Source organism: Rhodobacteraceae bacterium M382 (assembly GCA_025141015.1).
In the GTDB taxonomy this organism is placed as follows: Bacteria; Pseudomonadota; Alphaproteobacteria; order Rhodobacterales; family Rhodobacteraceae; genus Aliisedimentitalea; species Aliisedimentitalea scapharcae.
Genome location: CP081098.1, coordinates 2,420,757 through 2,477,540 on the forward strand (window position 1 = coordinate 2,420,757; position 56,784 = coordinate 2,477,540).

Below are 56,784 nucleotides of genomic sequence, written 5' to 3' on the forward strand. Positions count from 1 at the left end.
CAGGGTCGGATGGTGCACCTCTGAGGCCAGCGCTCTTTCGATCGCCTGAGGGGAACTCCAGGCCTGGGAAACGGTTTGGATCAGGGCAGCGGGAATGCCTGCTTCTGACAACTGATCCACGGCGGATTGGGCTGAAAGCCGGCTGGACCATTGGTCGATCCGGTCGGCCAGGGCCGGTTCATTTAAACGGCGCAACGAGTCGGTGGCAAACCTATCCTCCTGGGTGAGCTCGGGCTGACCGATCACCTGACAGAACCTGGCAAACAACCGGTCATTCAGCACGGCAATCGCAAAATGTCCGTCCTTGGCAGGGTAGGTGCCAAAAGGTGCCGACAATGGATGACGGTTGCCGGTTCGCGTCGCCGCCTCTCCGGCCATCAGGGTGCGGCAGGCCAGGATCGGCATCATGGACATCAACCCGTCATACAGCGCCACGTCCACATGGCGTCCCTTGCCAGTGCGGCTGCGGTCAAACAGGGCCACCATTGCGCCCCAGGCTGCAAACAGGCCACCGGCAACATCGGCCATTGCCTCCCCGACCATGGTGGGATCACCGTTCGGATCTCCGGTCACGTCCATCAGCCCGCTCATGGCTTGAATGATTATGTCATAGGCGGGTTTGGTGGCGTTGGGCCCGGTTTGACCAAATCCCGAGACCGAGACATAGACCAGACCGGGAAATTCGGCCTCCAGCGTCCCGAACCCCAGGCCGAGTTTGTCCATGACGCCCGGACGATAATTTTCGACCAGCACGTCGCATTCGCCAAGCAGCGCCTTGACTGTGGCCAATCCGTCCGGCGATTTGAGATCCAGCACAATGGATTTCTTGCCCCGGTTCAGGGATTGGAACAACAGGCTCTCTCCCTGTTCGAATGGCCCGATGTGTCGATAATCGTCGCCATGGGTGGATTCGATCTTGATCACCTCGGCACCTAGATCCGCCATCAAGGCGGTACAATATGGACCCGCAAGAACACGGGTGAAATCCAGAATGCGTACACCGGTCAAGGGTCTGCTGGGCGATTGGGAATGTTCCATTGGGGTCTCCGATTTGACTCCTTTGGGAATACAGCGTCTCAACCTATTAATGGAAATATGAATGTGTCATACAGGGATTTATGAGACCTATACCCATAACATTGCGCCACCTCGACTATGTCATTGCCACGGCCGACACTGGCAGCACTGCGGCCGCAGCCAGGGCGCTGAATGTATCGCAACCATCGGTTTCTCTGGCGATTGCCAAAGTGGAGGCGCATCTGGGGCGCGCGCTGTTTGCGCGCAACACAGGCCAGGGAGTGGGGCTGACTTCGTTCGGAGAACACAAGCTGGGCGAGTTTCGGACCCTGCGGTCGCAGGCCATCGAAACGCTGAGCGGGGAAGATCGTCAGCGTTCGGTTCTGACGCTGGGTGTGTTTTCAACTCTGGGGCCGCGCTATGCACCCGGGTTGGTTCGCGGATTTTTGGACGACCACCCAACGGCCGACGTGCGGTTGCTGGAGGCGGATCTGGAAACCTTGGCCCAATGGCTGGACAGCGGTCAGATTGATGTGGCGTTGATCTATGAATTCGGGCTGCCATCAACGCTGGAACTGATCCCTTTGGCCGATGTACGCCCCTATGGAGTCGTATCTCAGAGCCACCGTTTGGCCGAACGTTCCAGTGTCAGTTTGGCGGAGCTGTTGCAGGATCCGCTTATCCTGATGAATTTGCCACACAGTCGGGCCTATTTTCTGTCCCTGGCTCAGGTGCAGGGGATCACCCCGACCATCGCGTATGAAACCGGATCGGTCGAGATGCTGCGTGCAATGGTGGCAAACGGATTGGGGGTTGGGGTGCTGGCGACCGATATTCCCCATCACACCGCCTACGATCAAACTCCGATCGTGCGCCTGCCTCTAACGGGGCACCTGGCACCGCACCGTATCGCATTGGCCAGGTCCGGACGTCTGCGCCCCAGCAGCCTGACAACCGCATTCTGCCGCTACACGCGGCGTGTGTTCGTTGCCTAGGGCGAGGATCAGACCAAAGCGCGCGTGTATCTGTTGCTCAGCTTGGACCTATTGAGATAGCCCCCTCAGAAAGTGGGCCGCCAACGGTCGTTGCGTTGTGTTTGATCCGCGCACGACGGGTCGCAACCGCAGACAACCGGACGGCAAGAGCCCCAATGGCCAAATGGTCGGCCATATGGACGGTCGATCGTTCGATGCCGCACCGCTCCGGTTCTTCTAGTCACCCGAGAATCACAAAGGGCTGACAAAAGCCAGCCCTTTGCTGTGTTGGTTTTTGGTGGTCGAGGTCGTTGACAGCCCCCAAACCCAAGGTTCTTTAGAACGGGATCTCGTCATCGTCGATGTTATGGGCCGGGCCGCCACGCGCCGTAGCGCTTTGCTGGCCACCGCCGCCATAAGGATCACCCTGGGGTGCGCCATAACCGCCGCTATCGCCTCCGCCATAGCTGCCGCCCTGGCCGCCGCCCTGACCGCCGCCATAACCACCACCGCCGCTCTGGTCACCACCACGGCCGTCCAGAAGGGTCAGCTCACCCCGGTAGGGGCGCAGAACGACTTCGGTAGAATAGCGGTCCTGACCGGATTGATCCTGCCACTTGCGGGTTTCCAACTGACCTTCGATATAGACCTTGGACCCTTTGCGCAGGTATTGTTCAGCAATCCGGGCCAGCGGCTCGGAAAAAATTGCGACTGAATGCCATTCGGTCCGTTCGCGCCGTTCGCCGGTGTTGCGATCTTTCCAGTTCTCTGACGTGGCAATACGCAGGTTGCAGACTTTGCCGCCGTTCTGGAAACTGCGCACTTCCGGGTCACGCCCCAGATTGCCCACGATGATGACTTTGTTAACTGAGCCGGCCATGATGCTCCTTGTCCCTTTGTTTGCAACGCGCAGCACAGGGGTGCGCGAATCTTGATCTTGTGGTTGGCGCCGAGCGTATACGTCCAGCCGCAGCGAGGAAAGCAGGTGGCTGGGGGTAAAATTCCGGAGGGTGCCGGAACTGGTGGCGAGGTTCCGCCGTGCGTCTTTCTATTTTGCAGAATATCAGTATATTGCGCGATGTTGAGGTGGGACAGGAAATCAGACGATGCGCACACTGGCCTTTGGGTTGGCTCTCGCGTCCATGACGTTGACGTCTGTGGCGCAAGCTGATGTCTTTTCTGCGCGCAATCAGCGTAACCTCTTTAAATCTCATACCAAAGTTCTCGATACACGGGCATCCACCCAATACAAGAATTCGGTGCGGTTGCAGCCGCAGTCGGTGTATACGCCGTCAAAATGGGGGCCTTTGCCCTATGCCGGGAAATATCGTGGGCAATACCTGGATATGGCGCGCAAGGCTGCACGCCGTCACAATGTGCCCGAAGATCTGTTTTTGCGGCTCGTTCAACAGGAATCAAATTGGAACCCGAACGCGAAATCGCACAAAGGGGCCTTGGGCCTGGCCCAATTGATGCCTCAAACCGCACGTCGTCTGGGTGTCGATCCGCTGGACCCGCAGGAAAACCTGGACGGTGGGGCCCGATACCTGGCCAAACAATTCCGCAAGTTCAAATCCTGGCGACTGGCATTGGCGGCGTATAACGCGGGCCCCGAGGCGGTCAAAAGATACGGTGGGGTTCCGCCGTACAAGGAAACCAAGACCTACGTCAAAAAGATCTGGGGCAGCTGACCGGCCTGACTCCATCTATATCTGACAAAAATTATCGGAATAGTGGTTGCCTTTGTCCAACCACAGTTTTAAGCCATGGGAAAACACCCGATTGGTGGAGAGTTCCCCATGGCGCATTCGCTATTCTGTTTGTCGGCGGTTCTGGTATCAGCCGCAGTTGCCACAACCGGTTTTGCCGGGACACCGCTGGAGGACCTGGGCGGAGCGCTGTTTTTTGACCCAAACCTGTCGGCCAATCGCACCCAGGCCTGCGCCACCTGTCATGACCCGTCGACAGGGTTTGCCGATCCGCGGGAAACGGCCGCAGGGCGGGCCGTGTCACTGGGGGATGACGGGAAATCGCTGGGTGACCGGACTGCACCTGCCATCGGCTATGTTGCCTTCACACCCGATTTTCATCACGACGATGATGGCGACTGGGTCGGTGGGTTTTTCTGGGACGGGCGCGCCGTCAATCTAGAAGAACAGGCAGGGGGGCCACCGCTGAATCCGATCGAAATGGGGATGGCGGACAAATCCGCTGTGCTTGATCGGTTGCGCGAAAACCCCGCGTATGTGGCCACGCTGAGCGATATTTTTGGCAGTGAAACCATGCAGGATCCGGTGTTGGCGTATGACGCGATGACACGGGCCATTGCAGCCTTTGAACGCACGGCGGAATTTGCGCCGTTTGACAGCAAATATGACCGGTATCTGCGCGGCGAATACGAGATGACCCGCGACGAAGAATTGGGACGGCTGTTGTTCTTCTCCGAACAGTTCACAAACTGCAACCAATGCCATCAACTGAAGCGCAGCCAGGTGGACCCGGCTGAAACCTTCTCCGATTACAGCTATCACAACATCGGCGTTCCTGAAAACAGGCGTGCGCGTGCCGTCAATGGCGTTGCGACATCCAAGGTCGATTTGGGGCTGCTGGAAAATCCCGACGTCCGGTCGGGCAGGGCGGCGGGGTTGTTCAAGACCCCCAGCCTGCGCAATGTGGCCGTCACGGCACCGTATATGCACAACGGCGTATTCGAAGATCTGCGCACTGTTGTTCTATTCTACAACAAATATAACACCGTGGCGCAAGCACGCCAAATCAACCCGGAAACCGGCACCCCCTGGCGAATGCCTGAGGTGCCACATACCTTGTCTGTCAAGGAACTGACCCATGGTCCCGCGTTGGAAGACGACCGGATCGACGCATTGGTGGCGTTCTTGAAAACCCTGACGGATGCCCGGTACGAACCGCTGCTGGACGGCAGCTGATCCAGTGCCGCACAGCAGCGTGGCTGGTCCTTGATTGCCGACCTGAAACGCTTCTACGCTTGGGTCTTCAATTCAGGCCCCCAGGAGTGTCGTCATGCTGCCAGAGATCCCGCCGGAAACCCTGTCCAACTGGCAGCGTCTTGTGGACCTGGTTGCCCGTCTCGCAGATGTACCTGCCAGCCTGATCATGAAGACGGACGACCCACGTCATGCGGTTCTGGTGACGTCTGATCACCCTGAAAACCCCTATCCTGTGGGGATGGAGTTTCGCCTCCACCCCAAACTGTATTGCCAGGGCGTTTTTGAACAGGACGGGGAATTGGTGGTCGAAGATGCCGCGTGTGACCCAGTCTGGCGGGGGAATGAGGACATGGAACACGGCATGTCCTTTTACATCGGTCTGCCGCTCAAATGGCCAGATGGGCAAATCTTTGGAACGATCTGTGTTCTGGATCGCAACAGGAACCGGCGGGCGCTGTTGTTTCGGGAAGGTCTGGCCCAGTTCGCGCGGCTTGTCGAACAGGATTTGGCTTTGCTACAAGAGGTTTACCTAAGACGGGTGCTGGAGGACAAGCTCAACCAGACCTTGGGACATCTCGAGGCGCGTGTCGGTGAACGAACCCGGGAACTGCAGGAGGCAAACACCGCATTGCGGGTGCTGTTGACCAGTGTCGATGAGGATCGCAAGGCACGGGACGAAGAAATCCTGACTCAGGTTCGGGGTATGGTGTTGCCCTATCTGGACAAGCTGGCCGACCATCTGGGACAGCAGGAACCGGCCCGGAGCTATCTGGATCTGGCACAGCGGAATCTGACTGAAATCACGTCGGCCATGTCCGACAAACTGTCGAATGCGTTTTCGGTCATGACCCCGACGGAAATCGAAATTGCGCATATGGTCATGTCCGGAAAAACCACCAAGGATATTGCCAGAACCCTGTCACGAGAGACCTCTACCATTGATTTTCACCGCAATAATATTCGGCGCAAATTGGGGTTGGAAGGGCGGGATCGGAACCTGCGCAGCCACCTGCTCGCGATTTCGTGATCCAAAAATAGGGGGATTACCCCCATATTCCCCCCCAATTTTTCTGATCTGACCAGACCCGGACCCGGCCGCTAGCCTGTCAGTGACGGCCCCAGAGAGGCCGTGACGTCAACAGACAGGGAGATCAACATGGATCGCAAGGATCTGAAACCCACGTTGCTGAACGGTGATCGCGACGAAATGGCACCGGGTTTATCCCGCCGCTCGTTCTTTATGGCGGCCGGGGCAGCAGGGGTCGGGGCAGGGGCGAACCTGCTCGGGGCAAAGCCGGCCGCGGCCCAGTCACAGGCCTGGTTGCAGCCAGGCAACAACAATCACGTCATAGACCTGCAGGGGGCGACGGGTCAGCCCAGCACCGGTGCGGTCGGCATCGACTATTTTGGCCATTGCGCGATCAAGATCACGTCGCCAAATGGCGCCACCGTCCTGTTTGATCCGTGGCGCGACGACCCGTCCGGGGCTTGGGGGTTGTGGTTCAAGAACGAATTCCCGCAGATTCCGGTCGATATCACCATGTCGACACATGCCCATTTTGACCATGACGCCATTGATCGGCCCAGCTCGACCATGGTGTTGGATCGGATGGTTGGCAATTTTGAATTCGCTGACCTGAAGATCACCGGGTTTGCCGACAAACACGCCTGTGTGGCACCGGGCTGGTACAATTGGACCGACGCGCTGGCCGAATTCGGCGTCAATGCCTGCCCACCTGACAACGTGGGCCACATGGATATGGTGGTTTATCTGGTGGAAACCGGCGGCCTGCGCACGTTGATCTGGGGCGACAACCGCCACAACCCACCACAGGAGTTCTATGATGCCATCGGCCAGGTTGATGTTCTGACCCTGCCGGTGGATGGGTCGCAACATATCCTCAGCTATGGTCAGGGCAATGACATCGTGTCCAAGCTGAAGCCCAAGGTGATCATCCCGACCCACTATCTGAACGAAACCACCTCTTATACGCTGACCACATTGCAGGACGCGGATGAATGGGTGAAATCCCAGGCCAGTTACAAGATGCTCGATAGCGCGTCGCTGTCGCTGGAGGCCGGGGACGTTGCAGGCATGAACAGCGAATTCATGTATTTCGGCAATCACGCCCTAAAGGGCTGATGGTCACAACTTTCAAGGGCAGGGGCGTAGCATCGGTTACGCCCCTTTCTGCTGTTTTGGACGGATCGTGGAAACTCCGCTACCGTTGACGAGACATTGGAAGCCAAAAGGATTTGCCATGACTGATATTCAGATTGAGATTTGCGACCGGATGCCCCCAAAGGAGGCGCTGAACGGGCTGTTGGCCCAGTATTACGGTCTGATCGTCCAGCGCATGCGGTCCATAGGGGAAGAAATCGACCCGAACACACCCAAGAGCGCGCTGGCAGAGTTCTGGGAGAATGCCGACGACTATCTACCGCCCCGTGGTTGTCTGGTATTGGCCCGGGATGATCAGGGGACACTAATCGGTTGCGGGATGTTGAAATGCCTGGATGCGGAAACCGGCGAGCTCAAGCGCCTGTTTGTGACCGAAGCCGCCCGGGGCACCGGAGCTGGACGCAAGCTGGTCACTGCCCGGGTTGACGCGGCACGGGCTCTGGGACTCAAGCGGCTGGTGGTCGATACGCTGACCCCAAGTGTGGAGATGCGCAGCATGTATCCCAAAATGGGGTTCACCGAAGTGTTCGAGCCTATCGAAACCACCACTTACCTCGATCAACCCAACCTGCGCCCGCACCTGCATTTCTTTGTCCGCGACATCGCCTGAGATCTGCTGAAAAAGAAAGAGCCCGGATTTTTCAATCCGGGCTCTTGTGTTGTTCATGTGGCTCATCACTCGGCGGCGATTTTGATCACCGGGGTCATCTGGGCCAACACCTCGTCATCAAGGTGACATTTGACCTGATGCCCTTCGCTCAGGGTGCGTACAGGTGGAACTTCGCGATCGCACAATCCACCTGCAACCCTGTCCTTCCACCGGCACCGTGTCTGGAACGGACAGCCGGACGGAGGGTTCATGGCCGAAGGAATGTCCCCTTCAAGCACGATATGTTCCTTTTGAACGGAGGTATCCGCAATCGGAACCGCCGATAGCAGCGCCTCGGTATAGGGGTGATAGGGCGGGCTGAACACCTGATCCGTGGTTCCCAATTCAACCACATGGCCCAGATACATCACCATCACACGGTCCGACAGATACCGCACGATCGACAGATCGTGGCTGATGAACAGCAATGTAGTCTTTTGCTCGCGCTGAATCTCCATCAACAGATCGGTCACCGCCGCCTGTACCGACACGTCCAATGCAGATACAGGTTCATCGGCCACAACGATCCGTGCATCTCCGGCAAAGGCTCGGGCGATACCCACACGCTGTTTCTGGCCACCCGACAACTGGCGCGGCATCCGGTCGGCAAAGGCGCGGGGCAGTTTGACCAGATCCAAAAGCTCCAGCATCCGCTTGCGCCGTTCGGCCTCAGAGTTGCCGATACCAAAGATTTCCAACGCCCGGATGATCTGCCGCCCGACTGTCATCGACGGATTCAATGTGTCAAACGGGTTCTGGAACACCATCTGAACATCCGCAATGGTTTTGGTGTCACGTTCTTCGATCGGGATCATTTCGATATTGCGATCGTCCAGCAAAATCTGCCCGTCAGTCGCTGTTTCGAGCCCCATCAACACCTTGGCAAAAGTGGACTTGCCACAGCCGGATTCGCCAACGATGGCCAGAGTTTCGGATTCCCTGGCCTCGAAACTCAGGGTTTCATTGGCCTTGACCACCTTCCTGGCCCCACCACCAAACAGGGCATTGGCTGCAACCTCATAGTATTTCTTGAGGTTCTCCATCTTCAGGACGACCCTGCCGATTTCTCCCTTTTCCTTTTGCTCGCCCAAAGTGATCGGAGCGTTCCAATCAATCTCGGTAAACTTCAGGCAACGGGTGTGGTGGCGATCATTGCCCGGAACCGGATCCATCATGATGGCCTGTGAATCACAGCGCCCTTCTTCGAAGTAATCGCACCGTGGGCCGAAATTACAGCCCGGCGGACGTTCATGTGGCAAGGGAAAGTTGCCCGGAATTGCCACCAGCGGGCGCGAATTCTTGTCAGCCCCCGGCAAGGGGATCGACCGGAACAGCGCCTGCGTATAGGGGTGCTGCATTTCGTCGAACACATCCTTGATCGAACCGCGTTCCACCGCTTCGCCCGAATACATCACACAGATCCGGTCACAGGTTTCCAGAACCAGGCCCAGGTTGTGGCTGATGAACAGCATCGAGGTGCCGTATTTCTTGCCCAGATCCTTGACCAGCTCGACCACGGCGGCCTCGACTGTCACGTCGAGCGCGGTGGTGGGTTCGTCCAGAATCAACAGCGCCGGTTTCGACATCAGCGCCATGGCGATGACGATCCGCTGCTGCTGACCGCCTGACAATTGGTGCGGAAAGGAATTCAACATCCGTTCTGGGTCAGGCAGGCGCACATCCGTCACCACTTCCAGGGCGCGGGCATAAGCCTCCTCTTCGGTGACCCCTTCGTGGATCATCGGCACTTCCATCAGCTGCTTGCCGATTTTCATGGCCGGGTTCAACGACGCCATCGGTTCCTGATAGATCATGGCGATTTCATTGCCGCGGATGTCGCGCAACTCTTCTTCGCTGATCTCGCTCAGGTCGCGGCCCTTGAATTTGATCGACCCGCCAACGATGCGGCCGTTCTTGCCAAGATCCTGCATGACACCCAGCGCCACGGTCGATTTACCGCATCCGGATTCGCCAACCAGGCCCACGGCCTCGCCCGGTTGCACCGCAACCGAGAAATCCATCACGGCTGGGATTTCCCGTAGGCGGGTAAAGAAGGAGATGGACAGCTTGTCGATCTCAAGGATCGGACCGTCATATTCCGCCAGTTTGCTCATTTTGTTTCTCCCTGTCGGCCAAAAGCGGGGGATCCCTCTTCATCTGGCCTCAAGTATCCCGGGGGTCCGGGGGCAGCGCCCCCGGCCTCGATCACATCAGTCCTTCAGACTTTCTTCGCGCAGACCATCGGCCAGCAGGTTCAGACCCAACACCAGGCTCAGCAATGCAAAGGCAGGTGGCAGAGCAGGGTGCAGATAGATCGACAACAGCTTGCGGCCCTCGTTGATCGTCGACCCCCAGTCCGGGCTTTCCGGTGGCAGGCCTAGGCCAAAGAAGCCCAAGGTTCCCAAGAGGATGGTGGTATAGCCGATCCGCAGACAGAAATCCACGATCAGCGGTCCCCGTGCATTGGGCAGGATCTCCCACAGCATGATGTACCAGGGACCTTCACCGCGGGTCTGGGCCGCAGCCACATAGTCGCGGGTCTTGATGTCCAGTGCCAGACCGCGAACGATCCGGAACACGGTGGGCGAGTTCACAAAAACCACCGACACAAACACCACGAGAATACCGCCGGGCACGTCAAACAGATCCATAAAGGTCGGCAGGCCCCAGATGCCATAGGTTTTGGTTTCGATCAGGAAACCACCCGTGGAGACCAGCGACAGGTACAGCCACATGGCCACACCCAGCACCCCGATCAACAGCGGTGTGCGGAACTTGGGACGCGTGTAGTAGCGCGAATTCAGCAGCACACCGACAAAGACGATCGGGAAGATGAACAGGATGATCGCCATATAGTTGGGCACCCCGGTCGCCACGATTTCAGGCGTCACCAGCAGATAGAACAGCAGGATGACCGGAAAGGCGAGGATCAGGTTCGCCAGGAACGACAACAGCGTGTCCAGACGACCGCCATAATACCCGGCAGGCAAACCCAAAGTGATCCCAACCATAAAGGCGAACAGGGTGGCCAGCGGTGCGATCTGCACCACGACACCGGCCCCATCGACCATCCGGCTGAACACATCACGGGCCAGGTTGTCACCGCCCAGAAGATACCATTGGAAATCTTCTGCGGAGGCACCGCGCAACGGTGTTCCGGGCACTTTGTTCTTCATTCCAGACACCTGAACCAGCGGATCATGTGTCACGATGAGGTCCATCTGCCCAAAGATGCCGGTGAACACCCAGAACATCACCAGGCCAAAGCCGATCATACCAATTGGGCTGTCGAACAGTTTGCCATACAGTCCCAGCCGCCGCTTGAACGCGATAGAGACGGCGTAAAGGATCGCAAGCGACGTCCAAACCGGCAGGAATTGTTGGCTGATTGCGCCGATGATGCCAGCGCTGGTCCCCAAGAAGATACCACCGACCAGATAAAGACAGACGATTGCGACGACCAGGGCAAACACCAAACGCAAGGCTGTGCCAGCCAGGCCACGCGCGCCGGTTGTTCTGGCCAACGTTCCGTCAGCGTTTGATTTTGCCCGTTCTTCGGACACCACCGAGGTGATCACCAACCAGGCGAGAATGACCAATACCAAGGCGATCAGCCCGTATTGAAAAATGGGATCCAAAAAGGAAAGTGAGCCGGTCCAGCTAAGAGCTTCCATATTCTCATGCCTCCCTTAAGAAATTCGAATGCGAGGATTGAGGTAGACATAGCCGATATCGGAAATCAGCTGGGTCACCAAAACCACCATCACAGAGACAACAGAAACCGCCAACAGCAGGTCAATGTCGTTGTTGCCGGCCGCTTGTACCAACACCCATCCAAAGCCTTTGTAGTTGAACAGGGTTTCGACAATCACCACACCGTTCAGCAGCCACGGGAACTGCAACATGATAACGGTAAAGGGTGCGATCAACGCGTTGCGCAAGGCATGTTTCATCACGATGTTGCGGAAACTGACCCCCTTGAGGCGCGCGGTGCGGATATACTGCGCGGTCATGACTTCGGCCATCGAGGCACGGGTCATTCGGGCGATATAGCCCATACCGTACAGCGCGATGGTGATCACGGGCAGAAAAAACGCCTCAAAGGTGATGGTTTCCATCGCAGATGTTGCCGACCCCTTGAACCATTTCAGACCCACGGCGGATGAGGCAAAGATCGCGATAAAGACAACACCGGACACATATTCAGGCGTCGCTGTGGTGACGATTGCTCCGGTGGACAGCACGCGGTCGGTGCTGGATCCTTCGCGCATACCCGCGAGCACCCCAATGATCAGAGCTGTGGGGATCATGACGATCATGACCCAGAACATCAACTTGCCGGTCAGCGCCAGACGGGTCCCGACGACGTCTGCTACAGGCTCCTTGAAAACCCAGGACAGGCCCCATTTCCCCTGCAGAACGCCGCAGAAGGTCGCGGTATCTTCCTTGATGGGATTGTGATTTGCACAGCGTCCACGGGTTTCACCGTCGCTGCCTTCGATTACATATCCGGGAATCACGCCGATCCACTGGCCATATTTGGAGAATACGTTTTGAGTAAAGCCGCGATTGCCAAGATAAGTGGCCACTTCGGAATCGGACATCCGGAAGTTGCCTTGGGTTTTGGCGAGCTTTTCTAGGTTTGGATAGAGATTTGTCATCACGAAGACGACAAAGGTCAGGCATAGCGCGGTTACGAGCATAACGCCCAACCTGCGCAAAATGAACAGTCCCATGGTGGCCCCTGTCGGATTTTGTTCTTGTACCGCGGGAAGCTTCCGCAGATGTGAAAAGGGGCCGCTCGCGAACGAGCGGCCCATTCAGATTTAAATCAGGCTTTGATGCCCCATTTGTAGATTTGAGGAAGATAGGCGATGTGCATATCGACACCAACCAGGTTGTCGCGGTGGTGCCGCTGAACCTGACGCCAATACGGCTGAATGGTCACGCCTTCTTCGATCACGATGGCCTGAATTTTGCCCATGACCACACGACGCTCGTCCGCACCGGCAATCGAGTTAGCCTGGGTCAGCAACGCGTCGAATTCGGCATTTGCCCAACCAAATTCATTCCAGGCTTCACCTGAGCGATAGGCCAGACCCAGAACCTGAGTGCCCAGCGGACGGTGGTTCCAGTTGGTCGAGCTGTAGGGATAGCTCACCCAATCGTTCCAGAAGGTCGATCCGGGCAGAATTGTCCGCTTGACCTTGAACCCGGCGTCGCGCAGCTGGGCTGCGACGGCATCGGTGGTGTTCTTGCGCCAGTCATCGTCGATCGAGATCAGTTCGTGCTCGTGATCCATCATGCCCGCTTCTTCCATCAGAGCCTTGGCTCCAGCAGGGTCAAAAGGAATACGTGTCACGTCCGGGTTGTGCTCCGGATGGATCGGGCCAACGTGGCAGTTGTCGGCAGGGATACCCTGACCACCAACACCCAGTTCCAGACAGACCGCATTGTCGACGGCCATGGCCAGCGCCTTGCGGACGCGCTTGTCGTCATAGGGTTTGTGGTTCTGGTTGGTCCGGACCACAATGGTCGCACCCGAGGTCACGGTCGACCGGGTCAGGCCCAGGCTGTCCATGATGTCCGCGAATTCACCGACCGATTCCCAGTTCATGTCGACTTCTTCGGATTCGAACCCGGCAATGGTTGCCGACGGATCGGTGCCGTAGTCAATGAATTCGATGCGATCCAGGTGACCACCCTTGCCAGCGGCATAGCCCCACCAGTCGTGATCATCATTGCGCACCAGAACACCCTTGACGCCCACTTCGTAGGATTCAGGCTTCATGAACCCGGTGCCGATCGGGCTGGTCAGCATGTTTTCTGCACTGTGCGAGCTGTGCACGATCGCCGCTGGATAGTCGGCCATACCGGGAATGATTGTGATGTCAGGTGCGGGCAGGGTCAGCTTGACAGTGTGGCTGTCGACAACCGAGATCGCACCGTCCAGGGCCTTGTTGGTGTCCGGATTGATCATCGACGCCATACGACCGGCCATCGAGTTGCCTTCGACGTCCTTTTCACACCAGCCAGCGATGTTGCGCGCAACGTCTTCGGCGGTGAAGTCGTCACCATTGTTCCACTTAACACCTTTGCGGACACGCAGAGTGTATTCGGTGGCATCGTCATTGGCCTCCCAGCTTTCCAGAAGCATGGGTTCGAACGAGCCGTCCGAATTGTATTCGACCAGATATTCCAACCAGCCGGCCGTAAAGGTCGCGATCTGGGTCCAGTCAAAGGTGCGCGGATCTTTCAATGCACGCACTTCCATCTGCATGCGAATGGTTCCGCCTTTTTGGGCTCCTTCCGCGTGGACAGGCGACGACAGACCAATCATCGAATAGGCGGCCGGAACCGCAACACCCAGCGCGGTCGCCCGAGCCAGGAATTCACGACGGTCCAGTTTGCCATCCATAACTTCCTGAGCGTGCATTTTTGCGGCCCAGTGAATCGGTTTTCCGTTGATTGTTTCTTTTGTCATTTATTTCTCCCTGATGTGGATTTGGGTCAATGCGGGTCGTTTACCGCATTCGGCCCCGCCCCTCGGCGTGGCGCGTATGAAACTTCTGCTGGTTCGTTGGTCGCATCCCCATTTGTACATTCGGCACCAGTTTCGCGCCGACGTCAACGCATGCTTTCGGCACTTTTGGGTAAAAAAACGACATCACACTAGTTTGAATGCGACCATGACCCCATTTTCTGGACAGGCGTGACCAGTATCGGCGGGGTTTTTTGGCGATCATCGCTTTCTCAGGGTTCCTGGTGTCATCCCGAATTGATTTTGAACGAATCTGTTGAAACTCGAAGCACTTGCAAAGCCCAGGTTATGGGAAATCGCTTTTGCTGACGCTGATGTTTGGATCAACTGCGAGCGGGCTTCATGGGCGATACGTTCATTCAAAAGGGCCGCCGCTGTGCGTCCGGTCTGGGATCGGCACACACGGGTCAGGTGCGAAGGCGTGACATCCAGCATAGCCGCATAATCCGTCATCGAAGCCCCGGACGCGTATTGCTGTGAAATAGTCTGCCCATAGGTTCGGATCAGTCGGCGGGAGGCCGGAACCCTGGTCGTCTGTGGCATCAATCGGCGCAACCAGATCGCCGCCAGAACAGATTGTGCCTGCACCGTCTGGGCCCAGAAGGGCGGCTGGTGATCCTGTTCCCGCACAATCGTGTCGTGCAGATTGGAAAGCTCGGCCAGGGTTTGGGCTGACAATGATCTCAACACTTGCGCAGACTCTGGCCAAATCTGATTGGCCTGAGGCGAAATCCGCAACACATGCCCCAGGGCCTGACGTCCGGCATCCAGCGCAAACAGTGACCGAGCCGGAATGAACATGGCCGTGCTGGGGCCAAAGCCATGCTGGGCGCCATCCAGCAAGAGCCGTCCCTGACCTCTGGTGATCCAGATCAACAGATGGTCCGGCCGGTCATGCGCGAGGTCCAACTGCCACGGACCTTCCGGGGCCAATTGCGGCAGCGATAGCGCATGTATCATCGAAAGGGCACTGTCGGTCATGATCCAGGCGTGACTGCAGTCCAGTCGCGCATCTTTGAGCGAAACCAGGTTCGCTGTCGTTTGGCAAACTGGCGGGTGGCGATGGTCGCCCGTTCCCGGGCAGAGTCGAATGTCAGCTCTCCACGCTCATAGGCGACCAATTCCGGCACGCCGATCGCCTTGCACGATGGCAACGACGGATCATACCGGTCCAGCATGGTCCGAACTTCATCCAATGCGCCCAGGTCCAGCATCAGATCAAACCGACGGTCAATGCGCGCACCCAGCCAATCCTTGTCCACATCGAATATCAAGGCCGCGCAATCGGATGTTTGCAGCGCGGGCGGCGGTGTTTCTGCCTGCCAATTGGCGATCGAGCGCCCTGTGGCTGCCTGAACTTCCCAGGCGCGTTGAACCCTGGCCCGGTTGCGCAGATCCAGCCCGGATTGGGTGACCGGATCCAGCCCGGCGCTCATTTCCTCCAGCGACATCTGGTCGGCCGTTGCCCGAATCTCGGGCGGTGTCACGGGGATGGGGGCCATGCCGCGGGTCAATGTCATGAAGTACAACCCGGTGCCGCCAACAATGATGGGCCGCTCCGGACCGTCGAGCAGCGGCAGGACCTCCCGCATCCAGTGCCCGGCCGAATAGGTGGTGTCATAGGCAACATGCCCATACAGCCGATGCGGAACACTGGCCTCTTCCTGCTCTGACGGGCGAGCCGTAATAACCCGCCAGCAGTCATAGATCTGGCTGGCATCTGCATTGATGATCACGCCGCCGTGGCGATCCGCGATTTCCAGCGCCAGCGCAGATTTTCCCGATGCCGTCGGGCCGGCAATCAGAACCGGCTGATCGGGAGCAATGTCGGGCAATTTCATCGGCGTGATCCTGAACCGTAAAAAAGATGACGCAATTCATCTGTCCCACATCAATGTTGTGCGTCAAGGCGCATTGAACATGGCGGCGATTTCCGTCATTTTGCGCGCCAACCTAACCCCGCGACATTCCGGAGTGCAATATGCCCCTTTCCACCGATCTTTCGACAGACCTTGCCGATACAACCTATAAACGCGTCATGCTGAAAATTTCGGGTGAGGCCTTGATGGGGGATCAGGGGTTTGGTCTGCATCCGCCCACCGTGCAGCGGATCGCCGAGGAAGTAAAATCGGTGCATGATCTGGGGGTCGAGATCTGCATGGTGATCGGTGGCGGCAATATCTTTCGCGGTCTGTCCGGCAGCGCGCAGGGGATGGAACGCACAACGGCGGATTACATGGGGATGCTGGCCACGGTGATGAACGCACTGGCCATGCAGAGCGCCCTGGAAAGCCTGGACGTGTTCACCCGGGTCATTTCCGCGATTCCCATGGATCAGGTGTGCGAACCCTATATTCGCCGTCGCGCCGTGCGCCATCTCGAGAAAAAGCGGGTCTGCATTTTTGCAGCCGGAACCGGTAACCCCTATTTCACCACCGATACCGCCGCGACGCTGCGGGCGAATGAAATGTCCTGCGAGGCAATTTTCAAGGGGACCAAGGTTGATGGGGTCTATGACAAGGATCCGGTGAAATTCGACGATGCCAAACGCTATGACACGGTGAGCTATGATGATGTTCTGGCCAAACGTCTGGGCGTCATGGACGCCAGCGCGATTGCACTGGCGCGCGACAACAACCTGCCAATCATCGTGTTTTCTCTGGACGAGCCGGGTGGGTTCCGGGGCATTCTGGCCGGACGTGGTACCTATACAAAAGTGCAAGGCTGATCATCGGCGCATCCAAGGTCGCTCCAACGACCCCCGGATGCGCCGTTCAAAAAGGGATCGCAGGCGGCACAAGGTAAACGTCCCGCTCTGCGCCGTCCCATCTGTAGCGTCCCATCTGTAGCGGTCATTTTTTGCCACGCGGGCTTTACTGCAAAGGGGCCTTTGCCTGACCCCTTTGACGGCGAATCCATTCCGTGTCGCACAGGATGGCAGGGCAACACCTTCAAAATTGCTTTCCCGCGCGGTGATTGTGGGCCAAGATTGCTATACATCCTGTTGCCAATGGCTTATGAGCCGATGCAGTTCACCGGAAGAAGGGGAGAGAGCAGCATGTCCGAAGATTTCGAACTGGACACCGATGACCTTCAGCGCCGCATGGATGGCGCGATGGTCAATCTAAAAACCGAATTTGCGTCGTTGCGCACCGGGCGTGCGTCTGCGTCGATGCTTGAGCCTGTGATGGTTGATGCCTACGGCTCGATGACGCCGATCAATCAGGTCGGCACCGTGAATGTGCCCGAACCGCGTATGGTGACGATCAATGTCTGGGACAAATCCCTGGTTGGAAAGGTCGAAAAGGCCATTCGCGAATCCGGTCTGGGGATCAATCCTCAGCTGAATGGCACCATCATCATGTTGCCGATTCCGGAACTGAACGAAGAACGTCGTCGTGAACTGACCAAGGTTGCCGGCCACTATGCTGAAAACGCCCGCGTATCGATCCGCAACGTTCGTCGTGATGGTATGGATCAGATCAAAAAAGCCAAATCCGATGGCATGTCCGAGGACGACCAGAAATTCTGGGAACAGGAAGTTCAGGAGCTGACCGACAAGATGATCAAAGTTGTCGATCAGGCGCTGGAGACCAAACAAGCCGAAATCATGCAGGTTTAATGCACAGCGCATGTCCAGAGGCTCAAAAACCGCAGCAATCCCCAGTGACGCAACCGATGGCAGCGACACTGCCAATATGGGCGGTTCAGGGCCACGCCATGTCGCAATCATCATGGACGGAAACGGCCGCTGGGCTCAGGCCCGCGGCAGACCGCGCCTGTTCGGGCATCATGCCGGTGCCCGACGTGTGCGCGAAGTGGTCGAGGCCTGCCCGGATCTGAAGGTCAAATATCTGACGATCTTTGCCTTTTCGACCGAGAATTGGAAACGGACGCAAACCGAAGTCGCTGGGTTGATGAGCCTGTTTCGCCGGTATATTTCCAAGGAGATGCAGGCGCTGTCGGCACGCAATGTGCGGGTGCGCTTCATCGGAGACCGGGTACGTCTGGACAAAAAACTGATCCAATTGATGGACCAGCTTGAAAAAGCGACCTCCGGCAATGACGGGACCCAGTTGACCATTGCTCTGAATTATGGCGGTCGTGACGAGGTGGCGCGCGCGACACGGCGTCTGGCCCAGGACGTGGCCGACGGTAAACTGCGACCGGAAGACGTCGACCAGGAAACGTTGCCGAAATATCTGGACACTCATGTCTTGCCCGACCCTGATCTGGTGATCCGTACCAGCGGCGAAGCTCGGATTTCGAACTTTCTTTTGTGGCAATCGGCCTATGCCGAGTATGAGTTTATCGATACCTTGTGGCCCGATTTTACCGCAGAAGAATTGAAATCCCTCTGCAATAGTTATGGTCGCCGCGACCGTCGATTTGGTGGGGTTCAGAAATGAGCGAGGGGCGCTGGTCTGACCTTGCACCGCGTATTGCGTCGGCGGTGGTCATGGTCGTCGTGGGGGGCGCTGGCATCCTGGCAGGGGGCATGTGGTTCAAACTGCTGATCGCGGCGAGCTGTGGGGCGATGATCTGGGAACTGGTCCGCATGCTGACCCCCGCTCAAGGCAGCGCGGCGTTACAGCTGGGGGCCTTGACGGCGGTGACACAGGTTGTGGCCTGGCTGATGCCGCCCGTGGCTCTGTTGCCAATCGCCCTAGCGGTGATCCCGGTGGGGATGTCCATCCTCAAATCCCGCAAATGGGCTTTTGCAGGTTTTGCCTTGTGGATCGCTTTGGCGGGCATCGGTTTTGTCTGGTTGCGCGGATCCTTGGGTCTGACATGGGTGGCTTGGCTGATTTGCATTGTCGTTGTCACCGATGTTGCGGGCTATTTTGCAGGCAAGGCCATTGGCGGTCCAAAATTCTGGCCTGCAATCAGCCCAAAGAAAACCTGGTCGGGCACGGCTGCCGGTTGGGTTGGCGCGTTGATCGTCGGCGCGCTGTTCGCTACCCAGATGGGGGCCGGGCTGGGCCTGTGTGTGGTGTCGGTGCTGGCGTCGATGGCCAGCCAGGCCGGAGACGTTCTGGAAAGCGCTTTGAAACGACGCACGGGAACCAAGGACAGTTCGAACCTGATTCCTGGGCATGGCGGGTTTTTGGATCGGTTCGATGGCATGATGGGGGCAATGGCGCTGGTTCTGGTGCTGAGCCTGTTTTATTCGCCCGGAGTATAAGACATGCGGCGGGTTTCCATTTTTGGCGCGACAGGCTCCATCGGTCAAAACACGCTTGATCTGATCCGCCGCGATCCGGCCGGATATGACGTTGTGGCCGTGACCGGCGGGCACAACATTGCGCAACTGGCGCAGGACGCGGTTGCGGTGCGGGCCGATCTGGCCGTGACAGCCTTTGAAGACCGGCTGGATGACCTGCGTGCGGCTCTTGCCGACACCGGTATCGAAGTCGCCGCAGGGCAGGCGGCCCTGACCGAAGCCGGTGCCCGTCCCGCAGATTGGGTCATGTCGGCCATTGTGGGGGCTGCCGGTCTGGCACCGGGGCTGGAGGCCCTGAAACAGGGGGCGACGCTGGCGCTGGCCAACAAGGAATCTTTGGTCTGTGCCGGAGCGCTGGTGCTGGAGACGGCGCGCCAGAACAACGCCCGCCTGTTGCCAGTAGACAGCGAACATTCAGCAGTGTTTCAGGCGTTGGTAGGCGAAGACATGGACGCGGTTGAACGTATAATCATCACCGCATCCGGTGGTGCGTTCCGCGATTGGCCATTGGACGCCTTGCGCAATGCGACCCTGGAACAGGCGTCGGCCCATCCGAATTGGGACATGGGACAGCGGATCACGATCGACAGCGCATCAATGTTTAACAAGGCGTTGGAAGTCATTGAAACGCGTGAGTATTTCGGGATATCCCCCGAACAGATCGAAGTCATCATACACCCTGAATCGATGATCCACGCGCTGGTCGGTTTCCGCGATGGCGCGTTGATGGCGCATCTTGGGGCACCGGACATGCGTCACGCCATCGGCTATGCGCTGCATTGGCCGGATCGACGCGATCTGCCGGTGGCGCGTCTGGATCTGGCACAGGTGTCGCAACTGAATTTCCGTGCCCCCGAAGACGCGCGCTATCCCGCGCTGCGGCTGGCGCGGGATGTCATGGCCCAGGGTGGTTTGGCTGGGGCGGTGTTCAATGCGGCCAAGGAACGTGCGTTGGATGGCTTTATCGCGGGTCGGGTGGGGTTTCTCGACATGGCCGAGATCGTCGAAGAGGTTCTCACCCGGTTTCAGGCCCAGAAAGGTCCATTGGCGGGTCTTATTGATGCCCCAATGACCCTTGATAACGTGACACAAACAGACCACTTGGCAAGAGAGTATGCCGACAAGGTCATGACAGAACGGGCAGGGTAGTCTTTTGGATATTGTTTCACTCATTCCGCAATTCGGGAATGTCATTCAGACGTTGATCGCCTTTGTGGTGGCCTTGTCTGTCATCGTGGCCGTGCATGAGTATGGTCATTATATTGTCGGGCGCTGGTCCGGTATTCATCCCGAAGTGTTTTCGTTGGGGTTTGGTCCGGTTTTATACAGCCGGATCGACAAACGCGGCACCCGCTGGCAGGTGGCCTTGTTGCCGTTTGGCGGTTATGTCAAATTTCTGGGCGATGCCAATGCGGCCTCGGGCAAGGATGAGGACACCATGGCCGAAGCGTCACAGGATCCGGCATTTCTGCGCAAGACCATGCATGGCGCGCCTTTGTGGGCCCGTACGGCCACCGTGGCGGCCGGACCGGTGTTCAACTTTGCCCTGTCGATTGGGGTGTTTGCGGTGATCTTCATGTTGCGCGGTGTCGCCAGCGATCCGCTGACCGTTGGAGAACTGAAACCATTGCCCGGCAGCGTGCAGGAGTTGCGGGAGGGTGACGAGATTGTTGCCATAGCCGGAACTGCGACCCCCAAATTCGACGATGCCGACGCTTGGAGCGCCTTTACCGCAGCCATTCCACAACAGGCCACATTGGATTACGACGTGCTGCGACAGGGCCAGGTAATGACCGTGCGCGGTCCGTACCTGTTCCCGGCTCATATCACGCTGGTCGCGCCGCGCAGCGCGGCGATGGATATCGAGCTGCAGGCAGGCGATGTCATTACGGCCGTGGACGGCAACCCGATCTTTGCCTTTGATCAGCTCAAGGAAATTGTCGAAGGTTCGGACGGGCGAGCATTGTTGCTGGACGTCTGGCGCAATGGCCAGACGCTGGAGTTTGCCCTGGCTCCACGCCGCACGGATGAACCGCAGCCCGATGGCGGGTTTGTGACGCATTGGAGGATCGGCATTGTCGGTGGCATGGCCTTTGACCCGGCTACCGAAACCGCTGGCCCGTGGCAGGCATTGACCGGCGGGGTCTCCCAAACATTTGCCATCGTGCAAGGGTCGTTGTCAGGTCTGTGGCATATGGTGACAGGCGCGATCAGCACCTGCAATATGTCCGGTCCTTTGGGGATTGCCCAGACATCCGGCGAAGTGGCAAGCCAGGGAACACAGAGCTTTATCTGGTTCATTGCCGTCTTGTCTACGGCAGTGGGGCTGTTGAACCTGTTCCCAATACCGGCGCTGGATGGCGGACATCTGGTGTTTTATGCCTATGAAGCCGTCACCGGCAAGCCGCCCAGCGATGCGGCGTTGCGGGTTCTCATGACCATCGGCTTTGGTCTGATCCTGTCGCTGATGGTGTTTGCGCTGAGCAACGATCTGTTCTGCTGATCTTTCTGAATTGGAGGGGTGGCGCGGAGTGATCGCGCCACTGCCCCAGTCCTGCCCAAGTCCTGCCACATTCGCCCGGTATTTTTGTCAGAACTGACGGGCTGTCTCTGCCGGTGGCGGGGACATGGGAAAGGACAGAAGGGACAGAAAATGAGCACTCTACAGCAGTCATATCGCGGCTTGAGTCTGGTTATGGAGCTGAATTGGGACCGGATGCTTTTCCTGGGGGCCATTGTGGTTGCCCTGGCGACCGGAGCCTGGCTGGGCGGTCTCTGATTCCCGACTGACAGGCCTGACAAGACAAGCGGTGCGCAGCCAACAGGATGCGCGCCTTTTTCTTGGTTTTGACAACCGTCTTCAGACCCGTTAGTCACATGCTAATGCTGCCATAATTCTGGGTTTGAAAAGATGGGTTTGGGGAAAAACGTAGGAATATCCTGCGCTATGCGCAACCAGCGCTGCTATATGTTGTATCATTTCATACCGGCACTATTTCTTGTTTGCATGTCGGTGCTTATCGCGTTTGCCAGCCCGGCACAGGCGCAGAATTACCGCTTCAACTCGGTCAAAGTCGAAGGCAATCAGCGGATCGAAACGTCCACTATCATTGCCTATACGGGAATCGAACGGGGCCAGACGATTTCAGCAGGCGAGCTGAATGATGCCTACCAACGTATCCTTGACAGTGGTGTTTTTGAGACAGTTGAACTGGACCCGCGTGGCAGCACGCTGGTGATTTCAGTTGCAGAATTCCCGACGATCAACCGCGTCAATTTCGAAGGCAACCGGCGAATCAAGGACGAAGCGTTGGAAGGGCTGATCGCATCGGCGCCGCGCCGCGTGTTCAACCCGGGGCAGGCCGAAGACGATGCCGCCATCATTGCCGAGGCATATTCCCAGCAGGGCCGTTTGTCTGCCCGTGTAACGCCCCGGATCATTCGTCGCAGCGATAACCGCGTTGATCTGATCTTTGAAATTGGCGAAGGCGATACAATCGAAGTCGAACGGGTCAGCTTTGTTGGCAACCGTGTCTATTCGGACCGTCGTCTGCGTCGGGTTCTGGAAACCAAACAGGCCGGTATTCTGCGCGCCTTTATCCGGTCCGATACCCTGATCGAAGACCGCATCGAATTCGACAAGCAGGTCATGCGCGATTTCTATCTGTCGCGTGGCTATGTCGATTTCCGCGTCAACAGCGCCAACGCTGAACTGGCGCGGGAGCGGGATGCGTTTTTCCTGGTTCTGGATGTGACCGAAGGTCAGCAGTTCTCGTTCGGTCAAATCAGCACTGTCAGCGAAATGTCCGAGGCAGACGCCGATGAATTCCAAGAGGCGCTCAAGATCAAACCGGGCGTCATCTATTCACCGGCTCTGATCGAAAACTCGATCGCGCGCATGGAACGTCTGGCCATTCGCAAAGGTATCGACTTTTTGCGGGTCGAACCCCGGATCAGCCGCAATGATCGGGATCTGACCCTGGATGTTGAATTTGCACTGACACGTGGGCCGCGCATCTTTGTCGAACGCATCGATATCGAAGGCAATACAACCACATTGGACCGGGTGATCCGCAACCAGTTCCGGATTGCCGAAGGCGACCCCTTCAACCCGCGCGAAATCCGTCAAAGTGCTGAACGCATTCGGGCTTTGGGGTTCTTTGAAACCGCCGGGGTGGATGTGCGCGAAGGTTCGTCAACGGATCAGGTTGTTGTCGACGTCGATGTTGCCGAACAGCCGACCGGATCGCTCAGCCTGGGTGGTAGCTATTCGGTTGCCAACGGGATCGGTGTGGCGGTTGGCCTCACGGAAAACAACTTCCTCGGTCGCGGTCAAAGACTGTCGTTCCAGGTTTCGACGGCACAGGACGCAGAACAATATGTTCTGGGCTTTTCTGAACCGAACCTGCTGGGACGTCAGCTTCGATTTGATCTGGACCTGGGTTTGGCGACCGTTGATTCCAGTTTTGCCAATTATGACAGCGAAACCCTGTTCTTTCAGCCGGGCCTGACATTTCAGACCGGTGAGAATTCAAGATTGCGTCTGAAGTATTTCTGGAGCGACGACGAAATGTTGAGCCGCGGTACAGCGGTTCCATTGGGCCCGGTTCAAACCAGCGAAATCGGCCTGGGGGCTTTGACCTCCAGCGGTCTTGGGTTCACCTATACCTATGACAGCCGTTTGACTGGCCTGAACCCGAATGCCGGTTTCCTGTTCGAAGCAGGGGCGGATTATGCCGGGTTGGGTGGCGACAACAAATATGTCAAGACCAGCGCCAAGGCGATTGCTCAGACCCTTGTCCTGAACGAGGAAGTGACCCTGCGGGCCACGATCGAAGGCGGCATGTTCAATTGGCGCGGTGGCGGCAATAGCCGGACAATCGACCGCTTTCTGCTGGGGCCAGACGTATTCCGCGGCTTTGAGCCCGGCGGTATTGGCCCACGTGACCAGTCTGTCGTGGGCGCAACGACTGTCGATGATGCATTGGGTGGCAACCTCTATGCCATTGCCAAGCTCGAAGCGGAATTCCCGCTGGGTCTTCCCGAAGAATTGGGTGTCCGGGGCGGTGTGTTCTATGACATCGGCAATTTGTGGGATCTGAAGAATGTGAACACGGCCGGGGCGACCGTGGTCGGTGCGAACAGTTCGTTCCGCCATGTTATCGGGTTCTCGGTTCTGTGGGACACGGCCTTTGGCCCGCTGCGCTTCAACTTTAGCAACGCGCTCAAAAAGGAAACCTTTGACAAGGAACAATCCTTCGACCTCACGCTCCAGGCCAAGTTCTGATTGTGCCAGACCTGTTGAAACGAACACAAAACGGAATGCTGGCGATCTTTGTATCGCTGGCATTTCTTGCTTTTGAGACCGTGGAAGCGCGAGCTCAGCAATTGGGAATTCCACAAAGCGTCATTTTGACGATTGCATCCGAACGGTTGTTTGCAGAAAGCAAGTTCGGACGACGGGTTGCCCGTTTGATCGAGGCCGAGAGCGCGGTGTTGGCGGCTGAAAACCGTCAGATCGAGGCGCAATTGACGACCGAAGAACAGGAACTGACCGATCGCAGGCCGGGTATGGATGCGGATGCGTTCCGCGTTCTTGCGAATGCCTTTGACGAAAAGGTCCGCCAGATCCGACGCGAACAGGATGCCAAGGCACGCGCGTTGGCCCAACAGTCGGACAATGCCCGGATCGAATTTCTGAACGCGGCGGCTCCGGTTCTGGAGACGATGATGCGCGACGCCAAGGCGAGCGTGATTCTGGAAAGGGCCAGCGTGTTTCTCAGCGCCAATGCGACGGATGTGACTGATCTCGCGATTGCGCGGATTGATCTGGTGCTGGGAGATGGGGCCATAACAGAACAAGATCCGGATCAATAGGTCTGCTTGCCCAAAGCGCTGTGGATTGCTAGTCACACGGACAACTCGAAGAAAAGACAGGACACGCAACATGACCCAAGAGCTGAAGAGCGCAGACATCCAGATGATCCAGCGGATCCTGCCGCATCGCTATCCTTTTCTGTTGGTGGACAAGGTCATGGACATTGATGGCTACAGCTCGGCTCGGGGCATCAAGAATGTCACCATGAACGAGCCGCATTTCCAGGGTCACTTCCCCGGAACGCCGATCATGCCGGGTGTGACCATTGTCGAGGCAATGGCCCAGACCGCTGGTGTCATGCTGGGGATCGGCATGGATATGGTTGATACCGATCTGCTGATCTATTTCATGAACATCGATAAATGCAAATTCCGCCGCAAGGTGGTGCCCGGTGATGTGCTGGAAATGCATGTCACGACCGTGCGTGGCAAACCGGGTGGCAAGATCTTTAAATTTGCGGGCAAAGCCGTGGTCGAAGGGGAAGTGGCAGCCGAAGCCGAATTCACCGCCATGATCGACACACAGGGCGCCTGAGAATGAGTGGTATTCACCCCAGCGCCGTGATCGAAGAAGGCGCGCAATTGGGGGCCGATGTCGAAATCGGACCGTTCTGTGTGGTTGGCTCGGATGTCCGGCTGGGCGACCGTGTGGTGCTCAAAAGCCATGTGGTCATCACTGGCGACACAGAGATTGGGGATGACACGGTGGTCTTCTCCTTTGCCGTCATCGGGGAAATCCCGCAGGACCTGAAATTCAAGGGCGAGAAATGCCGCCTGGTGATTGGCAAGCGCAACCGCATCCGGGAACATGTGACCATGAACCCCGGAACGGAAGGTGGCGGCGGCCTGACCAAGATCGGCGATGATGGCCTGTTCATGGCGGGGTGTCACATCGCCCATGATGCCCATGTGGGCAATAATGTGATCGTGGTCAATTCGGCGGCGATCGCCGGACATTGTGTGCTCGAAGACAATGTGATCATCGGTGGGTTGTCGGGTATTCATCAATTTGTCCGCATCGGTCGGGGGGCGATTGTCGGTGCCGTGACCATGGTGACAAATGACGTCATTCCCTTTGGTTTGGTTCAGGCGCCGCGGGGCGAACTGGATGGGTTGAACCTGGTTGGCCTGAAACGCCGTGGTGTCGCGCGGTCTGACATAACAGCGCTGCGGGCGGCCTTTCAGATGTTGGCACAGGGCGAAGGCACGTTTCAGGAGCGCGCCCGACGCCTGGGTGGTGAAACCGATAGCGACTATGTTCAGGAGATCGTCGATTTCGTGACCGGGAACAGCGACCGTTCTTTCCTGACACCGGGGGGCTGAACGGATGCTGGCATTGATCGCCGGAACCGGTGCGTTGCCTCGCGAACTCGTGGCGCGGCTGTCTCATCCCCCGCTGGTCTGCGCCATGCAGGGGTCCGAACCCGATCAGGTGCCCGCGCAGCTGACATTTCGGATCGAAAATCTGGGCAGCTTTTTGGCCGAGCTCCAGGCCCGCGGTGTGACCGATGTCTGTCTGGCCGGTGCCGTACGCCGTCCCGCGCTGGACCCATCGGCGTTGGATGCTGCGACGTTGCCGCTGATCCCGATTCTTCAAAAGGCGCTGACCAGCGGAGATGACAATGCTTTGCGCGCCATCATGGGCTTGCTCGAAAGGCAGGGGTTCGCGGTGCGCGCGGCCCATGACATTGCCCCGGATCTTTTGATGACCGCCGGAGTGCCGACCAGCCGCCAGCCCACAGATGCGGATCGGGCCGATGTGATCCGCGCAGAGGAAATCGTGGCCGCCATGGCGGCTGCGGATACAGGTCAGGCCTGTGCGGTCCGGGGTGGTCAGGTTTTGGCGATGGAAACTGTCTTTGGCACCGACTGGATGCTGGGGACATTGGAACAGCGCCCTGATGGCTCGGGTGGGGTGCTGTACAAGGCGCCCAAGGCGGGCCAGGATCTGCGTGCGGATCTGCCCACGATTGGGCCCGAAACTGTAGAGATGGCTGCCAGGGCGGGATTGAACGGCATTGTGGTCCAGGCCGGTCAGGTCATCGTTTTGGACCAGGAGGCCGTGATTGCCGCCTGTGACCGGTTTGACATGTTCCTCTGGCTGCGAAAAGGCTGACCCCATGCGCGTCTTTCTCCTTGCCGGAGAGTTGTCGGGAGACCGTTTGGGCGGTGCCCTGATGGCAGGTTTGCGGGAATTGGTAGAAGATGTTGAATTCCAAGGGGTAGGTGGCCCATCCATGCAAGAACAGGGGCTGAGTTCTCTGTTTCCAATGGACGAACTCAGCGTCATGGGTATTTTCGAAGTCCTGCCCAAATACGCCCAACTGAAACGGCGGATTGCTCAGACCGCGCAGGCGGTTCTGGACAGCAAACCCGATGTGCTGATTACGATCGACAGCCCGGATTTTTCGTTACGGGTGGCCAAGCTGGTCAAAGCCAGCAGCTCTATTCGGACCGTGCATTATGTGGCGCCATCGGTCTGGGCCTGGCGGCCAGAGCGTGCTGCCAAAATGGCCCGGGTAATCGACCATGTTTTGGCCCTTTTGTCGTTTGAACCGCCCTATATGACTGCGGCGGGGATGGCGTGTGATTTTGTCGGACATCCCGTGGTCGCCGAACCCAAGGCAACCGACGAGGATGTCGCGCGGTTTCGCGTCGAAAGCGGCGTCGGTGATGCGCCTTATGTCTTGGCTTTGCCCGGATCACGGCGCGGCGAAGTCGGGCGACTGACGCCCGTGTTTGGAGCCGCGCTGAGCGCGTTCAAACAGCAACACCCGCAGTTTCGCATTGTTGTACCTGCGGCAGGGCCGGTGGCCAGCCTGTTACATCAAACTATGCAAAGCTGGCCCGCTGACACGATTGTTCTGGACCCGGCGGATGTGGCACGTGATCAGGCGTTGACCCGAAAACGGGCGGCGTTTGCGGGGGCGACTCTGGCAATGGCGGCATCGGGGACCGTGTCTTTGGAGTTGGCTGCCGCCCGCACGCCCATGGTCATCGGATACAATTTCAACTGGCTGACCTGGCAGATCATGAAACGCAAAGCCCTGATTGATACGGTGACCCTGGTCAATCTGGTCAGTGACACGCGCGTTGTTCCCGAATGCCTTGGGCCGGACTGTACCGCCGAGAACCTGACGCGGGCCCTGGACAGTGTGCTTGAACACCCGGAGGCCCAACAGCAGGCCATGGAGCTGACCATGCAGCGATTGGGAGAGGGCGGCGAAGCCCCGGGGCTTCGCGCTGCACGTGCGGTTCTGGCTGGGCTGGAACGCTCGGGGAAATCGAACAGGGATTGACCGCAGCCGGCGGTGTCAGTCACAGGCTATGTCAGTACCCACGCCAGATCCAACCGCCGCCAAAAATCCTGCTGCCGTCGCTTTCGTAGAACACACAGGCCTGGCCCGGAGACACGCCTTCTTCGGGGGTCAAAAGTTCGACTTCGGCCGTGGTGTCTGACAGCGGGCGGATGATCGCCTCGCGTGGGGGACGGGTGGAACGGACCTTGACCGAGACATGCCATTCCTTCTGCGAGGTAAACGCCTCATCGCCCAACCAGTTGATCTCGCGGACCGGGATGGTCCGTGTCGCCAACAGCTCTTTGGGGCCGACAACGACCTGTTTGCTGTCCACATCCAGCTTGACCACATACAATGGTTCGCTCAGCCCGCCGATCCCCAATCCGCGGCGTTGACCGATGGTATAGTGGATCACCCCGTTGTGCTGGCCCAGCACACGACCATCAGAATGCACGATTTCACCGGGCTCTACCGCGCCGGGGCGCAGTTTTTCGATGACGCTGGCATAGTTTCCGTCGGGCACGAAACAGATGTCCTGGCTATCGGGTTTGTCGGCCACGGCCAACCCGTATTGCGCCGCCATCTCGCGGGTCGCATCCTTGGATGGCAAATGACCCAGCGGAAAGCGCAGATAATCCAACTGCTCTGGCGTGGTTGAAAACAGGAAATAGGACTGATCGCGATTGGCGTCTTCGGCGCTGTGCAATTCTGCACCATTGGTCCCCATCTTGCGTTGGATGTAATGCCCGGTGGCCATACAGTCGGCTTCCAGATCCCGCGCGGTTTCCAACAGGTCCTTGAATTTGACACGTTCGTTGCAGCGAATGCAGGGCACCGGCGTTGCGCCCGCCAGATAGCTGTCTGCGAATTCATCGATCACTGCATCTTTGAAGATGTTTTCATAATCCAGAACGTAATGTGGGAACCCGCGTTCTTCGGCGACACGGCGGGCATCATGGATGTCAATCCCGGCGCAACAGGCCCCTTTTTTGGCCAGGGCAGCACCATGGTCATACAGCTGCAGCGTCACGCCCACCACGTCATAGCCCTGATCCGCCAGATGGGCGGCCACGACCGAGCTGTCGACACCACCTGACATGGCAACAACGACCCGCGTTTCAGACGGGGGTTTGGCAAAGCCGAGTGAGTTCAGCGGTGTTTCACTGTCCAGCGCCATATCGGCGTCTCCTTGGATCCTGGGAAGGCCGTTCAGAATATATGAAAATCCTAGCGACTCTCAAGGGGTTGTTTCACACTCCATTAAGCTTGTTTGGCCACCTTGTCCCGGAAAGGACAAAGGAACGGTCATGTTTTTGAAAAAGGTTGATGGGCCACGGGCGGTTACCCTGCCTGATGGATCGGTCATGACACGTGCAGATCTTCCGCCTGTTTCGACCCGCCGTTGGGTGGCGTCGCGCAAGGCTGCAGTGGTGCGGGGGGTCCTGTATGGGTTGATCGGACAAAACGAAGCGATACGCACCTATGGGCTGAGCGATGAGGAGTTTCGCAGCTGGGTTTGCGCCGTCGCGGATCACGGCGAAGATGCACTGAAGACAACCGCGTTGAAAAAGTATAGACAACCTTAAGTTGTTTTGACATAAATGTTCTCGCAGTAACGTGGAGTTAACTATTTTTGGTCACGGTTAACACAACCATGAGCTGGGGACTTACGCGGAGACAAATTATGCGCATTCTTTTGGTCGAGGACGATCCGACGACGTCAAAAAGTATCGAACTGATGCTGACGCACGCCAATCTCAACGTCTATTCGACGGACTTGGGAGAAGAAGGGATCGATCTGGCAAAACTGTACGACTACGATCTGATCCTTTTGGATCTCAATCTGCCGGACATGAACGGACACGAGGTGCTGCGCCAATTGCGTCTGGCACGGATTGATACACCGATCCTGATTTTGTCAGGGGCCGATGACACGGAAAATAAAATCAAGGGATTCGGATTTGGGGCGGACGATTACCTGACCAAACCCTTTCACCGCGAAGAGCTGGTCGCGCGAATCCACGCGATCATCCGTCGGTCCAAGGGGCATTCCCAATCCATCATTCGTACAGGCAAGATTTCGGTGAACCTGGACGCCAAGACGGTCGAAGCAGAGGGGCAGGCCGTGCATCTGACAGGCAAGGAATACCAGATGCTGGAATTGCTGAGCCTGCGAAAGGGAACAACCCTGACCAAGGAGATGTTCCTGAACCATCTCTATGGCGGCATGGATGAACCCGAATTGAAGATCATCGACGTGTTTATCTGCAAGCTTCGCAAAAAGCTGAGCAATGCAACAGGCGGTGAAAACTATATCGAAACCGTTTGGGGACGTGGGTATGTCCTGCGTGAAACCCAGAACGGGGAAATGCCAGGGGCCCGGATGGCCGTTGGGGCCTGACCGCCCCCTAAAAAAACGCGGGGGATGGGATCCGCTCGTAAAATTTGAGGCAGGAAGCAATATTTCCTTTTTCCAAACCGCTCAGCATGTCTTCGGGCTGGGCGGTTTTTTTGACGGCGGGTAAGCGCACAAAACCCGACGTGCAAGTTTCCCATAGGATCGAGAAATCCGAAAATCTGTGGTCGCGCTGTTGGCTCTTGCCGCGTAACGTGTATGAGGGCATCTATGACGTTCGGCGCCGATCTGGACGTGATCTTGCAGGCGCGTGACAGCGGGGGAAAACGTGGAACATCCGGTCGAAAACTTATCGCCAGAAACTGCGCGCGAAGAATTTCTGGAGCTTCAGACTTTGCTCTGGGCCGCCAACAGAGAATACCACAGCAGCGATTCTCCATCGATCTCCGACGCCGAGTATGATGCTGCCAAACGCCGGTATCTGGCCCTGATCGAGGCATTCCCGGTTTTGGCCGCCAGCGCGACCCAAAAAGATACGGTTGGCGCACCGGTCGATGATGGTTTCGGCAAGGTCACGCATGACGTCCGAATGCTGTCTCTGGGCAACGCGTTTGAGGATGGCGACGTTCAGGCGTTTGACGCGTCCATCCGCAAATACCTGGGTCTGTCGGCGGATGCACCATTGGCCTATACAGCCGAGCCCAAAATTGATGGGCTTTCGTTGTCATTGCGGTACGAAAAGGGCCATCTGATTCAGGCGGCAACACGCGGAGATGGCGAAACCGGCGAGAATGTCACCGCAAATGCCCGAATGATCCAGGGACTTCCTCAGACGATCCAGGGCGCACCAGATCTGCTGGAGGTGCGGGGCGAGGTCTATATGTCCCATGCGGATTTTGCCGATCTGAACGCGCGCCAAACAAACAATGGCGACAAGGTTTTTGCCAACCCGCGCAATGCGGCTGCGGGGTCGTTGCGACAATTGGATGCCCGGGTCACCGAAACGCGGCCATTGCGGTTCTTTGCTTACAGTTGGGGCGCCTTGTCCGAACCACTGGCATCCACGCAAATGGCTGCGATCAAACGGCTGGCCGATTTGGGGTTTGAAACCAACCCATTAACCAAGAAGTGTGAAACGCCTGAAACCCTGTTGGCACATTACCGGGACATCGAAGCGCAGCGTGCCGGTTTGGGCTATGACATTGACGGGGTGGTTTACAAAGTTGACGACCTGTCCTTGCAGGGGCGGCTGGGGTTTCGCTCGACCACGCCCCGTTGGGCGATCGCGCATAAATTTCCGGCCGAACTGGCCTGGACCCGGCTCGAAGGGATCGACATTCAGGTTGGGCGGACCGGCACGCTCAGCCCGGTCGCCCGTCTGACCCCGGTTACCGTCGGTGGCGTTGTGGTCTCCAACGCCACGCTGCACAACGAAGATTACATTCAGGGTCGCGATTCCAAAGGCGAAGAGATCCGTGGCGGCAAGGATATTCGGGTTGGTGATTGGGTACAGGTCTATCGCGCCGGGGATGTGATTCCGAAAGTGGCCGATGTGGATCTGTCGAAACGGCCAGAGGGGGCATTGGCGTTCGTGTTCCCTGATACCTGTCCCGAATGTGGCAGCGACGCGGTGCGCGAAGATGGAGATGCGGCACGGCGCTGTGTTGGAGGCATTATTTGCCCGGCCCAAGCTGTTGAGAAGCTAAAACATTTTGTCGCGCGCAAGGCCTTTGATATCGAAGGGCTGGGCGCCAAGCAGATTGAGATGTTCTATGAAGATGAACAGTTGCCCATTCGCAGCCCGGTTGACATCTTTACCCTGCAAGACCGGGACGCGAACAATTTTACCAAACTGGCCAATCGCAAGGGCTGGGGCGCGCAAAGTGTGAACAACCTGTGGCAGGCGATTGAAGAGAAACGAAAAATTGGATTTGGACGATTGTTGTTTGCACTCGGCATCCGGCACGTTGGCGAAGCGGCATCGAATTTGATCGCCAATCACTATGGCACTTGGGAGGATTTTAAAGCCGCAATCAGCAAGGCGTCTGACCACGAAGGTCCAGAGTGGGACGCGCTGTTGTCCATTGACGGAGTGGGTGAAGTCATGGCTCGGGCGCTGGTGGCGGCCTTTGCGCAGGATACGGAACGGGCCTCGATTGACGCCCTGATTGCTCAGTTGGAAGTGCAAAAGGCGGAACGCCCCAAGATCGCCGACAGCCCGGTTGTGGGAAAGATCGTCGTGTTCACCGGAACCTTGGAAAAGATGAGCCGTGCCGAAGCCAAATCCCGTGCCGAGGCGCTGGGTGCCAAGGTTTCCGGGTCGGTGTCCAAGAAAACCGATTTGCTGGTTGCGGGTCCGGGAGCGGGATCCAAGGCCAAGAAGGCGGCAGAATTGGGGGTTGAAACCGTGGATGAAGACGGTTGGTTGGCGTTGATTGAGGGACTATGAGCGGACGACCTGAATCCCTTTTCCCGCTGTTTGCGGGGTTGGAAACGCTCGATGGTGTTGGGCCCAAGACCGCACGTCTATTGGAACAGTTGGACCTGAAAACACCGCGTGATGTGTTGTTTTCGCTGCCTTATTCAGTGATTGACAGACGGCGACGCGATACGGTTCAGGGGGCCGAAGTTCCAGGGACCCTGACTGTCGAAGTGACAATCGGTGCGCACAGGCCGGCCCGCAATCGTGGTGGCGCCTATCGTGTGCATGTCGAAGACGCGCAGACCGAATTTCAGCTGGTGTTTTTCCACGGACGCAGCCGATATCTCGAAGCACAGATCCCGACAGGGAGCCGCCGGGTTGTGTCGGGCAAGCTCGAGATGTTTGACGGTATGCTGCAGATGGTGCATCCCGATCATATGGTTCCCGTCGACGAGGCGGATACGATCCCGGACTTTGAACCGGTGTATCACCTGACACAGGGTGTCACACAGAAAACCATGGCCAAGGCGGTGGCGCGTACCCTGACGCGGAGTCCTGAGCTGGTCGAGTGGATTGACCCGTCGCAGGTCAAATCCGAAAACTGGCCGACCTGGCAGGAGGCTGTTTTCGCGGCACATGCGCCCCAGGGGGCTGACGATCTGGCCCCACACGCTCCGGCGCGGGCGCGTCTTGCCTATGACGAATTGATGGCGCATCAGTTGACCCTTGCATTGGCACGCCAGCGTGAACGCAAGGCACAAGGGATCAGCAGTTCAGGGGACGGGCGGTTGCGGGCGCGGGTGCTCGCAGCCTTGCCATACAAGCCGACCGGGGCTCAATTGCGGTCGATGGACGAGATCGCTGCCGATATGGCAGATGATCATCGCATGAACCGATTGTTGCAAGGTGATGTCGGGGCAGGGAAAACCCTGGTGGCCTTTATGGCGTTGCTGACCGCTGTCGAAGCTGGCGGACAAGGGGTGTTGATGGCGCCCACGGGTATTCTGGCCCAGCAGCATATGGAGGGGCTGAAGCCGCTTGCCGAAGATGCAGGCGTGGTGGTTGAGCTGTTGACCGGGCGCGACAAAGGCAGCGAACGCCGGACCAAGCTGGACGCGTTGAAACGCGGTGCCATCCAGATCCTGGTCGGGACCCACGCGGTGTTTCAGGCCGATGTTTCTTTTGCCGATTTACGATTGGCGGTGATTGACGAACAACACCGTTTTGGAGTGCAGCAACGGCTGGAGCTGGCGAAAAAAGGTGTGGCGGCGGATGTTCTGGTGATGACGGCGACACCGATCCCACGGTCTTTGTCGCTGGCGCAATACGGCGACATGGATGTATCGGTGCTGGATCAAAAGCCGCCAGGGCGCAAACCCATTCGAACGGCGGTGATCGCAACCGAACGTATGGACGAAGTTGTGTCCCATCTGCGCGAAGCCGTGTCCCAGGGGCGTCAATGTTATTGGGTGTGCCCGTTGGTGGATGAATCCGAGGTCAGCGACCTGACAGCTGCCGAAGAGCGGTTCAAGCATCTGCGGGCGGTTCTGGGTGACGGGGTTGTTGGTCTGGTGCATGGTCAGATGCCCGTGGCGGACAAGGACGCGGCAATGGCGGCCTTTCAGAATGGCCAGACCCAGGTTCTGGTCGCGACCACGGTGATCGAAGTTGGGGTGAACGTGCCCAATGCGACGATCATGGTGATTGAACGGGCCGAAACCTTTGGGTTGGCACAGCTGCATCAGTTGCGGGGACGTGTGGGGCGCGGCGAGGCCGCGTCGACCTGTTTGCTGATGTATCAGGCACCGTTGACCGAAGGCGGGCGACGACGGTTGGAACTGTTGCGCGAAACCGAAGATGGGTTTCGCATCGCCGAAACCGATCTGGAAATGCGCGGGGCAGGCGATATGATCGGAACGGCGCAATCCGGGCTGCCCCGTTTCCAGGTGGCAGATCTCGAACGACAGGCTGGATTGATGGCCGTGGCCCAAAGCGACGCGCGGGCCCTGCTGGCAACAGATCCGGCTTTGCAATCCCCACGAGGACAGGCAGCGCGGGTGCTTCTGTGGTTGATGAAACAAGATCAAGCCATTCGTTTGATTTCAGTTGGTTAGCAATGTTCCCCTGAAAAGTTCACAAATGTTCTCAAAAAGTTCTTTACTTGAGCCCCTGAAAATGAGAACAAAAGGTCAACAAACGCTTAACGGCATCCCGCGCCACCTGGCACGGACCGCCCCAAGGAGGTTTCGTCATGCTGACCCAGATCAAGACTGTTATCACCCGTTCCCAGGCAACATTGCTTCAGGATGCGATTGGTGCGGCTTCGCTCTGTGTCATGTTGTGGGGGGCCTTGCATCTACCCGGCTTGAACTGAGCTTTTGATTTACCTGTTTCTGCCTGCGCTCTCGTGCCAACACATCCGCATCCTGTCCCAATGATGATTGAGGGGTGACCTGCCAAACCGATCCCTTCCCGGACCCGCCTCATGGTCCAACCGGATGTGTTTTGGATCCCACATGAGAACCGCAATGCCTGCCGCCGCCATTCCTGCCCGGAATGTGCGGCGGTTTTTTTGTGGGATACAAGAAAGTCGAACGTGACAAAAACCTGCGTGGCGAGACGGCACGTCGATTGGCTGGGCAGATGACTCGGAGGTTCCAAACCGGAGAGACACCGATGTCATCTATGTGCAACAGACCGCGCGCGGGGCAGCGCCCTGCGCGAGGCCACGCCCAACGGCCGGCGCTCCATCTTTGATGGAGGTCCGGTGGGCGGGAGCGCTCCAAATGGCTCTCCTGCGTCCGGCCTTTTCAGAAACCCGGATTGCCTGGGTCAGGCGCAGTTTTCTTGCTGTGCCTGCGCAAAGGCTTCGGCTGTCGCGTCCAGCGCCAAAAGGATGGATGCGTGCCGGTTTTTGAATTCACGGGCCGGAATCAACACCTCAAGCCCGTCAAAAGGTGCATCGGGGATCGGACCATCCGAGCGCAGCATGGCCTTGAGCTGGGAGCGGGCCGTTTCAATTTCGGCTTGGGTTCGACCAATCACCGCAGATCCGACCACGGCAGCAGCGGCCTGACCCAAGGCACAGGCCTTGACGTCCTGACCAAAGGCGACGACCTGACCGTCTTCGACCTTCAGATCAACTGTGACCGTTGATCCACACAGTGGAGACCGTTTTTTGACCGACGCATCGGGGTCGCTCAGACGGTCGAGATGCGGGATATCCGCCGCAAGTTCGAGAATTCGGGCGGAATATAGTTTTATCAGATCGCTTTCGCCGGACATTGAGGCTTTCCCTGACTGCTGGTCCCTCATAAATAGGGTCTCGGTTCCCCGATGCAAAAGGTTTTTATGCGATGCGTTTCGATCCCGCCACTCTTGTCTATAATGACGCAGGTTTGATCCCCTGTATTGCCCAGGCCGAAGGCACCGATGAGGTGTTGATGATGGCCTGGATGAATCAGGATGCGGTGTCCAAGACTTTGGAAACCGGCCAAGTGACCTATTGGTCCCGATCGCGTCAAGCCTTTTGGATCAAGGGGGAAACATCGGGCCATACACAAACGCTGATCGATCTGCGGGTCGATTGTGATCGTGATTGTTTGCTGGCCATCGTGCGCCAAAACGGACCTGCCTGTCACACCAATCGCCGCAGCTGTTTTTATACTTCTGTACGTGACGGTGAGGACGTGGAGTTGATGAAGCCGATGCTTTGATCCGGTCGTCGAATTGGCTCGTGCCGAGCCAAGCCTGCGGCGCAGGTATTTTTGACCAGAAAGAAGCAGGGGCAGGTCAGAGACCGACGATCTTGCGTAAATCAGCAGGGGAGAGGCCGTCCTGCCGGTATTTTGCAATGGCCCGGGCGTCGTCGCGTTTGGCCAGACGTTTTCCGGTGTCATCGCGGATCAGGTCGTGGTGGTTATACACCGGAGTTGGCAGCCCTAGCAGCGACTGAAGAAGGACATGAATGGGTGTGGCATCAAACAGATCGGCCCCCCGTACCACATGGGTTATGTTTTGGTCTGCGTCGTCCACAACCACCGAGAGGTGATAGGATGTGCCCATGTCCTTGCGCGACAGCACCACATCGCCGATGGTCTGTACCATCTGATCTGTGGTGCGCGTGATATGTCCGGTTTCCTGGCACAGGCCGTGACCGTCTTCGACAAAGTGGCAGGCCAGGCCCCCGGAAAGCGAGGCCGCGGCCTGTTTCGTGGCTGCCGCCATGTTCAACCTGAGAGGAATGCCACGCGGTCGTTCTGAACGTTTGGACATGTCCAGATCAGACAATGGTCGACAGGTGCCAGGGTAGACAATGCCGTCCGGCCCCAACAGGGGTGCGCCTTCCTGTGGTGCGGATGCGGCGGCGGCAATGTCTTTCCTGTTACATGTACAGGGATACAGCAGGCCCAGGTTCCACAGGTGATCCAAGGCTGTGTCATAAGCCGATTGACGGTCTGATTGGCGCATCACCGGCTCAGGCCACGACAGACCCAACCAGCGCAGATCGTCATAGATCTGTTCTTCCCAATGTGTACGGGCCCGGGATTGGTCGATGTCCTCGATCCGCAACAGGAATTGGCCACCGGCCCGTCTGGCCATATCCCAAGCCAGCAAGGCGGAAAACGCGTGCCCCAAATGGAGGGGCCCGGTTGGAGAGGGCGCAAATCGGGTGGTGAAAGTCACGCTTTTTTAATCACATACACGTCAGATTTCAGATCAATGCCAGGCAGGTGCGGGCCGTATTCCCTGAACAGCAGATGGGCCGCGGCGCAATCGACCCATTCGCTGATCTTGCTGGTATAGGCAGGGTCGGCCAAGGCGTGATCGTTCAAGGAGAATGCAAACAGGCCCTGGCGTGGCAAGGCATGCAAGATCAGGTCAAAGACGTCTGGCGGAGCACCGCCAACCCCCAGCAGGCCGGCACCAGCGACGGCCCGATAGCGATCTTGTGCACTGGGTTGGGGATCGTCCAGGCTGATCTGTTCGAGCCTGCGATAAATCCCCTTGGCACGGGCGCTGTCGATCATGTCTGCTGAAAGATCCATACCATCGACCGTGTGAAACCCGACACGTTTCAATTCCTGCCCGCATAAACCGGTGCCGCATCCGTAATCCAGAACCTCAGTGTCCGGTTCGGGCAGAAACTGCCATAGGGCATCAGCCACACGGCCAGGCGTTGCATAGCCGTTTTCTGCGATTTCCCGATCATAGGACTCTGCCCATTTGTCGTAATGGCTACGGGTTTCCTCGGGGGTGTCGAGATCGTAGGTCTTGTCCAGAAATGAGTTGCTCATGCAATCAGGATAGGCGCAGCATTGGCCGTTCGTCCAGTTGCAAGTGACAGCCAGGACCCGTTATGGGCCGATTTCGCCAAGCCAATCGGTCCACACGGATTTTGCACGGTCGGTATAGGCCTTGTAGCGGTCCTTGCGTCCTCGGCGGCCACCTTTGAGCCCATCAACCGGGCGGAACAGGCCAAAGTTGACGTTCATGGGTTGAAAGGTCTTGGCCTCGGCACCGCCCGTGATGTGATGGACCAAGGCACCCATGGCGCTGTCCTGTGGCACGACGGGACAGTCGCGGCCTAGGATTTCACAGGCGGCCATACGACCCGCAAGCAACCCCATGGCGGCGCTTTCGACATAGCCTTCGACTCCGGTGATCTGTCCGGCGAACCGAATGTGCGGCTTGGACTTTAACCGCATCTGAGCGTCCAGCAAAGTGGGCGAATTCAAAAAGGTATTCCGGTGGATGCCACCCAATCGGGCAAAGCTGGCATTCTCCAAACCGGGGATCATCCGCAGCACGTCGGTCTGGGCCCCGTATTTCATTTTTGTCTGGAACCCGACAATATTAAACAGCGTACCCAGCGCATTGTCTCGACGTAGCTGCACCACCGCATAGGGTTTGGTGTCGGGGTGGTGCGCATTGGTCAGGCCCACGGGTTTCATCGGGCCAAATCGCAATGTTTCGCGACCGCGTTCGGCCATGACTTCGATCGGCAGGCAGCCGTCAAAGTAGCCGGCGGTTTCACCATCGTGGAATTCGGTTTTATCCGCGGCCAACAGCGCGTCGATAAAGGCTTCGTACTGCGCCTTGTCCATCGGGCAGTTGAGGTAGGCGGTGCGCTCTTCTTCAGTTTCACCCTTGTCATAACGCGACTGCATCCAGGCCTGGGACATGTCGATGCTTTCGGCATAGATGATCGGGGCGATGGCGTCGAAAAAGGCCAACGCTTCGGCACCGGTTTCGGCCTGGATCGCCTGGCCCAAGGTGCCAGAAGTCAGCGGCCCGGTGGCAAAGATCCAGTTTCCTTCCGTAGGCAACGTGGTGATTTCTTCGTAGCTGACCGACACATTGGGGTGGGCTGTCAATTTGGCGGTAACGGTTTCGGCAAAGGGGTCGCGGTCGACGGCCAGGGCACCACCGGCGGGCAGACGATGCGCATCAGCCGTGGCCATGATCAACCCATTGGCCGCCCGCATTTCCCAATGCAGCAGGCCGACAGCATTTTGTTCGCTATCATCGGAACGGAACGAATTGGAACAAACCATCTCGCCCAGATGGCCGGTTTTATGGGCAAAGGTTTCGACCTTGGGGCGCATTTCATGGATTACCACCTGAACGCCCATTTCAGCAGCCTGCCAGGCCGCTTCGGATCCGGCCATGCCGCCGCCAACGATATGCAATATCTGTGTCATGAAGGGCGACATAGGGCAGGGCGCGGGATTGCGCAACTGCTGAGCAGTCATGAAAGAGTGCGGAATTGAACCGGACCCGTGGTGCAGGCCATTTTGTATGTGAAGGAAGAGAAGAGTATTTGGGGTCGCCGGGCGGGAATGTCGAACCGGGGAGAGAGACCCGGTTTGGAGGGACCTTCCGCCACTCGGCGACCCAAATGACTGCGGGTCATTTCGGACCCTGTCCAACCTTTGCCATAGTGTTGCCGTTTTTAAAAGACGGAAATTGGAAACAATTCTGCTGAATTGGCGAAACGATCCATCCCGGGTCGCCAATGTCCAGATTTCGCCCAATTTGAGAGAATTGATATCTCCCCGTAATTATTTGATTTATTTATAATAATGAGAAAAACTGGACAGCGACCCCGTGTCAACAGGGCCGCTAAAATGTGAATCAGCCTTGGTCCCAGTCTGGTTTGCGTTTGTCGACAAACGCGGCCATGCCTTCGATCGTATCCCGGTACAGCAGATTTTCGACAATCACGTCACTGGTATAGGCATAGGCCTGATCCATCGGCATCTGCAATTGTTCATAGAAAGCCTGTTTCCCGATCTTGACCGCTGCGCCCAGTTTTGAAGCGATGGTTTCTGCCAGGTGACGGGTTTCATCGACCAGTTGATCGGCCGGAACGGCGCGATTGAGCAGCCCCAATTCAACGGCGCGGTCCGCCTCGACAAAATGACCGGTGGTGAGCAGTTCAAACGCCTGTTTGCGTGGGATGTTCCGACTAAGCGCGACCATCGGGGTCGAACAGAACAGACCAATATTGACACCGTTGACCCCGAATCGCGTGCCATCGGCGGCGATGGCCAGATCGCAGGAGGCAACCAGCTGGCATCCGGCGGCAGTGGCAATACCGTGAACCTGGGCAATCACGGGCTGGGGCAGGGATTGCAGCCCCATCATGACGCTGGTGCAGCGGGCGAACAGGCTTTGAAAATAGGCGCGGCCGCCGTCTTCGTTTTGGCGCCCCGCTGTCATCTGTTTGATGTCATGGCCTGCGCAGAACGCCTTGCCCGCACCCGACAGGATGACCGCGCGAATGGTGGGATCATCGCGTAACGCGTCGATCTGGTCCTGCAACGCAGCCAGCATTTCGTCTGACAGCGCATTCATGCGCTCGGGTGCGTTCATCTTCAGATGGGCGATTGCCCCTGTGTCGTGACGTTCCAGAATTGTCATCTTGCCCTTCTCCCTTGGCTTGGGGCAACTCTAGGGGGAGAATACAGAAAGGAAAAGCATGGCTCTGGCCCTGAACCGTGACGAATTGACCAAATATCTGGCCGAGGTATTTCCACAGGTCAAAGAAGACTTTGCCATTGATGTGCTGAGCGACGAGGGCGTGACCATGCGCCTGTTGACGGCCGAACGACACTTGCGCCCCGGGGGAACTGTTTCCGGCCCGTCGATGTTCGCGTTGGCAGATGTTTCCGTCTATGCGCTGGTGCTGTCGCGGCTGGGGAAAAAGGCCTTGGCCGTGACCACAAATTGTTCGCTTGATTTCATGCGCAAACCCGAGGCAGGGGCCGATGTCGTGGCGCAGGCCCGATTGCTGAAATTGGGCCGGACCCTGGCCGTGGGGGATGTGCACATGTTCTCCGAAGGATCGGACAAAATCGTGGCCCGGTCTACCATGACCTATTCCATTCCACCTGAACGTTGAGGCCTGACAGAACAGAAAAAGCCCCGAAACCAACGGCTTGCGGGGCTTTTGTTATTTATGGTTGCCGGGTTTGATCAGGGGATCAGCTTTTTGACATACCCGGGCAGGGCAAAGGCAGCCTTGTGGATTTCCGGGTTGTAATAGTCGCACTCTAAACCGGCGGCGGCAAAACGCGCCTGAACGGTGGGCAAATCCACGGTGCGCCCTTTGTTCGAATGGCTGCCCCAGCCAAACGCCATCGGTCCACCCGCATAGGTGGGGATCGACGCGATATAACAGGACGCATCACAAAACAGCGCCTGAAAGGCCCGCATGGTGTTGGTCAGCTCGTCGCCCTGCATGAACGGCACGCCGTTCTGGGTGACGATGATACCATCCGGGGTCAGGGCGCGGGCCGCGTGGCCATAGAAGGTGTCTGTGAACAGCACTTCGCCCGGGCCAATGGGGTCGGTTGAATCGACGATGATCACGTCGAACTTGTCCTGCGTGTCACGCATGAACGCAGCGCCGTCGTTGATCACCAGTGTCAAACGCGGATCGTCAAAGGCACCTTGGCTGAGCATCGGCAGATACTCTTTCGAGAAATCCACCACACCAGCGTCAATTTCGACCATGGTGACGTGTTCGACCGACTGGTGACGCAGCGCCTCGCGGGCCATGCCGCCGTCGCCGCCACCAATGATCAAAACACGTTTTGCATTGCCATGCGCCAGAATTGGCACATGGGTCAGCATCTCGTGATAGATGAAGTTGTCGCCTTCGGTGGTTTGCACCACATCGTCCAGCGTCAGGATGCGGCCGAATTGGCCGTTCTGGAACACCTTCAGGCGTTGGTGTTCGGTCTTGCTGTCATACAGCATCTCGTCCACACGCAGGGACTGCGCATAGTGGGCGTGCAGCTTTTCGGTGATCCAGGTTTCGCTCATGCCGCAACTTCCTTGGCAATCAGCTCCTCTCCGCGCAGCAGTTCACGCACTTCGACCTGATCGGTGTCAAAAGCGGCCTTCAGCACGTCAACAGCTTTCCATGGTTCTGCATCGCCACACATGAACACGTCAAACGCGCCATAGCCGATTTCCGGCCATGTGTGCACCGAGATGTGGCTTTCGGCCAGTACGGCCACGCCCGACACACCCTGAGGCGAGAATTTATGGGTGTGGATGTGCAGCAGCGTAGCACCACAAACATCGACGCAATCACGGAACGCCTGCTGGATGCGGGTTTCGCAGTCCAGGCCTGTTCCCTTCATCACTTCGATGATCAGGTGGGTTCCGGCAAAAATCTTGCCGTCACGACGGATAAAGTGATCTTCGCGATCTGCTTCTACAACAGCATCGATGTTCGCAGCCGTCAGACCGCGTGTGGTATCTTCCTCTTGGGCGCCTGTCTCCAGACCGATCCCCAGTTGGAAGAGGTTGGCGTCCTTCATGACACTCCCCTTCGTTCCAGTAGATGACAATCCAGCCGGCCCTTAGCGCCCCCCCGAATAAGAGTTCAGGGTTGGGATCGGTACCGAAAGTGAGGCGCAGATATGGCGCATCCCGGATTCGATCAAGCAAATTCTTTGGTTTGCTGTGGAAAACTTGCCACAGGCAAAAAAAGGGCCGGGGTTTCCCCCGGCCGTCAGGTGGTTCTGGCTATCCCGGGGATCATGGGCGCCAGAACGGAAGAGTCGCTTGATAATGTGCCTCGGCGCGGGTCAACCCGATGTCCTGCAACTGTTCGGGCGTCAGGTGACGCAGATGTTTGCGTGTGCGTTGGCGCAGGGTCCATTTGGTGACCAGGACTGCGAAACCGACGGCCCACTGCGCCAGAACGGGCAGGGCGGGGCGGCTGTTGAGGTAAGCCATATGGGGGGAGGCTATGTGTGCAGTGTTGGTCATCTTGGTGGTCCCGTAAATTGTATTGATACATTCCTGTAGATTTGCTACAAAGATTTGATACAATGAATCACATATGTCGTCCAAGGAAGGATTGTAATGGATACAATTTGGCCAGAGACGCTCGGAAAAGCGAGCGGTCCTAAGTACAAGATTGTATCGGATACAATTCGCAAGGCGGTTGATCAGGGTGCATTGGAAACCGGAGCCAAGCTGCCGCCAGTGCGCGAATTGGCCTATCGTCTCAGCATCACGCCCGGTACAGTCGCGCGCGCCTATACGGTCCTGACCGAAGAAGGCGTGTTGCAAGCCGAGGTTGGCCGCGGGACCTTTGTGGCGGATCCGGTCAAACCAACACCGGATGATGTCTGGGCACGGCAGCTGGATTTGACCGGCGGCAAACCCGGCAACATGGTCAGCCTGTTCAGCCCGCGATTGCCGGATGTCGGTCAAGTGTCTGCACTGCGCGAAGCTTTGGTCAAGGTCGCGGAAACAACAGATCCGCATGATTTTCTGAACTACCCGACACGCAGCGCGTATCGGGCCACCCGTCAGGCAGCCGTGGATTGGCTGTCGGATTTGCCACTGGGGTCGTTGACCGATCGGGATCTGGTTTTGACCCACGGGGGACAGAATGGGTTGCTGGTTACTTTGCAGACCATTCTGTATGGACCCAATCCGGTCGTTTTGGTCGAAGACCTATCTTATGCCGGGTTCCGGCGCGCCGCCGATTTGTTGCGCGCGCAGGTGGTGGGTGTTGAAATGGATGAACAGGGGATCATTCCTGAATCGCTGGAGATGATGGCGCGCCGCACCCGGGCGCAGGTGGTCTGCACATCCCCCGAGGTACATAATCCAACCGGTGCCCACACACCGCTGGCCCGACGCAAGGAAATTGTGGATGTGGCGCGGCGGTTGGACCTGCAGATTGTCGAGGATGATTGTTACCGCGTAGGAGAGGCACGCGCGCCCAGTTATCGGGCGCTGGCCCCGGAACGTGGATGGCATGTGTCGTCGATTTCCAAGACATTGACACCCGCGTTGCGCGTTGGGTTTGCAATTGCCCCACAGGACAAGGGTCCGGATCTGCGGCGCACTGCCGAACACGGGTATTTTGGATTGGCGCAGCCGCTCAAGGAGCTGGTTTTTGTCCTGCTGACCGACCCCAGGACCCGCCAGTTGGCCCGGGACGTCCAGGCGGTGATCGAAGAATATGTGCGCGTTGCCGTCAACATGCTGGGGGCCTTTGATTTGGTTTGGGATGCAAAGGTTCCATTTGTCTGGCTGCACCTACCGCCGGGATGGCGTGCAGCAGCGTTCACCCGGGCGGCTGAGGCCGAAGGGGTGCAGATCCGGTCGGCAGATGAATTTGCCCTCCGAGACGGGCGCGCACCCCACGCAGTGCGGATCGCGATCAATGGTCAGGTTCCGATTTCCGTGTTCGAAGATGCCATGCAGCGGCTGCGGGCGTTGCTGGACAACCCGCCAGAGCAGATCAGCGTCTGATTTATGGGGTATTATAATACCTAATTTCTAACCTATTGAAAATGTTTGACTAAAATAGATTTACTGGTGTTGACTGGACCAAGGGATCCCCGTAAACCCCGTCCATCGAATTCGGACGGTTCGCCTGGCGGGCCGTCCTTCACGTCAAACAGGATTTACCTGCCATGAAAACCTTTTCTGCAACACCTGCAGATATCGACAAGAAATGGATCCTGATCGACGCCGAAGGCGTTGTTCTGGGCCGTCTGGCGTCGATTGTGGCCATGCGTCTGCGTGGCAAGCATAAAGCGTCGTTCACTCCGCATATGGATATGGGCGACAACGTCATCATCATCAACGCCGAAAAGATCCAGATGACCGGCAAGAAGCGCGAAGAGCACTTCTACTGGCACACGGGTCACCCCGGTGGGATCAAGTCGCGCACCAAACAGCAGATTCTGGACGGCGCTCACCCTGAGCGTGTTGTCATGCAGGCTGTCAAGCGCATGCTGCCCGGCAACCGTCTGGCGCGCCAGCAGATGACCAACCTGCGTATTTATGCCGGTGATCAGCACCCGCATGAAGCCCAGGCCCCCGAAGTTCTGGACGTCAAGTCCATGAACAAGAAGAACACGCGGAGCTAATGACCGATGGTTGATCAGATCAATACTCTCGAAGAGCTGAGCGCCGTCGCAGGCGTCGAAGCAGTGGCCGAAGAAATCGTTTCGCGCGAACCCGTGCGTGACGAGCTGGGCCGTTCCTATGCCACAGGCAAGCGTAAAGACGCTGTCGCACGCGTTTGGATCAAGCCGGGCTCCGGCAAGGTCATCGTCAACGGCAAGGACCAGGACAAGTACTTTGCCCGTCCGGTTCTGCAGTTGATCCTGCGCCAGCCATTCCAGGTTGCCGGTGTCGAAGGCGAATTCGACGTCTTTGCAACCGTCAAAGGTGGCGGCCTGACCGGTCAGGCCGGTGCGGTCAAGCACGGCATCTCCAAAGCCCTGCAGCTGTACAACCCGTCGCTGCGTGGCGCACTGAAAGCTGCTGGCTTCCTGACCCGTGACTCGCGCGTTGTGGAACGTAAGAAGTTTGGTAAGGCAAAAGCCCGTAAGAGCTTCCAGTTCTCCAAGCGTTAATCTTCGAGTTCGAGATTTTGGAAAAGGCCGCGCCGTTCAGCGCGGCCTTTTTTGTGCGGCGTCCGTTTTCAAAAGGGGCGCCAGGGCGCATACGGTTCATCTGCGTTCTGGCCACGCAGGCCCCGGGGGACGCTGTCCCCCAAACCCCCTGAGGTATTTGGAACCAGAAAGAAGCAGGATCCAACCCGGGAAAGAGCGGTGCGCGATGCATGGCTTGCGCGGCTGTCCGGGGTGGCAAATGGTTGTGACGCCTGAACAATCGGTGTAACCCAGAGAACAAGATATATCAGACCGATTGGATGGGCCTTTGAAGACTGTCATTCTTGCCGGAGGATTGGGGACGCGGATCAGCGAAGAATCCCATTTGCGTCCCAAACCCATGATCGAAATCGGCGGGCGACCCATTCTGTGGCACATCATGAAGCTGTATGGCCACCACGGGATCAATGAGTTCGTGATTTGTTGCGGCTACAAGGGGTATATGATCAAGGAGTATTTCGCGAATTACTTTTTGCATATGTCCGATGTGACCATTGATCTGAGTGACAATTCAATGGAAGTGCACAATCAGGCCGCGGAACCGTGGAAAATCACATTGATTGACACCGGCGAACTGACCCAGACCGGGGGACGTATTGCCCGCGTTGCCCCCTATTTGAATGACACGTTTTGCCTGACATATGGCGATGGGGTTTCCAATGTCGATATCGCAGGTCTGGTGGCGTTTCACAGGGCACAGCGCACCGAGGCGACCGTGACGGCTATTCAGCCAGCAGGGCGGTTCGGTGCCTTGGGGATCGAAGGTGATCGGGTGACGTCTTTTCAGGAGAAACCGCAGGGTGACAATCGGTGGATCAACGGTGGGTTCATGGTGTGTGAACCGTCGATCTTTGACCGGTTGGATGGGGACTCCTGTATCTTTGAGAAAGCACCGTTGGAGAGTTTGGCGCGGGATCGTCAGTTGAGCCTGTGGAAACACACGGGATTCTGGATGGCGATGGACACGTTGCGCGACAAGACCCAGTTGGAAGAGATGTGGGCCACGGACAAAGCCCCCTGGAAGGTCTGGGAGCCGCTGCGCGGATGAGTTTCTGGTCGGGAAAACGGGTTCTGGTCACGGGGCACACCGGATTCAAGGGGAGCTGGCTGTCACTTTGGTTGTGTGAGCTGGGAGCCGAGGTCTTTGGTCTGGCGTTGGAGCCGGACACAGAGCCAAGCCTGTTTGAACAGTTGCAACTGGCCGAGCGGATGGATCACCGGATTGGCGATATCCGCGATGCCGTCGTGCTGAGCGAGCGGGTGAAAGAGGTGCAGCCGGATGTCGTGTTCCATCTGGCGGCGCAGCCGTTGGTATTGGCGTCCTATGATGATCCGCTTGAGACCTGGGACACCAATGTCATGGGCACGGCCCATATGCTGGACGCCTTGCGTCAACTGGACAAATTATGCGCCGCGGTGATGATCACAACTGACAAGGTTTATGAGAACCGCGAATGGATGCATCCCTATCGTGAGGACGACCGGCTGGGGGGGCATGATCCTTATTCCGCATCCAAGGCCGCCTGTGAGCTGGTGATTTCGAGTTATCGCAAGTCATTCTTCAAGGACCGTCCGGTTCAATTGGCATCCGCCCGGGCCGGCAATGTCATCGGTGGTGGCGATTGGGCCGAAAACAGGCTCCTGCCAGATATCATCCGGGCCTTGTCCGTCGGAAAACCGGTCGCGGTGCGGAACCCGCACGCGCGCCGTCCGTGGCAACATGTGTTGGAGCCATTGTCGGGGTATCTGCGGTTGGCCGAACATATGGTCAAGCGGCAGCATTATGTAAACGCGTATAATTTTGGCCCTGAGGCCGCGGATGTGAAATCGGTTGGCGATCTGGTTCTGGGTGCGTTGGCACATTGGCCGGGGCAATGGTTGGACAAATCCGACCCCGACGCGCGCCACGAAGCCGGATTGCTGAGCCTGGGCATTGAACAGGCGCGATCGGATCTGCGGTATTCACCGCGCTGGGATTTTGCGCAGGGGTTGCACAAGACCGTCGATTGGTACCGCGCCGTGCATGAAGGCGAGGATCCGCTGGTCATCACACGACGCCAGATTGCAGAGTTTGGTGCGCCATGATCTTTGACCCGCTTGCTCTGTCCGGGGCCTGGGAAATCAAACTGCAGCGGCGCGAGGATGATCGCGGTTTTTTTGCCCGGATGTATTGCGACACTGAATTTGATGCCCATGGGTTGAATACCACATGGGTGCAAATGAACGTGTCGATGAGCCGGGAGTGCGGCACATTGCGCGGCCTGCATTTTCAACGAGAACCGGCGGCCGAAGTCAAAGTGGTGCGGGCGCTGCGTGGGCGGGCCTGTGATGTGATCGTGGACCTGCGTGCTGGCTCCGCGACGTTCGGACAAAGCTGTAGCGTCATTCTGGACCAGGATGCGTTGAACGCCATCTATGTACCCAAAGGGTTCGCCCATGGATTCCAGACCTTGGAACCTGACACCGAATTGCAATATCTTCATTCCACCGCCTATGCCCCTGGGCACGAAGGCGGCATCAATCCGCTGGATCCTGCCCTGAACATCAATTGGCCGCTGGCGGTCAGCAACATGTCGGAGCGGGATCGCAATTTGCCTGCGCTACAGGAGTGCGCGCCGTTATGACTCAGACTTGCCGCCATTGTGACACGCCGTTGACGCTGGATTTTCTGGATCTGGGGTTTGCGCCCCCGTCGAACGCCTATGTCGCGCCTCAGGGTCTGTCGCAACCTGAAATGACCTTTCCTTTGCGGATCAAGGCCTGTCCGAACTGTCGTCTGGTGCAGACCGAAGATTTTGCGGCCGCTGATCAGTTGTTTACTGACGAGTATGCCTATTTTTCGTCGATGTCGCGCAGTTGGCTGGATCATGCCTCGCGCTATGTGGCGATGATCACCGAACGGCTTGGGCTGGACGCGACCAGCCATGTGATCGAAGTCGCGTCCAACGATGGCTATCTGCTCAGGAATTTTGTTGCCTCGGGTATTCCCTGTTTGGGAGTCGAACCGACTGAAAGCACCGCCAAAGCCGCCGAAGCATTGGGGGTTCCGGTGCTTCAGACGTTTTTTGGCGAGAAGATGGCCGCGGATCTGCCAAGGTCCGATTTGGTTCTGGGTAATAACGTCTATGCGCATGTCCCTGATATCAATGATTTTACCCGCGGATTATACGCTGTCTTGAAACCTCAGGGTGTGGTGACATTGGAGTTCCCGCATCTGATGCGGTTGGTCGAATTCAACCAGTTCGACACGGTGTATCATGAACATTTTTCGTATCTGTCGCTGATGGCCGTCGAACATGTCATGCAGGCTGCGGGATTGCGTGTGTTTGACGTCGAAGAGCTGGCGACACATGGGGGCAGTCTGCGGATCTATGCCTGCCGAACGGACGCCGAATACGCCGAAACCCAGGCTGTGGCGGCTGTCCGGGCCGAAGAGGCCGCGCGGGGTATGGATACGGATGCCTATTACACCGCGTTTCAGGCCAAGGCAGAACGGGTCAAGGATGATTTCCTGCGCTTTCTGTTGCAGGCCAAGGCCGAGGGAAAATCTGTTGCGGCCTATGGCGCTGCGGCCAAGGGCAATACGTTAATGAACTTTGCAGGTGTCAAACCTGACCTGGTGCCTTTTGTATGTGATGCTGCGCCGTCCAAACAGGGAATGCTGATGCCGGGAAGTCATGTGCCGATCCTGGCACCAGGGGCGCTGTCCGATGCACGGCCCGACTATCTGGTGATTTTTCCCTGGAACATCGGTGCCGAAATCATGGAGCAGAACCGGGCTCTTGCGGATCAGGGGACACAGTTCGTCACCGCAGTTCCTGAGCTGAAAGTGCTGTAATGGGACGGGTTCTGGTCACAGGAGCCACCGGGTTTGTCGGGCAGGCCGTGATCCGGGGGCTGGCGGCGCACGGTGCCGATGTTGTCTGTGTCAATCGCACTGGCGGTAACATTAAAAATTGCGTTCAAATTATTGAAACAATGGATGTTTTTTCGCACGGAATTGAATGGTGGACTGAAACCTGTCAAGATGTCGATATGGTGATCCATGTGGCGTGGTATGCGGAGCCGGGCAAATATCTGACCTCGGACAAGAACCTCGACTGTCTGTCCGGTACGCTCAATCTGGCACGTGGCGCGGCGCTGGCGGGGGTGCGAAAATTTGTCGGGGTCGGCACCTGCTTTGAATATGATCTGGCACCGGGAGAGTTGAGCGTCTCGACCCGGTTGAACCCGGTCACACCCTATGCAGCAGCCAAGGCGTCAACCTATGTGACACTGAATCAATACCTGCCGTTACAGGGGGTCGAATTCCTGTGGGCGCGGCTGTTCTATCTTTATGGTCAGGGCGAAGATCCCCGTCGCCTGGTGCCTTATCTGCATCAACAGATGCAGGCCGGGGAACGGGCGGATCTGACCAGCGGCACTCAGGTGCGTGACTTCATGGATGTGGATGATGCGGCGGCGCTGTTGCTGGAGGATGCGTTCAGCAACCGGACAGGTGCCACCAATATCGCCAGCGGGCAGGGGATCACGGTACGCGCTCTGGCGGAACAGATAGCGGATCACTATGGTCGCCGTGACCTGTTGAATTTTGGCGCACGCCCCGACAATCTGACCGATCCGCCCTGTGTAATCGGTCTGCGCGATACGGAGACCAGGATATGACCCAACGCGTGCTGTATGAAGCAGTGGACTTTCCGATCTTTCAAAACCGCATGTATGACACTGTGGAGGCAGCCCACGCCTGTCCCCGTGGTCAAATCCGGATTGTCGAGGATCAGAAGACCGGGCTGGTCTATAACGCGGCCTTTGATCCCGACCTGATGGTCTATGATGCGGCCTATCAGAATGAACAGGGCAATTCGGTTCCGTTCAGGGCGCATCTGAATTGGGCTGCTGATCTGGTTCGGGCCACAATGGGCGACCGATTGATCGAAGTGGGCTGTGGCAAGGGTACGTTTCTGGAAATGCTGGCCGAGCGCGGTGCCGACATCACAGGGTTTGACCCGACATATGAAGGGGACGACCCGCGGATCGAAAAACTCTACTTTGGGCCCGACGTCGGCATGAACGGCGATGGGTTGGTGTTGCGCCATGTTTTGGAGCACATCCAGAATCCGGTCGACTTTCTGATGCAGCTCGCCGAGGCGAACGGCGGGCAGGGGCTGATTTACATCGAGGTCCCCTGTCTGGATTGGATCTGTGACAATCGGGCGTGGTTCGATCTGTTTTACGAGCACGTGAATTATTTCCGGCTCGACGATTTTTACAAGATCTTTGGCCGTGTGGTTGAGGCTGGAAATTGTTTTGGCGGTCAGTATCTGTATGTCGTTGCTGATTTGGCAACATTAAAGAAGCCGGTCTATGACGATGAAAACACAGTAAGTTTTCCAGATGACTTCACCGATAGCCTGACGGCCGCCAATAGCAGTGATCACGATGTGGTCTGGGGGGGCGCGTCCAAGGGGCTGATCTTTTCCATGTTGCGCGCGCGGGCCGGCCGTCCGGTTGCGGGTGTCATCGACATCAACCCCGCCAAACAGGGCAAGTTTCTGGCCGGAACCGGGTTGCGCGTCAGTGCCCCAAACGAGCTGCTTCCAAATCTGTCACCAGAGGCACGAATACTGGTGATGAACCCGAACTATACCAAGGAAATCAAAGAGATGTCCGGTAATGCTTTTACATATGTCGAGGTGGGCAAATGAGCGACTTTAAATCCGATATTCCCAAACGTATTGCAGAAATGCGGGGCAATGATGCACTGACCAAACCGGGGCTCGACTTTCTGCGTGCCTCGGCGGTGGCAGAGTATTCTTACAACTACCATTGGATGGATCGCCCGATCATTCAGTACCCGCAAGACATCGTGGCCATGCAGGAACTGATCTGGGAGATCAAACCGGATCTGATCGTGGAAATGGGTATTGCTCATGGCGGATCGTTGATCTTTTCCGCCTCGATGCTGGCTATGATGGATATGGTGGACGCGATCGAAGCTGGCTCCACGATGGATCCCGCCAAATCCGCGCGCAAGGTTCTGGGCGTGGACGTGGACATTCGTGCCCACAACCGCGCAGCGATGGACGCCCACCCAATGCGTTCACGCATCGAAATGATCGAAGGGTCGTCGGTCGACGATGCCATCATCCAGCAGGTTCATGATTTTGCCAAGGATTACAACCGTATCCTGGTGTGTCTGGACAGCAATCACACCCACGATCACGTCCGGGCCGAACTGGAAGCCTATGCGCCATTGACATCAGTGGGCAGCTATTGCGTGGTGTTCGACACGCTGATCGAAGACATGGCCGAAGACGCCTATCCCAACCGCCCATGGGGCAAAGGGGACAACCCGAAAACCGCCGTCTGGGATTATTTAAAGACCCACCCGGAATTCGAGATCGACAAGGATATCCCGGACAAGCTGCAGATTACTGTTGCCCACGACGGTTTCCTCAAACGGGTGTCATAATTCCCGCTTGAAGTCTTTTGACCGGCGTTTGGCAGCAGCCCAGGCGCCGGATTGGTTTTGCGTTCCCTGCAGGATCGCGTCCAGATCCTGACCCAGCACCTGGTCCATCACCATAGCCGCCGTATGCACGGTGTTTTCTCCGTTGATTTCTGCGGACAGGCGGAACGAACGGAGCTGGGATTTGATCCGATCCCAGCGTTCGGCCAGCGTGCGTTTGGCGCGGGGCGGCATCTGTTGCGCCGCCGCCAGCGCTGCGTCTGTGCCAGTACGTTCGGCATGGGTGCGCAGAATATCAAGAATACGGGCAGTCTCTTCGGGTTTGGTCTGAGTGGCGTTCAGCGAAAATTGATACCAATCTTCGTAACTTGGGCTGGGATCGCTAAATCCACTGCGGTCCCGCAGAGTTTCCAGGGTCGAAAAATAGACCAGATGTACGGTCAACGCGTGATCAATGATATCGTCATACGGATCGGCGCGGTTCTCCGCAGCAAAGCTGTGCCCGATTTTTTCGCTGGCGGACCCTTTTTTGGGGCCAGAATGCGCGCCACCGGTGCTGGCCGGACCATAGCCGTTGATGGTGAACGGATGCGCAACAGAAAGAAATTTTCCCCCCACATAGGTGCTGCGAAACTGGAAATTCACATCTGGAATGGTGCTGTCAAAAAACACGCCCGGGCTGGGTTGGTTGCGGTTCAGATAGGCACGAGATACGCAGCCATGATAGATGTTCGGCGTCGGGTTCAGCTGCCCCAACTGGCACCGCATCAATGTGTCGATGTCGTCATGCGGATCATAGATCTTTGGCGCGCCAAAGCTGTTGTCCCTGTAGAACCGGATGCCGCCGGTCTTGTCCCCAAAGCCTTCGATGGGCCAGCCATAGGTGGCCTTGATCCAGCTCATCCCGTCGGGCCGGTGCTGGTCCAGCAGACGACGCAGGGCAGGGAACTGCCCCGGAAGAATGGCGTCATCATCCCCAAAGACGATCACATAATCACCCGAACTGGCCAGAATGGATCTATTGAAATTCTCGCGCATTGAGACGCGGGCATCTGATGGCAGATAAGTCAGACGTGAATCGTCAAAACCGGCGACGACGGCGTCGGTGCCATCGGTCGAAGCATTGTCGGCCACAATCAGTTCGATATCCGGATCGTCAATATCCAGCACGGTCTGGATCGACGATTTCAAATAGAACGCCCGTTCACGCGATGGGATGATGATGCTGATTTTCATGATGTTTGCTTGGGTCATGTGAGGGATGTCAAAGCGGACAATAGGGGCTGAGCGCGCGAAAGGAAACCGGACAGGCGGGCGGTTTTCCTGTCCTTTGGGGCATGGTATGAAACCCCGGAATACAGCGACCTAAGAATCCGGATGGGGCGACGACGGTGATTATCAGAACCTATGGCGACACGGATTTCATCACCGGATTGCGCGCCATTGCCGCCACAATGGTCGTGATCATGCACACGGGCGCTTTGGCGTCGCTGGGCGACTTTGGCGGCGTGGTCAATAGTGCGGGTAAATACGGGGTGGATGTTTTCTTTGTCATCTCCGGTTTTACAGTGGCCAAGACATTTACCGATGCGACCGGGTATCGTCCTTATCTGATCCGGCGGTTGTTTCGGATTGTGCCGTTATATTGGGTGATGATTTGCGCCGGGATGGTGTCGGCCCGGTCCGGCGTCGATGTGTCCAATTGGATGACGGATCTGGGAGCCTCACCGGATGTCTATAACTTGGTGATGCATCTCAGCTTGCTCAGCTATCTCGACTATCGTGTTGCCAATTCGGTGCTGGGCGTGGAATGGACCATTCCGGTTGAAATCTTCTGGTATGTGATGTTGCCGGTGTTTTTGGGCTTTGCCAAAACTCTGTCGCGGGTGTTCGGCGCGGTGTTGGTTCTGGCCGTCCTGACCGGTGTATTATCCTATCTCAGCAAAGAGTTTCTGGGCACCTCGATGGCGGTCAAATGGTCCCCGGTTGCCAGCGGGCATTGGTTCTTTGTCGGGGCATTTACCTATGTGCTGCGGAATCGATTGGGCGATCATGTCAGCTCGGGCATGACAACACTGGCCTGGGGTGCAATCGGGATGTTTGCGCTGGCCGTGTCATTCAAATTCACAGGCCGTGGCGAGATCATAGGGCTGGCCACGGCTGTTTTGCTCGTCACAGCCTCCACCACCAGAGTTCCGGCCCTGACCCGGGTATTGGCAGCCCCTGTGATGCTGTTTATCGGTTCGATCAGCTATAGCATCTATCTGGCACATCCGCTGGTCATCGCCCTGTTTCACAGCGCCGGGATCAATACAGGGTCCGAGTTCGTCGATTTTCTGGCCATCTATGCGGTCACTTTGCTACTTTCGACAATGACCTATGTGGTGATCGAACGCCCGACAAACCGGGCAGGGGCCTGGCTCGCGAACCGGGACGGGGGCCGGGTCAATCCGGTTTGATCAATCCCAATCCGCGCAGATAAATTCCGATCCCGGTTTCCAGAAGATCCTCGGGCGAAAACGGCGAAGCCGTTCCCGGTGAATTTCGGGCATAGAGTTCGACCACCCCATGGCTCATCGCCCAGATATGAGCGCTGAACATCGACGCTGGTGGGCGCTTGTCCGGTGGTATGTGCTGGCTCAGATCGGTGGCGGCGCGTTCCAGAATGCCGCGTGCCCGGGCCGAGGCATCAGCCAATTCAGGTGTCCGGTTGACTGAAATCCCGCTTTCGAACATGGCGATATAATGCCCTGGATATTTTCGGGCAAAGGCCAGATAGGCGCGACCTGTAGCCTCGAATGCTCCCAGCGCCGAGGGTTGATATTTGTCATAGGCGTGCTGCATCAGATCGGCAAACATGACAAACCCCTGGCGCGCGGCTTCGGCGATCAGATCCTCGCGCCCTTCAAAATGGCGATAGACGGCCGCCGGGGTTACGCCGGCCTGTTTGGCGGCCTCGGACAGGGTAAACCCGGTGGGGCCCTTGATTTCGATCAGCCGCAAGGCCGCGTCAATCAGGGCCTGTCGCAGGTTGCCGTGATGGTACCCCCGCTTAGGCATTCCACACATCCGGTCCGCCACAGATACCGGTGTCGACCTTGCCAATTGCGTCGGCATCCTTGCGGTCATACTCCAATGCGTTCAGCACGGTGCGGATCGCCGCCAGTCGGGCGCGTTTCTTGTCATCGGACCGCACGATGGTCCATTCCGCTTCGCGGCTGTGGGAGCGGGTTAATGTTTCGCTGATTGCGTCACTGTAGTCGTCCCACAAGGGCAGGCCCTTTACATCAATCCCGCTCAGTTTCCATTGCTTTAATGGGTCGCTTTCCCGTTTCAGGAACCGGCGCAACTGTTCGGCGCGCCCGACATTGAGCCAGAATTTGAACAGGTGAATACCATCATCCACCAGCGCTTTTTCAAAGCCGTTTACCTGGCGGAAAAACTGTTCGCGCTGTTCATCCGTGCAAAAGCCGAACACCTTTTCCACCACACCACGGTTGTACCAGGATCGGTCGAAGAAAACAATTTCGCCGCCAGAGGGCAATTGTTGGATATAGCGCTGAAAATACCACTGACTGCGCTCGGCCTCGGTCGGTTTGGACAGCGCCACCACACGGGCACCGCGTGGATTCAGGTTTTCGCGAAACCGTTTGATGGTTCCGCCTTTGCCGGCGGCATCACGCCCCTCGAACACAATGGCGACCCGGGCACCGGTCGATTTCACCCAGGCCAGCAATTTGACCAACTCGATCTGTAGCGCCTCGATCTCTTCGTCGTATGCCTTTGTTTTCATGTAAGAGTCATAAGGGTAACTGTCGGAAAGAATTTCCCGTTTCCCCGAGGATCGGATCATGTCCCGAA

55 protein-coding genes (2 of these 55 running past the window's edge) are annotated in these 56,784 nt (G+C 57.5%); 35 read left to right on the forward strand and 20 right to left on the reverse strand.

Annotated features, from left to right (window positions below; all coding sequences use genetic code 11):
- A protein-coding gene (locus tag K3727_11300; GenBank protein UWQ89416.1) for a CoA transferase crosses the window boundary here: on the reverse strand, positions 1–1,038 show its 5' portion. It extends 132 nt beyond the left edge of the window; only the first 1,038 of its 1,170 coding nucleotides appear in the window; it begins with the start codon at positions 1,036–1,038; its stop codon lies beyond the left edge, outside the window.
- Positions 1,039–1,118: 80 nt separating this feature from the next.
- Between K3727_11300 and K3727_11305 the strand changes: the two genes are divergently transcribed.
- Positions 1,119–2,012 (forward strand): LysR family transcriptional regulator, encoded by an 894-nt coding sequence (locus K3727_11305; GenBank protein UWQ89417.1) that lies wholly within the window; start codon positions 1,119–1,121, stop codon positions 2,010–2,012.
- 316 nt (positions 2,013–2,328) lie between these two features.
- Here the strand turns inward: K3727_11305 and ssb are convergent, their stop codons facing one another.
- Positions 2,329–2,871 (reverse strand): single-stranded DNA-binding protein, encoded by a 543-nt coding sequence (gene ssb / locus K3727_11310; protein ID UWQ89418.1) that lies wholly within the window; start codon positions 2,869–2,871, stop codon positions 2,329–2,331.
- A gap of 226 nt (positions 2,872–3,097) precedes the next feature.
- Between ssb and K3727_11315 the strand changes: the two genes are divergently transcribed.
- From K3727_11315 to K3727_11335, 5 genes are all read left to right on the forward strand, one after another.
- Positions 3,098–3,682, forward strand: a complete 585-nt coding sequence (locus tag K3727_11315) for a lytic transglycosylase domain-containing protein (protein ID UWQ89419.1) — start codon at positions 3,098–3,100, stop codon at positions 3,680–3,682.
- 108 nt (positions 3,683–3,790) lie between these two features.
- Positions 3,791–4,936, forward strand: a complete 1,146-nt coding sequence (locus K3727_11320; GenBank protein ID UWQ89420.1) for a methylamine utilization protein MauG — start codon at positions 3,791–3,793, stop codon at positions 4,934–4,936.
- Between the two features lie 94 nt (positions 4,937–5,030).
- A complete protein-coding gene (locus tag K3727_11325; protein UWQ89421.1) occupies positions 5,031–5,984 on the forward strand; it encodes a LuxR C-terminal-related transcriptional regulator in 954 nt (317 codons plus the stop codon).
- A 129-nt stretch (positions 5,985–6,113) separates the two neighbouring features.
- Positions 6,114–7,100 (forward strand): MBL fold metallo-hydrolase, encoded by a 987-nt coding sequence (locus K3727_11330; protein UWQ89422.1) that lies wholly within the window; start codon positions 6,114–6,116, stop codon positions 7,098–7,100.
- 118 nt (positions 7,101–7,218) lie between these two features.
- Positions 7,219–7,749 (forward strand): GNAT family N-acetyltransferase, encoded by a 531-nt coding sequence (locus K3727_11335; protein ID UWQ89423.1) that lies wholly within the window; start codon positions 7,219–7,221, stop codon positions 7,747–7,749.
- 65 nt (positions 7,750–7,814) lie between these two features.
- Here the strand turns inward: K3727_11335 and K3727_11340 are convergent, their stop codons facing one another.
- The 6 genes from K3727_11340 to miaA form a co-directional block, all read right to left on the reverse strand.
- Positions 7,815–9,902 carry an ABC transporter ATP-binding protein gene (locus tag K3727_11340; GenBank protein UWQ89424.1) on the reverse strand — a complete coding sequence of 696 codons (2,088 nt, stop codon included), beginning with the start codon at positions 9,900–9,902 and terminating at the stop codon, positions 7,815–7,817.
- Between the two features lie 96 nt (positions 9,903–9,998).
- A complete protein-coding gene (locus tag K3727_11345) occupies positions 9,999–11,462 on the reverse strand; it encodes an ABC transporter permease (protein UWQ89425.1) in 1,464 nt (487 codons plus the stop codon).
- Between the two features lie 15 nt (positions 11,463–11,477).
- Entirely contained in the window at positions 11,478–12,524 is a 1,047-nt protein-coding gene (locus tag K3727_11350) for an ABC transporter permease (GenBank protein ID UWQ89426.1), read from the reverse strand.
- A gap of 95 nt (positions 12,525–12,619) precedes the next feature.
- Positions 12,620–14,272, reverse strand: coding sequence for an ABC transporter substrate-binding protein (locus K3727_11355; protein UWQ89427.1), 1,653 nt, complete (start codon positions 14,270–14,272; stop codon positions 12,620–12,622).
- Positions 14,273–14,530: 258 nt separating this feature from the next.
- Positions 14,531–15,310 (reverse strand): helix-turn-helix transcriptional regulator, encoded by a 780-nt coding sequence (locus K3727_11360; protein UWQ89428.1) that lies wholly within the window; start codon positions 15,308–15,310, stop codon positions 14,531–14,533.
- Complete coding sequence (gene miaA / locus K3727_11365; GenBank protein UWQ89429.1) at positions 15,307–16,170, reverse strand: tRNA (adenosine(37)-N6)-dimethylallyltransferase MiaA; 864 nt, start codon at positions 16,168–16,170, stop codon at positions 15,307–15,309. The genes K3727_11360 and miaA overlap by 4 nt, the downstream gene beginning before the upstream one ends.
- Before the next feature lie 140 nt (positions 16,171–16,310).
- Here miaA and pyrH point away from each other — a divergent pair, with 140 nt between their 5' ends.
- The 12 genes from pyrH (at position 16,311) to lpxB (ending at position 28,729) form a co-directional block, all read left to right on the forward strand.
- On the forward strand, positions 16,311–17,057 hold the full coding sequence (pyrH, locus tag K3727_11370) for a UMP kinase (GenBank protein ID UWQ89430.1): 747 nt from the start codon (positions 16,311–16,313) through the stop codon (positions 17,055–17,057).
- Between the two features lie 330 nt (positions 17,058–17,387).
- The gene (frr, locus tag K3727_11375) at positions 17,388–17,951 is read left to right on the forward strand and encodes a ribosome recycling factor (protein UWQ89431.1); all 564 of its coding nucleotides are present in this window, start codon (positions 17,388–17,390) and stop codon (positions 17,949–17,951) included.
- 10 nt (positions 17,952–17,961) lie between these two features.
- Complete coding sequence (locus K3727_11380) at positions 17,962–18,738, forward strand: isoprenyl transferase (protein ID UWQ89432.1); 777 nt, start codon at positions 17,962–17,964, stop codon at positions 18,736–18,738.
- Complete coding sequence (locus K3727_11385) at positions 18,735–19,514, forward strand: phosphatidate cytidylyltransferase (protein ID UWQ89433.1); 780 nt, start codon at positions 18,735–18,737, stop codon at positions 19,512–19,514. Before K3727_11380 ends, K3727_11385 begins: the two co-directional genes overlap by 4 nt.
- Positions 19,515–19,517: 3 nt before the next feature.
- On the forward strand, positions 19,518–20,702 hold the full coding sequence (gene dxr / locus K3727_11390; protein UWQ89434.1) for a 1-deoxy-D-xylulose-5-phosphate reductoisomerase: 1,185 nt from the start codon (positions 19,518–19,520) through the stop codon (positions 20,700–20,702).
- A gap of 4 nt (positions 20,703–20,706) precedes the next feature.
- Positions 20,707–22,056, forward strand: a complete 1,350-nt coding sequence (gene rseP, locus K3727_11395; protein UWQ89435.1) for an RIP metalloprotease RseP — start codon at positions 20,707–20,709, stop codon at positions 22,054–22,056.
- A 408-nt stretch (positions 22,057–22,464) separates the two neighbouring features.
- The gene (gene bamA, locus K3727_11400; GenBank protein UWQ89436.1) at positions 22,465–24,840 is read left to right on the forward strand and encodes an outer membrane protein assembly factor BamA; all 2,376 of its coding nucleotides are present in this window, start codon (positions 22,465–22,467) and stop codon (positions 24,838–24,840) included.
- Positions 24,841–24,875: 35 nt separating this feature from the next.
- Complete coding sequence (locus K3727_11405; GenBank protein ID UWQ93352.1) at positions 24,876–25,430, forward strand: OmpH family outer membrane protein; 555 nt, start codon at positions 24,876–24,878, stop codon at positions 25,428–25,430.
- 70 nt (positions 25,431–25,500) lie between these two features.
- Positions 25,501–25,965 (forward strand): 3-hydroxyacyl-ACP dehydratase FabZ, encoded by a 465-nt coding sequence (gene fabZ, locus K3727_11410; GenBank protein UWQ89437.1) that lies wholly within the window; start codon positions 25,501–25,503, stop codon positions 25,963–25,965.
- A 2-nt stretch (positions 25,966–25,967) separates the two neighbouring features.
- Positions 25,968–26,753, forward strand: coding sequence for an acyl-ACP--UDP-N-acetylglucosamine O-acyltransferase (lpxA, locus tag K3727_11415; protein UWQ89438.1), 786 nt, complete (start codon positions 25,968–25,970; stop codon positions 26,751–26,753).
- A 4-nt stretch (positions 26,754–26,757) separates the two neighbouring features.
- Complete coding sequence (lpxI, locus tag K3727_11420) at positions 26,758–27,546, forward strand: UDP-2,3-diacylglucosamine diphosphatase LpxI (protein ID UWQ89439.1); 789 nt, start codon at positions 26,758–26,760, stop codon at positions 27,544–27,546.
- Between the two features lie 4 nt (positions 27,547–27,550).
- Entirely contained in the window at positions 27,551–28,729 is a 1,179-nt protein-coding gene (gene lpxB / locus K3727_11425; GenBank protein UWQ89440.1) for a lipid-A-disaccharide synthase, read from the forward strand.
- Positions 28,730–28,760: 31 nt separating this feature from the next.
- On the opposite strand, the gene mnmA is transcribed toward lpxB, so the two are convergent.
- Positions 28,761–29,906 (reverse strand): tRNA 2-thiouridine(34) synthase MnmA, encoded by a 1,146-nt coding sequence (gene mnmA, locus K3727_11430; protein UWQ89441.1) that lies wholly within the window; start codon positions 29,904–29,906, stop codon positions 28,761–28,763.
- 130 nt (positions 29,907–30,036) lie between these two features.
- Here mnmA and K3727_11435 point away from each other — a divergent pair, with 130 nt between their 5' ends.
- From K3727_11435 to recG, 4 genes are all read left to right on the forward strand, one after another.
- The gene (locus K3727_11435) at positions 30,037–30,315 is read left to right on the forward strand and encodes a DUF1153 domain-containing protein (protein ID UWQ89442.1); all 279 of its coding nucleotides are present in this window, start codon (positions 30,037–30,039) and stop codon (positions 30,313–30,315) included.
- A gap of 98 nt (positions 30,316–30,413) precedes the next feature.
- Positions 30,414–31,130 carry a response regulator transcription factor gene (locus tag K3727_11440; protein ID UWQ89443.1) on the forward strand — a complete coding sequence of 239 codons (717 nt, stop codon included), beginning with the start codon at positions 30,414–30,416 and terminating at the stop codon, positions 31,128–31,130.
- Positions 31,131–31,413: 283 nt separating this feature from the next.
- Complete coding sequence (ligA, locus tag K3727_11445; protein ID UWQ89444.1) at positions 31,414–33,534, forward strand: NAD-dependent DNA ligase LigA; 2,121 nt, start codon at positions 31,414–31,416, stop codon at positions 33,532–33,534.
- Entirely contained in the window at positions 33,531–35,621 is a 2,091-nt protein-coding gene (recG, locus tag K3727_11450; protein ID UWQ89445.1) for an ATP-dependent DNA helicase RecG, read from the forward strand. The genes ligA and recG overlap by 4 nt, the downstream gene beginning before the upstream one ends.
- Positions 35,622–36,339: 718 nt before the next feature.
- Here the strand turns inward: recG and K3727_11455 are convergent.
- Positions 36,340–36,792, reverse strand: a complete 453-nt coding sequence (locus K3727_11455) for an iron-sulfur cluster assembly scaffold protein (protein ID UWQ89446.1) — start codon at positions 36,790–36,792, stop codon at positions 36,340–36,342.
- A 71-nt stretch (positions 36,793–36,863) separates the two neighbouring features.
- On the opposite strand from K3727_11455, the gene hisI reads away from it, so the two are divergent.
- Positions 36,864–37,223, forward strand: a complete 360-nt coding sequence (hisI, locus tag K3727_11460; protein ID UWQ89447.1) for a phosphoribosyl-AMP cyclohydrolase — start codon at positions 36,864–36,866, stop codon at positions 37,221–37,223.
- A 76-nt stretch (positions 37,224–37,299) separates the two neighbouring features.
- On the opposite strand, the gene gluQRS is transcribed toward hisI, so the two are convergent.
- The 4 genes from gluQRS to K3727_11480 form a co-directional block, all read right to left on the reverse strand.
- Positions 37,300–38,193 (reverse strand): tRNA glutamyl-Q(34) synthetase GluQRS, encoded by an 894-nt coding sequence (gene gluQRS / locus K3727_11465; protein UWQ89448.1) that lies wholly within the window; start codon positions 38,191–38,193, stop codon positions 37,300–37,302.
- Positions 38,190–38,804, reverse strand: coding sequence for a methyltransferase domain-containing protein (locus K3727_11470; protein UWQ89449.1), 615 nt, complete (start codon positions 38,802–38,804; stop codon positions 38,190–38,192). The genes gluQRS and K3727_11470 overlap by 4 nt, the downstream gene beginning before the upstream one ends.
- A 60-nt stretch (positions 38,805–38,864) precedes the next feature.
- Complete coding sequence (gene trmFO / locus K3727_11475; GenBank protein UWQ89450.1) at positions 38,865–40,211, reverse strand: methylenetetrahydrofolate--tRNA-(uracil(54)-C(5))-methyltransferase (FADH(2)-oxidizing) TrmFO; 1,347 nt, start codon at positions 40,209–40,211, stop codon at positions 38,865–38,867.
- A gap of 433 nt (positions 40,212–40,644) precedes the next feature.
- Positions 40,645–41,433: an enoyl-CoA hydratase gene (locus K3727_11480; protein ID UWQ89451.1), complete on the reverse strand. Its 789-nt coding sequence runs from the start codon at positions 41,431–41,433 to the stop codon at positions 40,645–40,647.
- Between the two features lie 58 nt (positions 41,434–41,491).
- Between K3727_11480 and K3727_11485 the strand changes: the two genes are divergently transcribed.
- Positions 41,492–41,914 carry a PaaI family thioesterase gene (locus K3727_11485; GenBank protein ID UWQ89452.1) on the forward strand — a complete coding sequence of 141 codons (423 nt, stop codon included), beginning with the start codon at positions 41,492–41,494 and terminating at the stop codon, positions 41,912–41,914.
- Positions 41,915–41,988: 74 nt separating this feature from the next.
- On the opposite strand, the gene speE is transcribed toward K3727_11485, so the two are convergent.
- The 3 genes from speE to K3727_11500 all read right to left on the reverse strand — a co-directional run bounded on the left by speE (position 41,989) and on the right by K3727_11500 (position 43,797).
- The gene (gene speE / locus K3727_11490; GenBank protein UWQ89453.1) at positions 41,989–42,840 is read right to left on the reverse strand and encodes a polyamine aminopropyltransferase; all 852 of its coding nucleotides are present in this window, start codon (positions 42,838–42,840) and stop codon (positions 41,989–41,991) included.
- Positions 42,837–43,343: an adenosylmethionine decarboxylase gene (gene speD / locus K3727_11495; GenBank protein ID UWQ89454.1), complete on the reverse strand. Its 507-nt coding sequence runs from the start codon at positions 43,341–43,343 to the stop codon at positions 42,837–42,839. The genes speE and speD overlap by 4 nt, the downstream gene beginning before the upstream one ends.
- Positions 43,344–43,563: 220 nt before the next feature.
- Positions 43,564–43,797, reverse strand: a complete 234-nt coding sequence (locus K3727_11500) for a DUF1127 domain-containing protein (GenBank protein UWQ89455.1) — start codon at positions 43,795–43,797, stop codon at positions 43,564–43,566.
- 96 nt (positions 43,798–43,893) lie between these two features.
- On the opposite strand from K3727_11500, the gene K3727_11505 reads away from it, so the two are divergent.
- The 10 genes from K3727_11505 (at position 43,894) to K3727_11550 (ending at position 52,926) form a co-directional block, all read left to right on the forward strand.
- Positions 43,894–45,300: a PLP-dependent aminotransferase family protein gene (locus K3727_11505; GenBank protein ID UWQ89456.1), complete on the forward strand. Its 1,407-nt coding sequence runs from the start codon at positions 43,894–43,896 to the stop codon at positions 45,298–45,300.
- A 164-nt stretch (positions 45,301–45,464) separates the two neighbouring features.
- A complete protein-coding gene (gene rplM, locus K3727_11510) occupies positions 45,465–45,923 on the forward strand; it encodes a 50S ribosomal protein L13 (GenBank protein UWQ89457.1) in 459 nt (152 codons plus the stop codon).
- Between the two features lie 6 nt (positions 45,924–45,929).
- Positions 45,930–46,415, forward strand: coding sequence for a 30S ribosomal protein S9 (gene rpsI, locus K3727_11515; GenBank protein UWQ89458.1), 486 nt, complete (start codon positions 45,930–45,932; stop codon positions 46,413–46,415).
- Positions 46,416–46,722: 307 nt separating this feature from the next.
- Entirely contained in the window at positions 46,723–47,502 is a 780-nt protein-coding gene (rfbF, locus tag K3727_11520; protein UWQ89459.1) for a glucose-1-phosphate cytidylyltransferase, read from the forward strand.
- Positions 47,499–48,539 carry a CDP-glucose 4,6-dehydratase gene (gene rfbG, locus K3727_11525; GenBank protein ID UWQ89460.1) on the forward strand — a complete coding sequence of 347 codons (1,041 nt, stop codon included), beginning with the start codon at positions 47,499–47,501 and terminating at the stop codon, positions 48,537–48,539. Before rfbF ends, rfbG begins: the two co-directional genes overlap by 4 nt.
- Positions 48,536–49,078, forward strand: coding sequence for a dTDP-4-dehydrorhamnose 3,5-epimerase (rfbC, locus tag K3727_11530; GenBank protein UWQ89461.1), 543 nt, complete (start codon positions 48,536–48,538; stop codon positions 49,076–49,078). The genes rfbG and rfbC overlap by 4 nt, the downstream gene beginning before the upstream one ends.
- Complete coding sequence (locus K3727_11535; protein UWQ89462.1) at positions 49,075–50,292, forward strand: class I SAM-dependent methyltransferase; 1,218 nt, start codon at positions 49,075–49,077, stop codon at positions 50,290–50,292. Before rfbC ends, K3727_11535 begins: the two co-directional genes overlap by 4 nt.
- Complete coding sequence (locus K3727_11540) at positions 50,292–51,119, forward strand: NAD(P)-dependent oxidoreductase (protein UWQ89463.1); 828 nt, start codon at positions 50,292–50,294, stop codon at positions 51,117–51,119. The genes K3727_11535 and K3727_11540 overlap by 1 nt, the downstream gene beginning before the upstream one ends.
- Entirely contained in the window at positions 51,116–52,159 is a 1,044-nt protein-coding gene (locus K3727_11545) for a methyltransferase domain-containing protein (GenBank protein UWQ89464.1), read from the forward strand. The genes K3727_11540 and K3727_11545 overlap by 4 nt, the downstream gene beginning before the upstream one ends.
- Positions 52,156–52,926: a cephalosporin hydroxylase family protein gene (locus tag K3727_11550; protein UWQ89465.1), complete on the forward strand. Its 771-nt coding sequence runs from the start codon at positions 52,156–52,158 to the stop codon at positions 52,924–52,926. Before K3727_11545 ends, K3727_11550 begins: the two co-directional genes overlap by 4 nt.
- Here the strand turns inward: K3727_11550 and K3727_11555 are convergent.
- Positions 52,921–54,177 (reverse strand): glycosyltransferase, encoded by a 1,257-nt coding sequence (locus tag K3727_11555; protein ID UWQ89466.1) that lies wholly within the window; start codon positions 54,175–54,177, stop codon positions 52,921–52,923. The genes K3727_11550 and K3727_11555 overlap by 6 nt on opposite strands.
- Positions 54,178–54,314: 137 nt before the next feature.
- Here K3727_11555 and K3727_11560 point away from each other — a divergent pair, with 137 nt between their 5' ends.
- Complete coding sequence (locus K3727_11560) at positions 54,315–55,382, forward strand: acyltransferase (protein UWQ89467.1); 1,068 nt, start codon at positions 54,315–54,317, stop codon at positions 55,380–55,382.
- On the opposite strand, the gene K3727_11565 is transcribed toward K3727_11560, so the two are convergent.
- Together K3727_11565 and ppk2 are read right to left on the reverse strand one after the other, a co-directional pair.
- Positions 55,369–55,983, reverse strand: a complete 615-nt coding sequence (locus K3727_11565) for a TetR/AcrR family transcriptional regulator (GenBank protein ID UWQ89468.1) — start codon at positions 55,981–55,983, stop codon at positions 55,369–55,371. The two genes, K3727_11560 and K3727_11565, sit on opposite strands and share 14 nt — an antisense overlap.
- Positions 55,976–56,784, reverse strand: the 3' portion of a protein-coding gene (gene ppk2, locus K3727_11570) for a polyphosphate kinase 2 (protein ID UWQ89469.1). It continues 61 nt past the right edge of the window; only the last 809 of its 870 coding nucleotides appear in the window; its start codon lies off the right edge, out of view; its stop codon occupies positions 55,976–55,978. The genes K3727_11565 and ppk2 overlap by 8 nt, the downstream gene beginning before the upstream one ends.

What these genes read in the sequence shown, in the direction of transcription:
- K3727_11305 (UWQ89417.1), top strand. Translation starts at nt 1,119, where the DNA reads ATGAGACCTATACCCATAACATTGCGCCACCTCGACTATGTCATTGCC.
- ssb (UWQ89418.1), bottom strand. Translation starts at nt 2,871, where the DNA reads ATGGCCGGCTCAGTTAACAAAGTCATCATCGTGGGCAATCTGGGGCGT.
- K3727_11315 (UWQ89419.1), top strand. Translation starts at nt 3,098, where the DNA reads ATGCGCACACTGGCCTTTGGGTTGGCTCTCGCGTCCATGACGTTGACG.
- K3727_11320 (UWQ89420.1), top strand. Translation starts at nt 3,791, where the DNA reads ATGGCGCATTCGCTATTCTGTTTGTCGGCGGTTCTGGTATCAGCCGCA.
- K3727_11325 (UWQ89421.1), top strand. Translation starts at nt 5,031, where the DNA reads ATGCTGCCAGAGATCCCGCCGGAAACCCTGTCCAACTGGCAGCGTCTT.
- K3727_11330 (UWQ89422.1), top strand. Translation starts at nt 6,114, where the DNA reads ATGGATCGCAAGGATCTGAAACCCACGTTGCTGAACGGTGATCGCGAC.
- K3727_11335 (UWQ89423.1), top strand. Translation starts at nt 7,219, where the DNA reads ATGACTGATATTCAGATTGAGATTTGCGACCGGATGCCCCCAAAGGAG.
- K3727_11340 (UWQ89424.1), bottom strand. Translation starts at nt 9,902, where the DNA reads ATGAGCAAACTGGCGGAATATGACGGTCCGATCCTTGAGATCGACAAG.
- K3727_11345 (UWQ89425.1), bottom strand. Translation starts at nt 11,462, where the DNA reads ATGGAAGCTCTTAGCTGGACCGGCTCACTTTCCTTTTTGGATCCCATT.
- K3727_11350 (UWQ89426.1), bottom strand. Translation starts at nt 12,524, where the DNA reads ATGGGACTGTTCATTTTGCGCAGGTTGGGCGTTATGCTCGTAACCGCG.
- K3727_11355 (UWQ89427.1), bottom strand. Translation starts at nt 14,272, where the DNA reads ATGACAAAAGAAACAATCAACGGAAAACCGATTCACTGGGCCGCAAAA.
- K3727_11360 (UWQ89428.1), bottom strand. Translation starts at nt 15,310, where the DNA reads ATGACCGACAGTGCCCTTTCGATGATACATGCGCTATCGCTGCCGCAA.
- miaA (UWQ89429.1), bottom strand. Translation starts at nt 16,170, where the DNA reads ATGAAATTGCCCGACATTGCTCCCGATCAGCCGGTTCTGATTGCCGGC.
- pyrH (UWQ89430.1), top strand. Translation starts at nt 16,311, where the DNA reads ATGCCCCTTTCCACCGATCTTTCGACAGACCTTGCCGATACAACCTAT.
- frr (UWQ89431.1), top strand. Translation starts at nt 17,388, where the DNA reads ATGTCCGAAGATTTCGAACTGGACACCGATGACCTTCAGCGCCGCATG.
- K3727_11380 (UWQ89432.1), top strand. Translation starts at nt 17,962, where the DNA reads ATGTCCAGAGGCTCAAAAACCGCAGCAATCCCCAGTGACGCAACCGAT.
- K3727_11385 (UWQ89433.1), top strand. Translation starts at nt 18,735, where the DNA reads ATGAGCGAGGGGCGCTGGTCTGACCTTGCACCGCGTATTGCGTCGGCG.
- dxr (UWQ89434.1), top strand. Translation starts at nt 19,518, where the DNA reads ATGCGGCGGGTTTCCATTTTTGGCGCGACAGGCTCCATCGGTCAAAAC.
- bamA (UWQ89436.1), top strand. Translation starts at nt 22,465, where the DNA reads ATGGGTTTGGGGAAAAACGTAGGAATATCCTGCGCTATGCGCAACCAG.
- K3727_11405 (UWQ93352.1), top strand. Translation starts at nt 24,876, where the DNA reads ATGCTGGCGATCTTTGTATCGCTGGCATTTCTTGCTTTTGAGACCGTG.
- fabZ (UWQ89437.1), top strand. Translation starts at nt 25,501, where the DNA reads ATGACCCAAGAGCTGAAGAGCGCAGACATCCAGATGATCCAGCGGATC.
- lpxA (UWQ89438.1), top strand. Translation starts at nt 25,968, where the DNA reads ATGAGTGGTATTCACCCCAGCGCCGTGATCGAAGAAGGCGCGCAATTG.
- lpxI (UWQ89439.1), top strand. Translation starts at nt 26,758, where the DNA reads ATGCTGGCATTGATCGCCGGAACCGGTGCGTTGCCTCGCGAACTCGTG.
- lpxB (UWQ89440.1), top strand. Translation starts at nt 27,551, where the DNA reads ATGCGCGTCTTTCTCCTTGCCGGAGAGTTGTCGGGAGACCGTTTGGGC.
- mnmA (UWQ89441.1), bottom strand. Translation starts at nt 29,906, where the DNA reads ATGGCGCTGGACAGTGAAACACCGCTGAACTCACTCGGCTTTGCCAAA.
- K3727_11435 (UWQ89442.1), top strand. Translation starts at nt 30,037, where the DNA reads ATGTTTTTGAAAAAGGTTGATGGGCCACGGGCGGTTACCCTGCCTGAT.
- K3727_11440 (UWQ89443.1), top strand. Translation starts at nt 30,414, where the DNA reads ATGCGCATTCTTTTGGTCGAGGACGATCCGACGACGTCAAAAAGTATC.
- recG (UWQ89445.1), top strand. Translation starts at nt 33,531, where the DNA reads ATGAGCGGACGACCTGAATCCCTTTTCCCGCTGTTTGCGGGGTTGGAA.
- K3727_11455 (UWQ89446.1), bottom strand. Translation starts at nt 36,792, where the DNA reads ATGTCCGGCGAAAGCGATCTGATAAAACTATATTCCGCCCGAATTCTC.
- hisI (UWQ89447.1), top strand. Translation starts at nt 36,864, where the DNA reads ATGCGTTTCGATCCCGCCACTCTTGTCTATAATGACGCAGGTTTGATC.
- K3727_11470 (UWQ89449.1), bottom strand. Translation starts at nt 38,804, where the DNA reads ATGAGCAACTCATTTCTGGACAAGACCTACGATCTCGACACCCCCGAG.
- trmFO (UWQ89450.1), bottom strand. Translation starts at nt 40,211, where the DNA reads ATGACACAGATATTGCATATCGTTGGCGGCGGCATGGCCGGATCCGAA.
- K3727_11480 (UWQ89451.1), bottom strand. Translation starts at nt 41,433, where the DNA reads ATGACAATTCTGGAACGTCACGACACAGGGGCAATCGCCCATCTGAAG.
- K3727_11485 (UWQ89452.1), top strand. Translation starts at nt 41,492, where the DNA reads ATGGCTCTGGCCCTGAACCGTGACGAATTGACCAAATATCTGGCCGAG.
- speE (UWQ89453.1), bottom strand. Translation starts at nt 42,840, where the DNA reads ATGAGCGAAACCTGGATCACCGAAAAGCTGCACGCCCACTATGCGCAG.
- speD (UWQ89454.1), bottom strand. Translation starts at nt 43,343, where the DNA reads ATGAAGGACGCCAACCTCTTCCAACTGGGGATCGGTCTGGAGACAGGC.
- K3727_11500 (UWQ89455.1), bottom strand. Translation starts at nt 43,797, where the DNA reads ATGACCAACACTGCACACATAGCCTCCCCCCATATGGCTTACCTCAAC.
- K3727_11505 (UWQ89456.1), top strand. Translation starts at nt 43,894, where the DNA reads ATGGATACAATTTGGCCAGAGACGCTCGGAAAAGCGAGCGGTCCTAAG.
- rplM (UWQ89457.1), top strand. Translation starts at nt 45,465, where the DNA reads ATGAAAACCTTTTCTGCAACACCTGCAGATATCGACAAGAAATGGATC.
- rpsI (UWQ89458.1), top strand. Translation starts at nt 45,930, where the DNA reads ATGGTTGATCAGATCAATACTCTCGAAGAGCTGAGCGCCGTCGCAGGC.
- rfbG (UWQ89460.1), top strand. Translation starts at nt 47,499, where the DNA reads ATGAGTTTCTGGTCGGGAAAACGGGTTCTGGTCACGGGGCACACCGGA.
- rfbC (UWQ89461.1), top strand. Translation starts at nt 48,536, where the DNA reads ATGATCTTTGACCCGCTTGCTCTGTCCGGGGCCTGGGAAATCAAACTG.
- K3727_11535 (UWQ89462.1), top strand. Translation starts at nt 49,075, where the DNA reads ATGACTCAGACTTGCCGCCATTGTGACACGCCGTTGACGCTGGATTTT.
- K3727_11540 (UWQ89463.1), top strand. Translation starts at nt 50,292, where the DNA reads ATGGGACGGGTTCTGGTCACAGGAGCCACCGGGTTTGTCGGGCAGGCC.
- K3727_11545 (UWQ89464.1), top strand. Translation starts at nt 51,116, where the DNA reads ATGACCCAACGCGTGCTGTATGAAGCAGTGGACTTTCCGATCTTTCAA.
- K3727_11550 (UWQ89465.1), top strand. Translation starts at nt 52,156, where the DNA reads ATGAGCGACTTTAAATCCGATATTCCCAAACGTATTGCAGAAATGCGG.
- K3727_11555 (UWQ89466.1), bottom strand. Translation starts at nt 54,177, where the DNA reads ATGACCCAAGCAAACATCATGAAAATCAGCATCATCATCCCATCGCGT.
- K3727_11565 (UWQ89468.1), bottom strand. Translation starts at nt 55,983, where the DNA reads ATGCCTAAGCGGGGGTACCATCACGGCAACCTGCGACAGGCCCTGATT.